This is a genomic window from Mesorhizobium sp. M0058 (genome assembly GCF_040323095.1).
Lineage (GTDB): Bacteria > Pseudomonadota > Alphaproteobacteria > Rhizobiales > Rhizobiaceae > Mesorhizobium.
In genome coordinates this window covers 223,591-280,496 of sequence record NZ_JAMYUQ010000005.1, presented here as the reverse complement: position 1 = coordinate 280,496, position 56,906 = coordinate 223,591, and the positions used below count along the sequence as shown (strand labels likewise).

Annotated in this window: 52 protein-coding genes and 1 pseudogene (2 of these 53 only partly in view); 28 read left to right on the top strand and 25 right to left on the bottom strand. The window is 63.0% G+C overall.

Translation table 11 applies throughout. The annotated features are described in order from the left end of the window. The 4 genes from NKJ75_RS10760 to NKJ75_RS10745 all read left to right on the top strand — a co-directional run. Positions 1-302, top strand: partial view of an NUDIX hydrolase gene (locus NKJ75_RS10760; protein ID WP_023667541.1) — the 3' portion only. It extends 196 nt beyond the left edge of the window; the window shows 302 of its 498 coding nt (coding positions 197-498); the start codon falls outside the window, past its left edge; it ends in the stop codon at positions 300-302. 185 nt (positions 303-487) lie between these two features. Beyond that, positions 488-808 carry an ArsR/SmtB family transcription factor gene (locus NKJ75_RS10755; protein ID WP_023681541.1) on the top strand — a complete coding sequence of 107 codons (321 nt, stop codon included), beginning with the start codon at positions 488-490 and terminating at the stop codon, positions 806-808. Next, complete coding sequence (locus tag NKJ75_RS10750) at positions 805-1,269, top strand: SRPBCC family protein (protein ID WP_023688339.1); 465 nt, start codon at positions 805-807, stop codon at positions 1,267-1,269. Before NKJ75_RS10755 ends, NKJ75_RS10750 begins: the two co-directional genes overlap by 4 nt. Positions 1,270-1,289: 20 nt before the next feature. After that, on the top strand, positions 1,290-1,703 hold the full coding sequence (locus NKJ75_RS10745; RefSeq protein WP_023725741.1) for a GFA family protein: 414 nt from the start codon (positions 1,290-1,292) through the stop codon (positions 1,701-1,703). A gap of 43 nt (positions 1,704-1,746) precedes the next feature. Here the strand turns inward: NKJ75_RS10745 and NKJ75_RS10740 are convergent, their stop codons facing one another. The 6 genes from NKJ75_RS10740 to NKJ75_RS10715 all read right to left on the bottom strand — a co-directional run bounded on the left by NKJ75_RS10740 (position 1,747) and on the right by NKJ75_RS10715 (position 8,798). Continuing rightward, entirely contained in the window at positions 1,747-3,552 is a 1,806-nt protein-coding gene (locus NKJ75_RS10740; protein ID WP_352499650.1) for an ABC transporter ATP-binding protein, read from the bottom strand. 389 nt (positions 3,553-3,941) lie between these two features. Further along, the gene (locus tag NKJ75_RS10735) at positions 3,942-4,352 is read right to left on the bottom strand and encodes a GNAT family N-acetyltransferase (RefSeq protein ID WP_023681545.1); all 411 of its coding nucleotides are present in this window, start codon (positions 4,350-4,352) and stop codon (positions 3,942-3,944) included. A 70-nt stretch (positions 4,353-4,422) separates the two neighbouring features. Next, positions 4,423-5,373: a diacylglycerol kinase catalytic domain-containing protein gene (locus NKJ75_RS10730; protein WP_352499649.1), complete on the bottom strand. Its 951-nt coding sequence runs from the start codon at positions 5,371-5,373 to the stop codon at positions 4,423-4,425. A 13-nt stretch (positions 5,374-5,386) separates the two neighbouring features. Then, a complete protein-coding gene (locus tag NKJ75_RS10725) occupies positions 5,387-6,271 on the bottom strand; it encodes an SPFH domain-containing protein (RefSeq protein WP_023667548.1) in 885 nt (294 codons plus the stop codon). Between the two features lie 32 nt (positions 6,272-6,303). Next, a complete protein-coding gene (locus tag NKJ75_RS10720) occupies positions 6,304-8,019 on the bottom strand; it encodes an NAD+ synthase (protein ID WP_023667549.1) in 1,716 nt (571 codons plus the stop codon). A 62-nt stretch (positions 8,020-8,081) separates the two neighbouring features. Beyond that, a complete protein-coding gene (locus NKJ75_RS10715) occupies positions 8,082-8,798 on the bottom strand; it encodes a DNA-3-methyladenine glycosylase I (RefSeq protein ID WP_023667550.1) in 717 nt (238 codons plus the stop codon). A gap of 91 nt (positions 8,799-8,889) precedes the next feature. On the opposite strand from NKJ75_RS10715, the gene NKJ75_RS10710 reads away from it, so the two are divergent. Beyond that, the gene (locus NKJ75_RS10710; RefSeq protein WP_352499648.1) at positions 8,890-9,453 is read left to right on the top strand and encodes a DUF1003 domain-containing protein; all 564 of its coding nucleotides are present in this window, start codon (positions 8,890-8,892) and stop codon (positions 9,451-9,453) included. Beyond that, entirely contained in the window at positions 9,450-10,058 is a 609-nt protein-coding gene (locus NKJ75_RS10705) for a DedA family protein (protein ID WP_023667552.1), read from the top strand. Before NKJ75_RS10710 ends, NKJ75_RS10705 begins: the two co-directional genes overlap by 4 nt. A gap of 3 nt (positions 10,059-10,061) precedes the next feature. Here NKJ75_RS10705 and NKJ75_RS10700 read toward each other — a convergent pair whose 3' ends face one another. From NKJ75_RS10700 to NKJ75_RS10690, 3 genes and pseudogenes are all read right to left on the bottom strand, one after another. Further along, positions 10,062-10,649, bottom strand: coding sequence for a hemerythrin domain-containing protein (locus tag NKJ75_RS10700; RefSeq protein ID WP_352499647.1), 588 nt, complete (start codon positions 10,647-10,649; stop codon positions 10,062-10,064). 43 nt (positions 10,650-10,692) lie between these two features. Further along, positions 10,693-11,052 (bottom strand): diacylglycerol kinase, encoded by a 360-nt coding sequence (locus tag NKJ75_RS10695; RefSeq protein ID WP_023667554.1) that lies wholly within the window; start codon positions 11,050-11,052, stop codon positions 10,693-10,695. A gap of 94 nt (positions 11,053-11,146) precedes the next feature. Next, a pseudogene (locus NKJ75_RS10690) lies at positions 11,147-11,548 on the bottom strand (GFA family protein); the annotation flags it as partial. A gap of 338 nt (positions 11,549-11,886) precedes the next feature. On the opposite strand from NKJ75_RS10690, the gene NKJ75_RS10685 reads away from it, so the two are divergent. From NKJ75_RS10685 to NKJ75_RS10675, 3 genes are all read left to right on the top strand, one after another. Beyond that, positions 11,887-12,957 (top strand): GGDEF domain-containing protein, encoded by a 1,071-nt coding sequence (locus NKJ75_RS10685; protein ID WP_023681555.1) that lies wholly within the window; start codon positions 11,887-11,889, stop codon positions 12,955-12,957. 105 nt (positions 12,958-13,062) lie between these two features. Further along, positions 13,063-13,461, top strand: a complete 399-nt coding sequence (locus NKJ75_RS10680) for an MbcA/ParS/Xre antitoxin family protein (RefSeq protein WP_023701176.1) — start codon at positions 13,063-13,065, stop codon at positions 13,459-13,461. Then, positions 13,421-14,191: an RES family NAD+ phosphorylase gene (locus NKJ75_RS10675; protein ID WP_023744821.1), complete on the top strand. Its 771-nt coding sequence runs from the start codon at positions 13,421-13,423 to the stop codon at positions 14,189-14,191. Before NKJ75_RS10680 ends, NKJ75_RS10675 begins: the two co-directional genes overlap by 41 nt. Before the next feature lie 58 nt (positions 14,192-14,249). On the opposite strand, the gene NKJ75_RS10670 is transcribed toward NKJ75_RS10675, so the two are convergent. Further along, a complete protein-coding gene (locus tag NKJ75_RS10670) occupies positions 14,250-15,623 on the bottom strand; it encodes a class II 3-deoxy-7-phosphoheptulonate synthase (protein WP_023688326.1) in 1,374 nt (457 codons plus the stop codon). Between the two features lie 271 nt (positions 15,624-15,894). Between NKJ75_RS10670 and NKJ75_RS10665 the strand changes: the two genes are divergently transcribed. Continuing rightward, positions 15,895-16,503, top strand: a complete 609-nt coding sequence (locus tag NKJ75_RS10665) for a hypothetical protein (protein WP_196814070.1) — start codon at positions 15,895-15,897, stop codon at positions 16,501-16,503. Here NKJ75_RS10665 and mfd read toward each other — a convergent pair. Together mfd and NKJ75_RS10655 are read right to left on the bottom strand one after the other, a co-directional pair. Beyond that, positions 16,500-19,991 (bottom strand): transcription-repair coupling factor, encoded by a 3,492-nt coding sequence (mfd, locus tag NKJ75_RS10660; RefSeq protein ID WP_352499646.1) that lies wholly within the window; start codon positions 19,989-19,991, stop codon positions 16,500-16,502. The genes NKJ75_RS10665 and mfd overlap by 4 nt on opposite strands. Before the next feature lie 10 nt (positions 19,992-20,001). Then, positions 20,002-20,289 (bottom strand): FAD assembly factor SdhE, encoded by a 288-nt coding sequence (locus NKJ75_RS10655; RefSeq protein WP_023738963.1) that lies wholly within the window; start codon positions 20,287-20,289, stop codon positions 20,002-20,004. Positions 20,290-20,597: 308 nt separating this feature from the next. On the opposite strand from NKJ75_RS10655, the gene recG reads away from it, so the two are divergent. Further along, entirely contained in the window at positions 20,598-22,706 is a 2,109-nt protein-coding gene (recG, locus tag NKJ75_RS10650; protein WP_352499645.1) for an ATP-dependent DNA helicase RecG, read from the top strand. Here the strand turns inward: recG and NKJ75_RS10645 are convergent. The 4 genes from NKJ75_RS10645 to NKJ75_RS10630 all read right to left on the bottom strand — a co-directional run bounded on the left by NKJ75_RS10645 (position 22,658) and on the right by NKJ75_RS10630 (position 27,772). Continuing rightward, positions 22,658-23,416 carry a DUF502 domain-containing protein gene (locus NKJ75_RS10645; RefSeq protein WP_027050381.1) on the bottom strand — a complete coding sequence of 253 codons (759 nt, stop codon included), beginning with the start codon at positions 23,414-23,416 and terminating at the stop codon, positions 22,658-22,660. The genes recG and NKJ75_RS10645 overlap by 49 nt on opposite strands. A 92-nt stretch (positions 23,417-23,508) precedes the next feature. Continuing rightward, on the bottom strand, positions 23,509-25,332 hold the full coding sequence (gene glmS / locus NKJ75_RS10640; RefSeq protein WP_023701181.1) for a glutamine--fructose-6-phosphate transaminase (isomerizing): 1,824 nt from the start codon (positions 25,330-25,332) through the stop codon (positions 23,509-23,511). Positions 25,333-25,526: 194 nt separating this feature from the next. Beyond that, entirely contained in the window at positions 25,527-26,900 is a 1,374-nt protein-coding gene (glmU, locus tag NKJ75_RS10635) for a bifunctional UDP-N-acetylglucosamine diphosphorylase/glucosamine-1-phosphate N-acetyltransferase GlmU (protein ID WP_352499644.1), read from the bottom strand. Between the two features lie 122 nt (positions 26,901-27,022). Beyond that, a complete protein-coding gene (locus NKJ75_RS10630) occupies positions 27,023-27,772 on the bottom strand; it encodes a cytochrome c biogenesis CcdA family protein (protein WP_023704550.1) in 750 nt (249 codons plus the stop codon). A 218-nt stretch (positions 27,773-27,990) separates the two neighbouring features. Between NKJ75_RS10630 and NKJ75_RS10625 the strand changes: the two genes are divergently transcribed. The 8 genes from NKJ75_RS10625 (at position 27,991) to rpmG (ending at position 37,257) form a co-directional block, all read left to right on the top strand. Continuing rightward, a complete protein-coding gene (locus tag NKJ75_RS10625) occupies positions 27,991-28,368 on the top strand; it encodes a COG4315 family predicted lipoprotein (RefSeq protein WP_023704549.1) in 378 nt (125 codons plus the stop codon). 316 nt (positions 28,369-28,684) lie between these two features. Continuing rightward, positions 28,685-31,348, top strand: a complete 2,664-nt coding sequence (gene topA / locus NKJ75_RS10620; protein WP_023695425.1) for a type I DNA topoisomerase — start codon at positions 28,685-28,687, stop codon at positions 31,346-31,348. A 4-nt stretch (positions 31,349-31,352) separates the two neighbouring features. Then, positions 31,353-33,659 carry a ribonuclease R gene (gene rnr, locus NKJ75_RS10615; protein ID WP_352499643.1) on the top strand — a complete coding sequence of 769 codons (2,307 nt, stop codon included), beginning with the start codon at positions 31,353-31,355 and terminating at the stop codon, positions 33,657-33,659. After that, a complete protein-coding gene (locus NKJ75_RS10610; RefSeq protein ID WP_031194788.1) occupies positions 33,659-34,111 on the top strand; it encodes a DUF983 domain-containing protein in 453 nt (150 codons plus the stop codon). Before rnr ends, NKJ75_RS10610 begins: the two co-directional genes overlap by 1 nt. 87 nt (positions 34,112-34,198) lie before the next feature. Further along, on the top strand, positions 34,199-34,939 hold the full coding sequence (locus NKJ75_RS10605) for an NUDIX hydrolase (RefSeq protein ID WP_352499642.1): 741 nt from the start codon (positions 34,199-34,201) through the stop codon (positions 34,937-34,939). Positions 34,940-35,018: 79 nt separating this feature from the next. After that, positions 35,019-36,194 (top strand): MFS transporter, encoded by a 1,176-nt coding sequence (locus tag NKJ75_RS10600; RefSeq protein WP_023681570.1) that lies wholly within the window; start codon positions 35,019-35,021, stop codon positions 36,192-36,194. A 116-nt stretch (positions 36,195-36,310) separates the two neighbouring features. After that, entirely contained in the window at positions 36,311-36,766 is a 456-nt protein-coding gene (locus tag NKJ75_RS10595) for a YqfO family protein (protein WP_023710625.1), read from the top strand. A gap of 323 nt (positions 36,767-37,089) precedes the next feature. Then, positions 37,090-37,257 (top strand): 50S ribosomal protein L33, encoded by a 168-nt coding sequence (rpmG, locus tag NKJ75_RS10590; RefSeq protein WP_006201775.1) that lies wholly within the window; start codon positions 37,090-37,092, stop codon positions 37,255-37,257. A gap of 409 nt (positions 37,258-37,666) precedes the next feature. Here rpmG and NKJ75_RS10585 read toward each other — a convergent pair whose 3' ends face one another. After that, complete coding sequence (locus NKJ75_RS10585) at positions 37,667-39,040, bottom strand: PleD family two-component system response regulator (protein ID WP_023710626.1); 1,374 nt, start codon at positions 39,038-39,040, stop codon at positions 37,667-37,669. Positions 39,041-39,064: 24 nt separating this feature from the next. Further along, a complete protein-coding gene (locus NKJ75_RS10580) occupies positions 39,065-39,436 on the bottom strand; it encodes a response regulator (RefSeq protein WP_023667574.1) in 372 nt (123 codons plus the stop codon). Positions 39,437-39,675: 239 nt separating this feature from the next. On the opposite strand from NKJ75_RS10580, the gene NKJ75_RS10575 reads away from it, so the two are divergent. Then, positions 39,676-39,975 carry a DUF3572 domain-containing protein gene (locus tag NKJ75_RS10575; RefSeq protein ID WP_023729852.1) on the top strand — a complete coding sequence of 100 codons (300 nt, stop codon included), beginning with the start codon at positions 39,676-39,678 and terminating at the stop codon, positions 39,973-39,975. Next, positions 39,972-40,625, top strand: coding sequence for a hypothetical protein (locus NKJ75_RS10570; protein WP_023710628.1), 654 nt, complete (start codon positions 39,972-39,974; stop codon positions 40,623-40,625). The genes NKJ75_RS10575 and NKJ75_RS10570 overlap by 4 nt, the downstream gene beginning before the upstream one ends. Positions 40,626-40,649: 24 nt before the next feature. On the opposite strand, the gene NKJ75_RS10565 is transcribed toward NKJ75_RS10570, so the two are convergent. After that, positions 40,650-42,137: a hypothetical protein gene (locus tag NKJ75_RS10565; protein WP_023710629.1), complete on the bottom strand. Its 1,488-nt coding sequence runs from the start codon at positions 42,135-42,137 to the stop codon at positions 40,650-40,652. 100 nt (positions 42,138-42,237) lie between these two features. Then, positions 42,238-42,813: a GNAT family N-acetyltransferase gene (locus tag NKJ75_RS10560; protein ID WP_023821406.1), complete on the bottom strand. Its 576-nt coding sequence runs from the start codon at positions 42,811-42,813 to the stop codon at positions 42,238-42,240. Positions 42,814-42,880: 67 nt separating this feature from the next. Between NKJ75_RS10560 and NKJ75_RS10555 the strand changes: the two genes are divergently transcribed. Next, on the top strand, positions 42,881-44,209 hold the full coding sequence (locus NKJ75_RS10555) for a DNA polymerase IV (protein ID WP_023744815.1): 1,329 nt from the start codon (positions 42,881-42,883) through the stop codon (positions 44,207-44,209). A gap of 6 nt (positions 44,210-44,215) precedes the next feature. On the opposite strand, the gene NKJ75_RS10550 is transcribed toward NKJ75_RS10555, so the two are convergent. Continuing rightward, on the bottom strand, positions 44,216-44,722 hold the full coding sequence (locus tag NKJ75_RS10550; protein WP_023681578.1) for a hypothetical protein: 507 nt from the start codon (positions 44,720-44,722) through the stop codon (positions 44,216-44,218). Positions 44,723-44,905: 183 nt separating this feature from the next. On the opposite strand from NKJ75_RS10550, the gene NKJ75_RS10545 reads away from it, so the two are divergent. Beyond that, positions 44,906-45,787 carry a DMT family transporter gene (locus tag NKJ75_RS10545; RefSeq protein ID WP_023710632.1) on the top strand — a complete coding sequence of 294 codons (882 nt, stop codon included), beginning with the start codon at positions 44,906-44,908 and terminating at the stop codon, positions 45,785-45,787. A 7-nt stretch (positions 45,788-45,794) separates the two neighbouring features. Here NKJ75_RS10545 and NKJ75_RS10540 read toward each other — a convergent pair whose 3' ends face one another. The 4 genes from NKJ75_RS10540 to NKJ75_RS10525 all read right to left on the bottom strand — a co-directional run bounded on the left by NKJ75_RS10540 (position 45,795) and on the right by NKJ75_RS10525 (position 53,120). After that, positions 45,795-46,598, bottom strand: coding sequence for a potassium channel family protein (locus NKJ75_RS10540; protein WP_023710633.1), 804 nt, complete (start codon positions 46,596-46,598; stop codon positions 45,795-45,797). Positions 46,599-46,751: 153 nt separating this feature from the next. Beyond that, positions 46,752-47,150 carry a nuclear transport factor 2 family protein gene (locus NKJ75_RS10535; protein ID WP_023710634.1) on the bottom strand — a complete coding sequence of 133 codons (399 nt, stop codon included), beginning with the start codon at positions 47,148-47,150 and terminating at the stop codon, positions 46,752-46,754. A 169-nt stretch (positions 47,151-47,319) separates the two neighbouring features. After that, entirely contained in the window at positions 47,320-50,847 is a 3,528-nt protein-coding gene (dnaE, locus tag NKJ75_RS10530; protein ID WP_352499641.1) for a DNA polymerase III subunit alpha, read from the bottom strand. A 260-nt stretch (positions 50,848-51,107) separates the two neighbouring features. Then, on the bottom strand, positions 51,108-53,120 hold the full coding sequence (locus NKJ75_RS10525; protein WP_352499640.1) for an acetyl-CoA carboxylase biotin carboxylase subunit: 2,013 nt from the start codon (positions 53,118-53,120) through the stop codon (positions 51,108-51,110). Between the two features lie 237 nt (positions 53,121-53,357). On the opposite strand from NKJ75_RS10525, the gene NKJ75_RS10520 reads away from it, so the two are divergent. The 5 genes from NKJ75_RS10520 to NKJ75_RS10500 form a co-directional block, all read left to right on the top strand. Then, a complete protein-coding gene (locus tag NKJ75_RS10520) occupies positions 53,358-54,485 on the top strand; it encodes an S-(hydroxymethyl)glutathione dehydrogenase/class III alcohol dehydrogenase (protein ID WP_023704539.1) in 1,128 nt (375 codons plus the stop codon). Between the two features lie 67 nt (positions 54,486-54,552). Beyond that, positions 54,553-55,122, top strand: a complete 570-nt coding sequence (gene gfa, locus NKJ75_RS10515; protein ID WP_023735314.1) for an S-(hydroxymethyl)glutathione synthase — start codon at positions 54,553-54,555, stop codon at positions 55,120-55,122. A gap of 63 nt (positions 55,123-55,185) precedes the next feature. Next, a complete protein-coding gene (locus NKJ75_RS10510; protein WP_023735313.1) occupies positions 55,186-55,659 on the top strand; it encodes a YaiI/YqxD family protein in 474 nt (157 codons plus the stop codon). 21 nt (positions 55,660-55,680) lie between these two features. Beyond that, a complete protein-coding gene (locus tag NKJ75_RS10505) occupies positions 55,681-56,373 on the top strand; it encodes a DUF1345 domain-containing protein (RefSeq protein ID WP_023704537.1) in 693 nt (230 codons plus the stop codon). A gap of 152 nt (positions 56,374-56,525) precedes the next feature. After that, positions 56,526-56,906 carry the 5' end (the start) of a cytochrome b/b6 domain-containing protein gene (locus NKJ75_RS10500; RefSeq protein WP_198020824.1) on the top strand. It continues 480 nt past the right edge of the window, so 381 of the gene's 861 nt are visible here — the first part of the coding sequence; its start codon is at positions 56,526-56,528; its stop codon lies off the right edge, out of view.

Genomic DNA, 56,906 nt, shown 5'->3' with positions numbered 1-56,906 from the left:
TCTGCGAGGCAGCGGCGCGCGAGGCGGGCGAGGAAGCCGGATTGCGTGGCAAGATTTCGCTTTTCGAGGCCGGTCGTTACTTCTACGCCAAGGCCCTCGCGTCCGGCGAGGAAGTCCCTTGCGAAGTGCTGGTGTTTCCGCTGCAGGTCGAGCACGTTGCCGACCGCTGGAAGGAAAAGCGCGCGCGCACCCGCAAATGGGTCAATGGGGCCGAGGCCGTACGCATGGTCAACGAGCCGGACCTCTGCCAGATCATCGCCCATTTCTGCGCCGATCCCGACAAGTTCGTCGTTAGAGCCTAGCTCACAGCCACCGCTGCATAGTCCTGCGCGCCCGCACCGGTTCTTGCCCCGATTCCGGGCTCGGTGCTTCGCTCCGCGCGCCAGCAATCCGACACTATAAATCCCTCCCCTTCAGGCCAAGCTTAGCCACAGCTTGACATGCAGGCATTTACCTGCATATTGTGTCTTCAAGATGAGTGAGACCGATGGACGCCGACAAGGTTTTCAAAGCGCTGGGCGACCCGACCCGCAGAATGCTGCTCGATCTTCTGTGTGAGAAGAACGGCCAGACGCTCGGCGAGCTTTGCGAAAATCTCGACATGGCGAGGCAATCCGCCACGCAGCACATCGATCTGCTGGAAGCGGCCAATCTGATCAGCACGGTCAAGCGTGGCCGCGAGAAGCTGCATTTCATCAACCCCGTGCCGCTGCACGAAGTCTACGAGCGGTGGGTGCGAAAATTCGAACGGCAGCGGCTGAGCCTGCTGCACGACCTGAAACAAGAACTCGAAGGAGACGACCAATGACCCGGGAAACCACCAGTTTTGTCTACGTGACCTACATCAGATCGACGCCACAAAAGGTGTTCGAAGCCATCACCAGGCCCGATATCGCCAAGCGCTACTGGGGCCACGAAAACGTCTCCGACTGGAAGCCCGGCTCGAAATGGGAACACATCCGCGCCAATGACGAACGGACCGTCGAACTCGTTGGCAAGGTCGTCGAAATCTCGCCGCCAACCCGGCTGGTCATGAGCTGGGCCAACGCCTCGCAGGCCGACGATCCGACCAAGCACAGCCAGGTGACGTTCGCCATCGAGGAATACGACACCATGGTCAAGCTGACCGTCAGCCATGACGAGCTCGAAGCCGGCAGCGGCATGGCCAAGGGCATCAGCCAGGGTTGGCCGGCCGTGCTGTCCAGCATGAAATCCTTCCTCGAAACCGGCACGGGCATCGACCTGTTCGCCAAGCCGAAATCGGCCTGAAGCAACCGCGGAGAACGATGATGACCAAGCACTTTACCGGCGGCTGCGCCTGCGGCGCGATCCGCTATGAGGCCAGCGGCGAGCCGATCTTTCAGAACCACTGCCAATGCCTCGATTGCCAAAAGCGCAGCGGTACTGGCCATTGTTCCTATGTGACCTTCGGCCGGCGCGCTGACGTAAAGATCACCGGCGAGCCGAGCACGTGGCGGATGATCGCCGACAGCGGCAATGAAAAAGCCCAGGCCTTTTGCCCGACCTGCGGCACGCCGGTCTACGTAACGTTCGTCGCCATGCCGGAGGTGACGGCTATCCAGGCCACGAGCCTCGATGATCCCGGCCAGTTCGACCCGCAGGCGGTCACCTACACCGTGCGCGGCCACGCCTGGGACACGATCGACCCAGCGCTTCAGCCATTCGAGCGAATGCCTGGATGAACCAGGCAGAGCCCTATCCCTCGGATAGGGCTCTGCGTTCAGCTCAGATCACCAGGCCCTTGGTCAGTTCCAGCGCCTGCCGCTCGAACAGGCGGCGGTAGATGCCGCCCTTCAGCCGGATCAGCTCGTCATGCGAGCCTTCCTCGACGATCTTGCCACGGTCGAACACGAGCAGCCTGTCCAGCGCTCGCACCGTCGACAGACGGTGCGCGATGACCAGCGTCGTGCGGCCAACCATCAGCCGCTCCATCGCCTGCTGGATCAGTACTTCCGATTCCGAATCGAGGCTCGATGTCGCCTCGTCCAGGATCAGGATGCGCGCATCCGCCAGGAAGGCGCGTGCGATCGCCACCCGCTGGCGCTCGCCGCCCGACAGTTTCACGCCGCGTTCACCGACCAGCGTGCCGTAGCCCTTCGGCAGGCTGGTGATGAAGTCGTGCGCGCTGGCGAGCTTGGCGGCATGCTCGATCTCGGCCTGCGTGGCGTCCGGACGGGCATAGGCGATGTTTTCCGCCAGCGAGCGGTGGAACAGGATGGGCTCCTGCTGGACGATGGCAATCTGCGCGCGCAGCGACGCCTGTGCAACCTGGGAGATGTCTTGGCCATCGACCAGGATCCTGCCGCCGCTGACATTATAGAGACGCTGGATCAGCTTCACGAAGGTCGTCTTGCCCGAGCCGGAATGGCCGACCAGTCCGACCCGCTCGCCCGCCGCTATCTCCACCGAAAAATCGCGGTAGAGCGGCAGGCGATGGCTGCCATAGTGGAAGGTGACGTTATCGAAGGCGATGTGGCCATGCGTGATCCGGATCGGCTTGGCGCCGGGCCGGTCCTCGATGCCGAGCGGTTGCGACTGGAAATCGACCAGTTCCTCCATGTCGTTGACCGAACGCTGCAAATTGCGGATATGCGTGCCGATGTCCCTGAGGTAGCCCTGCAGCACGAAGAACGAGGTCAGCACGAAGGCGACATCGCCCGCACTTGCCTGGCCCCAGGCCCACAGCATCAGCGACAGGCCGATTACTGCCGTCCGCAGCACCAGCAACATGGCGCCTTGCGTCGTGCCGTTGATGGTGCCGCGCACCCAGGTGCGGCTGGTCCGCGCGCGCCATTTGGCGACGACCTTGGCAAGACGCGTCTCCTCGCGCGTCTCGGCACCGAAACCCTTGACCACGGCATTGCAGCTCACCGCATCGGCAAGCGAGCCGCCAAGCCGCGTATCCCAGCTGTTGGCGAGCCGTGCCGCGGGCGCGACATAGCCGAGCGACAGCAGCGCCGTCACCGTGATGAACAGCAGCGAGCCGACTGCCACGACCAGCCCCATCAGTGGCCAGAACCAGCCGAGCAGCAACGTCGAGCCGACCAGCATGGCGACCGACGGCAACAACGCAATCAGGATGGTGTCATTGAGCAGGTCGAGAGCCCACATGCCGCGCGTGACCTTGCGCACCGTCGATCCGGCAAAGCTATTGGCGTGCCAGTCGGTTGAGAAGCGTTGCACGCGATGGAACGCGTCGGCGGCGATGTCGGCCATCATCTTCAGCGTCAGCTCGACAATGCCCATGAAAGCCAGGTTGCGCAGCACCACGCCGGTCATCGCCAAAGCGATGAGCGCGAAGAACGCCGCCATTGCCGCATTCCACGCGACATCGTCAGCCAACGCACTGCTGGCGACGGCGTCGACCAGCCGGCCGGAATAGAGCGGCGTCAACACGTCCGCTATGGTCGACAGCAGGAAGCTGCCCATGATCAGCGAAAGCCGCCACGGCTGGCGCCGCCAGTGGCTGAGCGTGAAGCCAAGAACGCTGCGAAAGGCGCTTGCACGCAGATCGATTCGAAAACGAGCCATGATGTCATCCGGGCGCAAATCTGCCCGGTCCCGGTAAGGTCTGAAAATTGAAAACCGCGCTGGGCAATTCGCCCGGGGCTGCGGAGGTTCGGCATGGGTGGCGGCGCGCCCCGGGTTGTCGGGTGGCGACCGGCATCGGCAGAAGCCTGTACTCGACCCGGCATCGGTGCGAAGGGCAAACCTTCGCCGGACGCCAGGTGAGACCTAGGCTTCGCGGCCTCGCATTACCATGTGAAATACTGCCATTCAGACCTCCCGCAAGACACTTGCGGAGCGGTCCTTATAGAGACGCCATGAAGGATCGCCAAGGCCGGGCACGTGGCAAAGCGTAACTGGTCCAACCAGTGAGGTTATTTTGCAACAACAGCGGGTCAACCCCTCGCTATGCCTCATTCCGGGTTGCGATCGAGGCGCATGTAGCGGCCGTCGGTCGATGCCTTGAAGCCCAGCTTCTCATAAAGGCCATGCGCGTCACTGGTCGACAGGCTCCAGTGCGAGACCGTGTTGAGTTCAGGGTGGTTGATGAGCGCCCGCACCAGTTGCGTGCCAATGCCTTGGCCGCGATGCTGCGGCCAGATGATGATGTCGGCGAGATAGGCAAACACCGTACGGTCGGTGATGGCCCGGCCAAAACCGACTTGGTTCCTATCGATATAGGCCGCGGTGCAGAACGAGTTGCCAAAGGCGCGGCGATGAAAGTCATCGCTGCGGCCGGCGCCCCAATAACTCGCCATCAACAGATCGGAGGTCGCCCGGAAATCGATCCGTGACATGTCGAAGCTGATTTCACAGTCGGGCATGGTGCCTCGCAAAGAATGGAGGGCGGCCGAATTCAGTCCGGCCGGTGATTTGGCTGCCCACGTGGCGCGCTTATGGCACCACGAGATAGGCCTTCTGGTCGGCGATCGCGATGGTCACGTGGGTGCCGGAATTGAACTCGACGAAATCGAGCTCCATCCCGTCGCTGAAGATGACGCCGCCCCTGCTCTGCCGCGAAGAAACCACCAGCGGCCGGTCGCGGGTGATGACGCCATGCACAAGCGACACGCCGGTCGTGTTGCTCGGAAACGGTTCGCGCACCGAAAAGAACAGCTGTTCGGCTTCGCGGTCATAGCCTTGCGGCGGCACGGTCGGCACGGAGTTGTCACCATAGGCCGCGGCCAGTCCCGCGGCGCCCGCCATCACCGAGCGCAGCCAGCCGGTAGAGCCGGCGCCCGTGGAGATGATAATGCCGCTCGACGACTGGCGCTCGGTCCTGCCGCCATAGGTCAATTCGTAGCGCGCCGAGACATGCGTCGAGGCGCCAACGAACAGATCGTTGAAGGCGATCAGCCGGCGTCCGTCATTGGAGCGCGCTTCGGCCATCACCACCGCCTGGCGCTTCGCCTTGCCGGCGATCGTCAGGCCGAGGACCTTTTCGGTATCGTCGGCATTCCACGGCAGCAACACGCCGTCGAAAAGCGCCGGGTCCGGGTTGATGCCGATCAGCGGCTGGTACGGGAGGTACTTCGCGGTGTTGGACACCAGCCCGTCCTGACCGAGCGCGATCACCGCGTCGGAGCCGAATTCGAACTGCGGTACCAGTTCGCGGTCGAGCCGCAACTGTTTGAGGCCTTGGGGAAGCGAACCCATCACCCGGTCGAGCGCCTGGTGATAGACGTCATGCGCCGCCTTGACCGGGTCGAAATCCATGCCGGCCTGCCGGAGATAAAAGCGCGCCTGTCCCTGCGTGTTGAAGCGCGTCGTCAGCTCCTCCAGCTCGGTCTTGCGGGTGACGACGATCACCCGGTCGATCGGCCTGCCGCTCTCGTCGCTTGCCACCCGTGCTTGCCTTTCAGGACCCGGCTTTCGGCGTGGAAAGCTGGCTGAGCGCGCTGGTGAGCATGTCAGGCGTGATCGACAGATTGCCGACCGAACCGCCCTTTTCCGCCCAGGCCTTGAAGGCCATCGCCGTCAGCACGTGGGCGGGCGCCGACGAATAGACGGTCAGTTCCAGCTGCTGCGCCTTGGCTTGCGCCTCGGCAAGCGTCAGCTTGTTGCGCGCTTCGGTGTCGACCAGCAGCTTGTTGCGTTCGGCAAGCTCGATTTCGGTCGCCAGTTCGCTCTGCTTGATCTCGCGCTCCTTCTCCACGCCCCAGGCACGGCGCCCATAGATCGCCGCATCGGCCTGGCGCTGCAGCGCCTCGCGATATTCGGTCTGGAGCGCCTTGCGGATCTCCGGCGTCGGCTGGACCGAGGTGATGTGGACCTCCTCGATCGACAGGCCGGCGGTTGCCGCAATCGGATCGTTGCGCAGGAGTTCGGCGAGATTGCCGCCGAGCTTGGTCACCTCGGCCAGCGCCTGTTCCAGCGTCATGCTCGAAACCACCGCGCGGGCGCGGCTCTGTATCGCAAGCACCAGGCGCTCGGCGATCTTCTCCCGGCCGTCGCCGACGACGTCGGCACGGCTGAGCTTGGCGCTGAAATCAAAACCTTCGGCTGCCTTGAGTGGATCGATGATGCGGTAGCTGACCGACCCCTGGATTGCCAGATCCTGGAAATTCGCCGTCGTCTCGGTGAAGATGAAAGGGTTGTCGAGCGACGTCACCGGCACCATGGCGATGGTGGTGCCGAACGTCCCGTACCAGAAGGAGATGCCGCGCCCCTGCTCACGGACCTTGCCGTTCTTGAAGCGCAGGATGTGATATTCAGGCGTTCCCTTGAAATAGCTGAAAAACATGAAAGCCCCAAGGTTCTCTAATTAAACGAAGTTCAGCCGCGATCCCTGAAACGGTTGGTGATGGGATAGCGGCGGTCGCGGCCAAAATTCTTCCGGGTGATCTTCACACCCGGCGCCGCTTGCCGGCGTTTGTACTCGGCAATGTAGAGCAAATGTTCGACGCGCGTCACCGTCGCCCGGTCGTGGCCGCGCGCGACGATGTCGTCGACGCCCATTTCGTTCTCGACCAGGCATTCCAGAATGTCGTCCAGCACCGGATAGGGCGGCAGCGAATCCTGGTCGGTCTGGTTCTCGCGCAATTCCGCCGACGGCGCCTTGTCGATGATATTCCTGGGGATCACCTCGCCTGAGGGACCGAGCGCGCCCGGCGGCACATGGCTGTTGCGCCAGCGCGACAGCGCATAGACCTGCATCTTGTAGAGGTCTTTTATCGGGTTGAAGCCGCCATTCATGTCGCCATAAAGCGTGGCGTAGCCCACCGACATCTCGCTCTTGTTGCCCGTGGTGACGACCATCGAGCCGAACTTGTTGGAAATCGCCATCAGGATCGTGCCGCGCGCGCGGCTCTGTAGATTCTCTTCGGTGATGCCTTCCTTGGTGCCTTCAAAAAGCTGCGCCAGCGTGTGTAGGAAACCCTCGACCGGTTCGAAGATCGGCACGATGTCATAGCGGCAGCCAAGCGCACGGGCGCAATCCTCGGCATCCTTCAGCGAATCCTCCGAGGTATAGCGGTAGGGCATCATCACCGCCCGCAGCCGCTCCTCGCCGAGCGCATCGACGGCCAATGCCGCGCAGATCGCCGAATCGATGCCGCCGGAGAGACCCAGCACGACGTTCTTGAAGCCGTTCTTGTTGACGTAGTCGCGCAGGCCCAGCATGCAGGCACGGTAGTCCGCCTCTTCGCGCTCGGGGATTTTCGACATCGGCCCTTCCGAGCAGACCCAGCCGCCAGAGTTATCTGCATTTTGCGCGCCTGCGGCGACACGGCTGCGCTTCCAGGTGGTGACATCGACAGTTTCCTCGAACTGGCTCATCTGGAAGGCGAGCGTCTTGTCGGCGCCGATGGCAAAAGAGGCGCCGTCGAAGATCAGCTCATCCTGGCCGCCAATCTGATTGGCATAGATCATCGGCAAACCGGTCTCGATGACCTGGCGGATAACGACCTGATGGCGCACGTCCATCTTGGCGCGGTAGTAGGGCGAGCCGTTCGGCACTAGCAGGATTTCCGCGCCGCTCTCGGCCAGGGTTTCACAGATGCCAACGTCGCCCCAGATGTCCTCGCAGATCGGAATTCCGATGCGCACACCACGGAAGTTGACGGGTCCCTGAGCCTCGGGCCCGGCCTGGAAGACGCGCTTCTCGTCGAACTCGCCATAGTTTGGCAAATCGAGCTTGTAGCGCTCGGCGAGGATCTTGCCGCCATCGGCGACGATGATCGAATTGTGGGTGCCGCTCTTGCGCTTCAGCGGCGTGCCGATGATGACGCCCGGCCCGCCATCGGAGGTATCCGCGGCGAAATCCTGAGCGGCCTTCTCGCAAACCTTGAGGAAGGCCGGCTTCAGCACCAGATCCTCCGGCGGATAACCGGCAAGGAAAAGCTCGGTGTAGAGCACGATGTCGGCGCCCTGGCGGGCGGCATCCGCCCTCGCCTCGCGCGCCTTGGCAAGATTGCCGGCGACATCGCCGACCGTCGGGTTGAGCTGGGCAACGGCGATGCGCAGAATATCGGGTGCGGTCTTCTGGGTCATCTGTGCGGTTTAGCGCGGCAAATTTGCCCGAGCAATGGCGTTCGTTTGGACCAATTCGGTGATCAGTCGTCGCCCATATATTCGCGCAGCGATTGCGGCGAATGGTTCTCTCCCATCGACATCGCCAGAATGCGCGAAATGTGCCGGCGCGGCAGGCCGGTTTCCTGCGCCCATTTGTTGATCTGCGCCTGAATCCTGTCGAGATCCCTCTTCGACGTCGGACTTTCCGCGATGTCGAGGCCGGCGTCACGCAAAGCCGCGACCATATCGGCCGAGATGACGAAGGCGTCCCATTGCAGCCAGCGCAGGAAATACTGGCCGGTGTTGCCGCCAAGCCGGCTGCCATGCTTGCCGAGATACGCCATCAGCCCGACCTGGTCGTCGTCAGGCCACTCCGCGAGGAATTTGCCGAAACCGCCATGTTCCTTCGACACACGCTCAACGAAGGCGGCGTTGTCGCGGACGGATTTGATCTTCTGCGGGTTGCGCACGATGCGTTGATCAGCCGTCAGGTCGTGCCAGAAGTCATCAGGTTGAAACAACAGCCGTTTCGGCTCGAAATGGAGAAACGCGTCCTCGAACCCGGGCCATTTCTGTTCGATAACGCGCCAGACGAAGCCGGCGGCAAATACCCGCTCGGCCATCGTCGACAGGATGCGATCGTCCGTAATGTCGGCAACAGCAGCATTGTCAGACGCCGGCCCGAGCAGCGACGTCAGCACCGCGTCGCCGCCTTTGCGTTTTGCAGCACGGGCGCGAATCTTCGCGAAATCGGGCATCCTGCATCCTCGCGCCGCGCTTTTGACGAAACGCCATCTTCCTATATGCAAACAAGGCTGCCAAGCCGACGCTTTTCCTATGGAGACATCCATGCACAAGACCGTGCCAGAACTTGCCAACCGCTGGTTGAGGCGAACGCCTGAAACCCTCAGCGAGCTCGAGCGGCGGGTGTTGCAGAGCACTGTCGACCGCAAGCCCATCTCGAAGGATATCAACGACAGCCTCACCGGCCTTCAGGGCGCCGGCGACCGGATCGCCGATGCCATTGCCCGCATCGGCGGCTCGTGGACGTTCATCCTGTCCTTCATTGCTTTCCTGGTGCTGTGGATCGGCGCCAATTGGTGGCTGCTCGGGCGAGACTCGTTCGACCCCTACCCCTTCATCTTCCTAAACCTGGTGCTGTCGATGATCGCCGCCTTGCAGGCGCCGGTGATCATGATGTCGCAGAACCGCCAGGCCGCGCGCGACCGCATCGACGCCGCGCATGACTATGAGGTCAACCTCAAGGCCGAGATCGAGATCATGGCTCTGCATGAAAAGCTGGACGAACTGCGCCACAGCCAGATCATCGGCGTGCGCGAGGACATCGCGCGCCTGGCCGAACAGGTGAACCGCATAGACGAAAAACTGTCGGGCCGGCAAACCTCTCAATGACCGGGATCGTCCATCACCTCATCGAGCAATATGGGTTGATCGCGGTTTTCATGGGCTGTGTCGCCGAAGGCGAAAGTGCGGCCATCCTCGGCGGCTTCTTCGCCCATCAGCATGTCTTCATCCTCTGGAAGGCTTTCCTCACGGCCGCCATTGGCGCCTTCGTCGGCGACACGTTTTTCTTCATTCTCGGCCGCAGCTTTGCCGACCATCCCAGGGTGCTGAAACTGAAGGCGAGGCCCGGCTTCAACCACGCCTACCGTCTCGTCTCGTCCCATCCCAACATATTCGTCCTGTCCAACCGCTACATCTATGGCCTGCGCCTAGTCGGCGGCATCGCGGCCGGTTTCGCCAGCATTTCGGTAGCGCGCTTCGTTATCCTCAACGCGGTGTCGTCGCTGGTCTGGGCGGCTTTGTTCTGCGGCATCGGCTACGTCTTCGGCCTCGGCGCCGAGCAGATGATAGGCAAGGCACTGCTCCATCACGAACGGCTGCTGATCGCGCTTGCCATAGGTCTGGGTGTCGCCATCATTGCCTGGCTCATCGCCCGCACCGTCGCCGGCAAGGAGCGCGCCAAGGACGCCCGCGACAGCGAAACCACATCGTAAGGTTCAGTCGTCGTCCTCGACCAGAGCCCGGTCGCCGCGATCGAGGATCAGCGGGATGATGAGATCTTCCTCGTCGGCCAGATGCCGCTTCAGCATGGCGATCAGCCGGCAGTTCTCGTCCGCATAGGCGTCGGCGGCGAAGCGCTGCCTGTCCTCGCTCTCCTCGAGCGTGCGGATGAAGGCGTTCGCCGTCTCGGCGTTGCGCTCCAGCCCCTCATGAATGGTGTGATGGTCGGCATCGAGGATTTCGAAGCCGCGCTTCAGGCGCGGCTCCGCCTTGGCGAAAGCCGGGAAATATTGGTAGTCCTCGACATTGTGGTGGCCGTCGAGATTGCCGAGAAAGTGGTTCAGCCGCGGCGCGAACCAGCGCGCGAAATCCGGCGCCGTCAGCCTGCCTTCGCGATAGTCGCCAATGCCGTTGGTGAGCATGCCGCCCAGCTCTCGGAACATGTCGTGCCGCTGCAGCCACATGTTTGCCATGCCGTGGATGTTGGCGTGGCCCTGCCATGTCTCGCGCGGATATTTTTCCGCCAGCCAGCGCAGGTCTTCCGGCAGGCCGGCTCTTTCAAGCAGCAGAAAATTGGCTTCCACGACGTCAGTCTCCTTTGGTGACTAACATATGGGAGCGTTCAGATCAGATCGGTAGTCCCGTGATGCGCTCGATGAGGGCGATTCCCCAGACGCCGGCGACGATAACAACCGAAATCAGCACCGCCAGCGAGCCGCAGTCCTTGGCGAGCTGGATGTCGACGTTGAACTCGCGACTGAAGGCATCGCAGGCTGCCTCGATGCCGGTGTTCAGCACTTCGACCATGATGAGCAGCAGCACCGCGCCGATCAACAGCGCGTAGCCGCGCCACGAGACCGAGACGAACCAGCCGAGCGGCAGCGCCAGCACCAGCAGCATCAGTTCCTGCTGAAATGCCCTTTCGCTGGCGGCGAGCTTGCGAAAGGCTCGCACAGAATTGAAGTAAGCACCGATCAGCCGCTGCATGCCGCATCCCCTTCGAATCACCGGCAGGGGATATCGCAATGGCTGGATCAAGGGAATAAGGCAGCCGCCGCAAAATCACTCCTCCGCAACCCTTGATCGTCGGCGTCGACTTCTCGAACTGCGGCAGTCCATCGTCGATCGTATAGTAATCGCCCTTGTCGCCGACAAAGATGTGGCATTGGCCTTCGAGCCCGGTCGGGTTGTCGAACGATCCGGCCAGAACTGAGACATACGCATTCTGACCCGGCTTCCAGAACAGCACCGAGCCGCAGATCTTGCAAAAGCCGCGCTTGGCAAAGGAAGACGATTCGTACCAGCTGATGTTGTCGGCGCCGGTTATCGTGATGTCGCCGTCGGCGACGTTGGTCGCGGCGTAAAAATGCCCGCTCTGCTTGCGGCACTGCGAACAGTGGCAATAAATGACGCCGCGCAACGGCCCTCGCGTCTGGAAACGCACGGCTCCACACAGGCAAGATCCGCTGTGGTTGTTGCTCATCCCTACCTCCACCAGCCATCGTCCACGGCTTCGCCGCTGGCCGAGAGGATTTCAGTTTTGCCGCAGCCGGGCACCGGCAAATGCGACATGGGGTGGGCGTGTTCGGACCTGACCTCAGGATCTTTGCAAACCATTTCTGCAGCCTGCGGTAGAACGGACGCGTTACCTGGCGGCACATTAAGGAAACTTTAGCGCCGGCGCATCTATGGTCGTTGCCAAGCGAATGTCGCGATTGGGGACGTGTCTTTCGCAGGATGATCCGAAATACGGCTGGCACTCTCCGGTCGGCGGCATCTCGCACGGTCTGCGATGGTTCCCAGAGGCAGAGTGAACAGAACATGCAGCCGGCAGCCGTCCAGACCGACCGAAACAGCGACATTGCAACAGCCGTTGTGGCGACCATGCGTCAGCTCGGCGTGCTTGGCCTGCCGCGCAATTACGAAATCTTCTACGAAGCACTGAAAGGCACCAATCGCGAACTCGGCCTGGCCGTCGTCGCGCTGGGCAACCAGCCGACGCAGGACGATCTCGACCGCATCGGCCGCGCTTTCTTTGCCCAGCATCACGGTCCCGGCATTGTCGAGCAGGCGCGCGACGTGCTGGCCAGGGAACTCGAGGACATCGCCTTGCTGCTGCGCAGCGAACGTAGCCATATCGAGAAATACGGCAAGATCCTCGATGAGACATCGAGTGGCCTCGCCAACCGCAGCCTGCTTTCGCAGGATCTGCTGCAGAAGGTCGCCAGCGCCATGGCGGCGGCCACCAACTCGACCCTCGACCACGGCAAGCAGGTTGCAACCACGCTGAGCGACAAGACGGCGGAACTGGAGAGCGTCAAGTCGAAGCTTGAGGAGTACAAGCGGCTCGCCGACACCGACCCCTTGACGCATATCTGGAACCGCCGCGCCTTCGACAAGCAAATCACGGCGATTTACACCTCCAACAAGGGGATCCTGTTCAACGCCCTGATCCTTGCCGACATCGACCATTTCAAGGGTGTCAACGATCGCTACGGCCACCCGGTCGGCGACAAGATCATCCAGATCGTCGCTGAAATCTTCCAGACCAGCATCCGTGAAGACATGTTCGTTGCCCGCACCGGCGGCGAGGAATTCGCGCTGATCGTCGAGGGCGCCAGCGAGGATACCACTTACGAGATCGCCGAACGCATCCGCGTGCTGATCGAACAGACGCCGTTCACCAGCAGCCAGACCGGCGCCAATTACGGCACGGTGACCGTTTCCATGGGCATCTGCATGGCTTCCGAAGCGGAAAGCCCGGAGGATCTTTACACCAAGGCGGACCGGGCGCTCTACCGCTCCAAGGTTGGCGGGCGCAACCGCGTCACCCGGCACTCGACAATGGCCGGCCGCACCGGCAAGAACTGGCTGCTCTACAAGAAAGACTGACGCTTCGGCGTGCAGCCAATTCCCGGGCACAGGCAAATTTATCGGATCCCGCCTCTTTCCATATGAATTTCCGTGGACTATATTTTCCATGGAAAGAGAGAGGCCATGTCTGTTACACCACCCAATGCTGCCGCCCCTGATCTGACCGCGAAGGCGGCCGAAAACGCGGTTCTGACCAAGGCCACGCTGCGTGCCGCCGAACTCCTGGATATAACCGCCAGGGTGCTTGCGTCGATCATCGGCGTCTCGGAAGCCACGGTTTCACGCATGCGCAGGCAGGAATTCCTGCTGGAGCGCGGCACCAAGCCGTTCGAACTCGCGGTGCTGTTCGTGCGGCTGTTCCGTTCGCTCGATGCCATTGTCGGCGGTGACGAGACGATAGCCCGGGCATGGCTGAAGAACGCCAACACGGCTTTCGATGGCAGCCCGCTTGAAAAGATCCTCACCATTACCGGGCTTGTCGATGTCATTGCCTATCTGGACTCCCGACGCGCTCTCGTCTGAAGCCGTCCGGCTCGACGGCAAATACTGGCGCATGGTCGAGGCGCAGCACCGCGTCTCGACGCTGAAGATCGTCGACACGCTGGACGAACAGGCGCTGCTCGAGGATCTGATCGAGGAGACCAAGCCGCAGATCCCCATGGAATGCCGGCATCTCCACTATCTCTTGGCGACGCCCTTCCGCTACGGCTCGATCTATCCCTACGGCTCGCGCTTCCGCCGCGCCGGCCGCACCCTGGGCGTCTACTATGCGGCGGAGACGATCATGACGGCGGTCGCCGAAATGGCCTTCTACCGCCTGCTGTTCTTCGCCGATTCGCCCGACACGCCATGGCCGCGCGACGCCGCCGAATACACCGCCTTCGCCGCCGCGATCCATACCGACAATGCCATCGACCTGACGCGGCCGCCGCTCGACCGCGATCGGGCCCATTGGACGCATCCGACCGACTATGCCGCCAGCCAGGCGATTGCCGATGTCGCGCGTGAGGCTGGGCTGGAGGCGATCCGTTACCGTTCGGCGCGCGACCCGAAGGGCGTCAATGTGGCGCTGCTGACATGCCGCGGCTTTACCAAGGCCAAGCCGCTGGAGCCGCACACATGGCGCATCCGGCTAGGCTCCCTCGGCGTCCAGGGGATCTGCGAATTTCCGGAAAGGCGCATCGAGTTTTCCAGAACCGCCTTCGCCAATGATCCCCGGCTCAACGGATTGCGCTGGGAACGCGGGCGTTGATCAAACGAAAAAGCGCCGGATTTCTCTGGCGCTTATCATTTCAATTCTGAAAACGGGTTCAGCCGTTAGCCACCTGCTTGTGCTGCACCGGATGGCTCTTCTTCAAGAGATCCGACACCAGGAACGCCAGCTCGATCGCCTGGTCGGCGTTGAGGCGCGGGTCGCAATGGGTGTGATAGCGGTCCTGCAGCTCCTCGGCGGTGATGGCGCGGGCGCCGCCGGTGCATTCGGTGACGTTCTTGCCGGTCATCTCGACATGGATGCCGCCGGGGTGCGTGCCTTCGGCGCGATGCACCTCGAAGAAGGTCTGCACTTCCTTGAGGATGCGGTCGAACGGCCGCGTCTTGTAGCCGGCAGCCTCGATCGTATTGCCGTGCATCGGGTCGGACGACCACACGACGCTGCGACCTTCCTTCTGCACCGCGCGCACCAGCTTCGGCAGATGGTCGGCGACCTTGTCGGAGCCGAAGCGGGCGATCAGCGTCAGCCGGCCCGGCTCGTTCTCCGGATTGAGCAGGTCGATGAGCTCCAGCAGGCCGTCAGTCGTCAGCGACGGGCCACATTTGAGGCCGAGCGGGTTCTTGATGCCGCGGCAATATTCGACATGCGCATGGTCGGGCTGTCGGGTGCGGTCGCCGATCCAGATCATGTGGCCCGACGTTGCGTACCAGTCGCCGGAGGTCGAATCGACGCGGGTCAGCGCCTCTTCATAGCCGAGCAGCAGCGCCTCGTGACTGGTGTAAAAGTCGGTCTCGCGCAGCGCGTAGTTGGTCTCCGAGGTGATGCCGACGGCCTTCATGAAGTCCATCGTCTCGGTGATGCGGTTGGCGAGCATGCCATACTTCTCGCCTTGCGGGCTGTCGGAGACGAAGCCCAGCATCCAGCGATGCACATTCTCCAGGCTGGCGTAGCCGCCTTGGGCGAAGGCACGCAGCAGGTTAAGCGTCGCCGCCGACTGGCGGTAGGCCATTTCCTGGCGGGCCGGGTCGGGAATACGCGACTTGGGGTCGAACTCGATGCCGTTGATGATGTCGCCACGGTAGCTTGGCAGCGTCACCTCGCCCTTGGTCTCATTGTCGGACGAGCGCGGCTTGGCGAACTGGCCGGCGACACGGCCGACCTTCACCACCGGCTGCGCGCCGGCAAAGGTCAGCACCACCGACATCTGCAGGAAGACGCGGAAGAAGTCGCGGATGTTGTCGGCGCCATGTTCGGCGAAACTCTCGGCGCAATCGCCGCCCTGCAGAAGGAATGCGTCGCCGGCAGCGACAGCCGCAAGCTGCTTCTTCAGCTTGCGCGCCTCACCGGCAAAAACCAGCGGCGGAAAGGTGGCGAGCTGGGCTTCCGTGTTCTTCAGCGCGGCGAGGTCCGGATAGGCAGGAACCTGCTTGATCGGCTTTGCTCTCCAAGAATTCGGCGACCATTTCGTCATCGCTGCACCCAAACGCTCTTTCCAGCAGGCTTTTGCCCGCCATTCCCGCCCCATATGGGGATGGCGGCTCCATACACGAAGCCGATTTTCTATTCTAGACCGGAATTCAAGCGCTGGCGAATGATGGGGAGCTCCATGCCGCGACCCACTTTGGCTTCTTATCTTCGCGACGGCTGTGCAATATCCCTTGGTGCCAGAATCGATCCTCACCGATGTAGTCGCGCCGGTCATCGTCCGCTGCGCAACAATTCTCCATGGAGTCCCTATGTCCGTGTCCGCCTACCTTGACCGCGTGCGCCGCGAGCAAGGCCTGTTTACGATCGAAGAGGTTGTTGGCCTGTCCGAGCGCGGCAACGTGATCTACGACCCCTACTCCACGCTGATTTCCGCAGGCGCCGTCATCGGGCGAGGCAACGTCTTCTTCCCCGGCGTCTACCTGTTCTGCACCGACGGTGGCGCGCTGGAGATCGGCGACGCCAACATTTTCCACGCCAACACACTGTTCGAAGCATCCGCCGGCGCAATCCGCGTCGGCTCACGCAACCAGTTTGGCGAAGGCGGTTTTACTGCAAAGGCCAACAGGCCGGGAGCCTCGATCGTGATCGGCGATCAAGGCCGCTATCTCAACGGCGCGGCGGTGTTCGGTGAGACGGTGCTCGGTTCGGGCAGCCAGCTTCTCGGCGCGATCACCGTCGACAGTTGCCGGCTGGAACCGGGCGGCAGTTTTCGTGAGTCCGACCCCGACCGCCGGGCCGGATTGCTGAAAGGCGCCGGCGCCGCGCGCGGCTTCACCGTGCCTGCCGGGCACGTCATCGTCGGCGCCGGCACGTTCTCGGCATCCGACCTGCAGTTGCAGTCGAATTTCCATCCGAAAGTCTAGGTGGCCACCAGCCGCGCCAGTTGCGTCATGACGACGGCCGAGCCCGCCAGGCGCTTCTCCGCCGTTGGCCAGTCGCGGATGAAGACCACGCTGTGGTCGGTCCTGATCTTGGCCAGCGAACCCTGCTCGCCGATGTATTTGACCAGCCCGACCGGGTTGGAGAACTCGCGCTTGCGGAAGTGGATGACGACGCCCTTGGGGCCGGCATCCAGCTTTTCGACATTGGCCCTGCGGCATAGCGCCTTGATGAAGACAATCTTCAAGAGATGCTTCACCTCTTCCGGCAGCGGGCCGAAGCGGTCGATCAGTTCGGCGCCGAAAGCGTCGATTTCCTCGGTGTTTTCGAGGTCGCCGAGGCGGCGGTAGAGCGCCAGCCTGAGCTGCAGGTCGGGCACATAGCTCTCTGGGATCATGACAGCCGTGCCGACGGCGATCTGCGGCGACCAGCCGCCATCCTGAACCTCGCCGGAATCCTTCACCTCGGCCACCGCCTCCTCCAGCATCTGCTGGTAGAGTTCGAAGCCGACCTCCTTGATATGACCGGATTGCTCTTCGCCCAGAAGGTTGCCGGCGCCACGGATGTCGAGGTCGTGGCTGGCGAGCTGGAACCCCGCGCCAAGCGTGTCCAGCGACTGCAGCACCTTCAGCCGGCGCTCGGCCGTGTCGGTGAGCTTGCGGTTGGCCGGCAGCGTGAACAACGCATATGCCCGCACCTTGGAACGGCCGACGCGGCCGCGCAGCTGGTAGAGCTGCGACAGGCCGAACATATCGGCGCGATGGATGATCAGCGTGTTGGCGGTCGGAATGTCGAGCCCGGATTCGACGATGGTGGTCGACAACAGCACGTCGTACTGGCCGTCATAGAAGGCGTTCATGATGTCGTCGAGTTCGCCCGGCGGCATCTGGCCATGGGCCACCGCCACCTTCAGCTCGGGGACGGATTCGCGCAGGAAATCATGGATTTCGGCGAGATCGCTGATACGCGGCACGACATAGAAGGAATGGCCGCCGCGATAGCGTTCGCGCAGCAGCGTCTCGCGGATGACCAGCGGATCGAAGGGCGAGATGAAGGTGCGCACCGCCATGCGGTCGACCGGCGGCGTGGCGATCAGCGACAGTTCGCGCACGCCGGTCAAGGCAAGCTGCAGCGTGCGCGGGATCGGCGTCGCCGACAGCGTCAGCACGTGGACGTCGGTCTTGAGGTCCTTCAGCCGTTCCTTGTGCTTGACGCCAAAATGCTGCTCCTCGTCGATGATCAGCAGGCCGAGATTCTTGAACGAGATCGCCGACCCGAGCAGTGCATGGGTGCCGATGACGATGTCGACCTGCCCCTCGGCGATGCCTTTCTTGGTTTCCGCCAGTTCCTTGGCGCCGACCAGCCGCGAGGCCTGGCCGACGCGGATCGGCAGGCCGGAGAAGCGCTGCGAAAAGGTCTTGAAATGCTGGCGCGACAACAGCGTCGTCGGCACCACGACCGCGACCTGGAACCCTTCCATCGCCGCGATGAAGGCGGCGCGCAACGCCACTTCGGTCTTGCCGAAGCCGACATCGCCGCAGATCAGCCGGTCCATCGGCTTGCCGGCGCCGAGATCGTCCACGACGGCATCGATCGCGCCCTGCTGGTCGTCGGTCTCCTCGTAGGGAAAGCGCGCCGAGAATTCGCCGTAAAGCCCTTCCGCCGGCACCATGGGCGGCGCGGTACGCATCTGGCGCTCGGCGGCAATGCGGATCAGCTGTCCGGCCATGTCGAGCAGGCGCTTCTTCAGCCGCGCCTTGCGCGACTGCCAGGCGCCGCCGCCGAGCTTGTCCAGCGTCGCCTCGGCTGTGTCAGAGCCGTAGCGCGACAGAAGCTCGATGTTTTCCACCGGCAGGAACAGCCGGTCGTCGCCGGCATAGTGGATTTCCAGGCAATCATGCGGCGCGCCGACCGCCTCGATGGTGCGCAGGCCGATGAAACGGCCAATGCCGTGATCAGCATGGACGACGATGTCGCCCGCCGACAACGACGACGCCTCGGCGATGAAATCCGACGCGCGCTTCTTGCGCTTCGAGCGCCGGATCAGCCGGTCGCCCAGAATATCCTGTTCGGCGACGACGACCAGTTGTTCGGTCTCGAAGCCGGATTCCAGCGGCAGCACCGCAAGCGCCGCCTGGCCCGGCTCGAGTTTTTCCGCCTCGGCCAACGTCGCCACCGGCACCAGATTGCCGAGATGATGCTCGGCCAGGATCTGGCCAAGCCGGTCGAGCGAGCCTTCGGTCCAGCCGGCGACGATGACCCGCCGGCGCGCCGCGCGCTCGTCGGCGATGTGTTTTACGACGACATCGAAGACGTTGATGTTTGGGTCAGCCCGTTCCTCGGCAAAGCTGCGGCCATGGCGCGAACCGCCATGGAAGACCTTCCTGGCCCCGACATCCGGCGCATCGAAAGCAGTGAAGTCGATGGCTTCGCGCGGTCCGAGCGACGCCACGAGGTTTTCCGGCGAGAGATAGAGCAGGTCCGGCGCCACCGGCTTGTAGGGCACGGCGTCCTTCAAGGCGGCGTCGGCCTGTTTGCGGCGCGCTTCGTAGTGGTCGAGGATCAGCGTGTGACGCTCAGCCAGCGCTTCGTGCGCCAGATGGTCGAAGATGACAGGCGCATCCGGCAGATAATCAAACACTGTCTCCAGCCGCTCGTAGAACAGCGGCAGCCAGTGCTCCATGCCGGCAAAGCGTCGCCCTTCGCTCACCGCCGCATAAAGGCCGTCGTCGCGCTGCGGCGCGCCAAAGGCTTCGATATAGGAGCGGCGGAAGCGGCTGATGGTTTCGGGGGTCAGCGCCACTTCACTCATCGCCTGCAGCGCCATCGACTTGCGCTGGCCGGTGGTGCGCTGCGTGGCGGCGTCGAAGACGCGGATCGATTCCAGCGTGTCGCCGAAGAAATCGAGCCGCAGTGCTTCCGTCCAGCCGGGTGCGTAGAGGTCGAGGATGCCGCCGCGCACGGCGAATTCGCCGATACCGCGCACCGTCGGCACCCGCTCGAAGCCGGAAATCTCCAGCCGGGACACCAGCGCGTTCATGTCGATCTGGTTGCCGGGCTTTGCGTGGAAAGTCTGCGCTTCGACCAGATCGGCCGGCGGAATGCGCTGCAGCAGCGCATTGGCAGTGGTCAGGATGACCGCGCGATGCGGCTTTTTTGCCAGCGCGATCATCGCCGTCAGGGCGTCGAGCCGCTTGGCAGCGGCATCGGAGCCTGGCGAAACGCGGTCATAGGGCAGGCAATCCCAGGCCGGCAACTCCAGCACCGGCAGGCCGGGGGCGGCAAAGGTCAGCGCCTCGATGATCGACGGCAGGCGCTGGCCGTCGCGCGCCACGAACAGCACCGGTTTGTCAGGCGCAATCTCATGGATCGCCTGCACCAGCGCAAAGGCTTCGTAGCCATCGGCAACGCCGTCGACGATGAACTGGCCGGCGCGGCCTTTCGGCAGGCCGATTTTGGGAATGAGGCTCATGGTTGCACGTTTAAAATGTCATGGTCCGGCGCGATGCCAGGATCTTTTGCAGGACGGCACAGTCGATATTCCCGGGAACCGGGCGTTCGCCGGTGACCATGGGCAGGAATTCGGTGTCGGGGATGTCGAGGAGCTTTTCATATTGGTCGATTTCATCGCCGGTCAAGGCGCCGATTTCGTTGTCGGCAAAGGTACCGAGGATAAGGTCCATCTCGCGCATCCCGCGATGCCAGGAGCGGAACAACAGCTTGCGACGCCTGATATCCAGCCCCTCGCTCGATCGTTTCGTCCCGGTCATCGTGCCGCATCCCTGCTTGGTGCGGCGCATATAGCGTGGATAGAGGGCGGTGTCAGCCTTGCAACAGGCCGGTGGGCGACTAAACATCCCGGGTGTGAAGAACACTCCTGACAACGCTGGTGCCGGACACCGCCCGCACTTCACCCTCCCCCTTGTGGGGAGGGTCGGTGAGCACGCTTCGCAAAGCGAAGCGGGTGAGACGGGGTGCGGCGCTGGTGCGCCGCCTTCTTCTGAAGTTAGACGCGCACCTACCCCCACCCCGCTCCGCTTCGCGGATCGACCCTCCCCACAGGGGGGAGGGTAAAGGCATGCGCCCCTCCCTCCTCGACCCTCTCTTCGTCCCCATCACTTCGCTTGCCGGCGTCGGCCCCAAGGTTAGCGCTCTGATCGAGAAGGTGGTGGCGGCCGATCTCGGCGAACGGCCGGCGCGCGCGGGCGACCTGTTGTTCGTGCTGCCGCACACCGTCATCGATCGTCGCAATCGTCCCGGCATCGCGCTTGCGCCTGCAGGCGCCATCGTCACACTCGACGTGCGAATCGACCGCCACCAGCCGCCGCCGCGCGGCAACCGGTCGGTGCCTTACCGCGTCTATGCCCATGACGACACCGGCGAGATCGGCCTGACCTTCTTCCACGCCCATGCCGCCTATCTCGAAAAAGCGATGCCGGTGGGCGAGCATGTCGTCGTCTCCGGCCGTATGGAATGGTTCAACGGCCGCCCGACCATGGTCCATCCCGACCATATCGCCCTGGTGAGCGAGGCGGAAACACTGCCGCTGGTCGAACCGGTCTATCCGCTGACCGCCGGCCTGTCGGGCAAGGTGCTGCGCCGCGCCATCGGCCAGGCGCTCGGCCGGCTGCCGGAATTGCCGGAATGGCAGGACGGCGCCTTCATGCGCAAGCAGACTTTCCCCGCCTTCGCCGACGCGCTCGCCCGCATCCACTATCCCGCGGACCCGATCGATGTCGCCATCGAGGGGGTGGCATGGCGCCGCCTTGCCTATGACGAGCTTCTCGCCGGCCAGGTCTCGCTGGCATTGGTGCGGGCAAAAGTGCGCCGCCTGTCGGGCCGGCCGCTCATCGGCGACGGTCGCATCGTCGAGAAACTGCGCGCAGCCCTGCCCTATTCATTGACCGGCAGCCAGGAATTCGCGCTTGCCGAAATCAATGCCGATCTGGCCGACCCCGAGCGCATGCTGCGCCTGCTGCAAGGCGACGTCGGCTCCGGCAAGACGGTGGTGGCGCTGCTGGCCATGGGGCGCGCAGTCGAGGCCGGCGGCCAGGCGGCATTGATGGCGCCGACCGAGATCCTGGCGCGCCAGCATCTGGCGACGATCACGCCTTTGGCCGAACAGGCCGGCCTGCGCGTCGCCATCCTCACCGGCCGCGAAAAGGGCCGCGAGCGCGCCGATACGCTGGCGGGCCTGGCCAGCGGCGACATCGACATCGTCGTCGGCACCCATGCGCTGTTCCAGGAAACGGTGACCTATCACGACCTCGTCTTTGCCGTGGTCGACGAGCAACACCGCTTCGGCGTCCACCAGCGGCTTGCCATCACCGCCAAGGGCGACGCCCCCGACATGCTGGTGATGACGGCGACGCCGATCCCGCGCACTCTGGTGCTGACCGCCTTCGGCGACATGGACGTCTCCAAGCTGACGGAAAAACCGATCGGCCGCCAGCCGATCCGCACCGTCACGCTGCCGCTGGAACGGCTGGACGAACTGGTCGGTCGCATGCTGGACGCGGTTGCCGACGGCCAGAAGATCTACTGGATCTGCCCGCTGGTCGAGGAATCCGAAGAGATCAAGTTGATGTCGGCCTTGGACCGTTTTGCCTCGCTGCAGCCCTTGTTCGGCGATCGCATCGGCCTCGTCCACGGCCGCATGAAGGGCGCCGAAAAGGACGAGGCGATGCGCGAGTTCAAGGCCGGCGAAACCCGCATCCTGATCGCCACCACCGTCATCGAGGTCGGCGTCGACGTGCCGGACGCCACCATCATGGTCATCGAGCATGCCGAACGTTTTGGCCTGGCGCAACTGCACCAGTTGCGCGGCCGCGTCGGCCGCGGCGACAAGCCTTCTTCCTGCGTGCTGCTCTACAAGGACCCGCTCGGCGAAACGGCCAAGCGCCGGCTGTCGGTGATGCGCGAGACCGAGGACGGGTTCCTGATCGCCGAAGAGGATCTGAAGCTGCGCGGCGAAGGCGAATTGCTCGGCACCCGCCAGTCCGGCACGCCGGGCTTCCAGGTGGCGCGCATCGAGGTGCACGCCGACTTGCTCGAAGCAGCCCGCGACGATGCAAGGCTGATCCTGTCGCGTGATCCGGAACTACAGTCTGAGCGCGGCGAGGCGCTGCGGCTGCTGCTCTATTTGTTCGGCCGCGACGAGGCCGTGCGGCTCTTGCGTGCCGGCTGAGCCAAAGCACCAAGCGGCGGGTTGGCGAGATCTCCGTCGATCGGCTGGCCGTTCATCGTCACCATCTTCGGCTTGACTTCGGGCGCCACCAGCCCGGCCGAGACGATCAGCCTGGCGCCGTCCTCAATCGTCATGTCGAGCAGCACGATGTCGGATTTCGGCACGTACATCAGGAAACCGGTGGTAGGGTTCGGCGTGCACGGCATGAACACGGCGATCATCGGGTCGCCTGCATGGTCGAGCTTCTGGTTGATCTCGGTTTCCTTCTCGCTGGCGACGAAGACCAGCGACCAGACGCCTTTTCGCGGATATTCGACCAGCCCGACCTGGCGGAACATATCGCCCTTGTTCGACAGCACCGTCTGGAAAATCTGCTTCAGCGAACCGTAGATGCCGCGCACCAGCGGCATACGGCCAAGCAGCCGTTCGCCGAAATTGACGATGGCGCGACCGACGATGTTGGCGGTCATGAAGCCGATCAGCGTGATCAGCACGAGCGCCACGATCAGGCCGAAGCCGGGCACCGGAAACGGCAAATAGGTGTCGGGGCTGTAGCGCGCCGGAATGTACGGCTTCACCCAGGAATCGACCCAGCCGACGAACGACCAGGCGATATAGGCGGTGATCGCCAGCGGCGCGCAGACGATAAAGCCTGTGAGGAAATAGTTCCTCAGCCGGGTCATGCCTGAAGTTCTGGGAGCATCGGACATGGTTCACCGGGGACGCGGGTTGCAGCGCCACACTAGTGAAGCGGACGGCGCTTTGGAACCGCGAAGTTTTTTAGACCCCCGATGAGCACCGACTACTCCACCGTCACCGATTTCGCCAGGTTGCGCGGCTGGTCGACGTCCGTCCCCATGAACACGGCGGCGTAGTAGGCCAGCATCTGGATCGGCAGCGCATAGATGATCGGCGAGATGATTTCCGGCACGTCGGGCAGGATGATCGTCTCCATCGTCTTGACGCTGACCTGCGCCGCGCCCTTGGCGTCGGTGATCAGGATGATCTTGCCGCCGCGCGCCGCCACTTCCTGCATGTTCGACACGGTTTTTTCGAAGATGCGATCATGCGGCGCGATGACGATGACCGGCATGTTCTCGTCGATCAGCGCGATCGGCCCGTGCTTCAGTTCGCCCGCGGCATAACCCTCGGCATGGATGTAGGAGATTTCCTTGAGTTTCAGCGCGCCTTCCATGGCCAGCGGGAAATTGGTGTCGCGTCCGAGATAGAGCACGTCCTTGTAGCGCGAGATTTCGCGCGCGATGCGCTCGATCTGCTCCTCGAGCTTGAGCACCTGGTTGGCGTAGCGAGGCGCCTCCGAAAGAGCGCGCACCAGCGTCTTTTCCTCATCCTTCGAGATCGTGCCGCGGGCCACGCCGGCGCGCACCGCCAGCGAGGCCAGCACCGAAAGCTGGCAGGTGAAAGCCTTGGTCGAGGCTACACCGATCTCCGGGCCGGCCAAGGTCGGCAGCACGACATCGGATTCGCGCGCCATGGTCGATTCGCGCACATTGACGATGGCGCCGATCTTCATGCCCGCCTTGCGGCAATAGCGCAGCGAGGCCAGCGTGTCGGCGGTTTCGCCGGACTGCGAGATGAAGAAGGCGGCATCATCCGCCGATAACGGCATTTCGCGGTAGCGGAATTCCGAGGCGACATCGATGTCGACCGGCAGCCGCGCATAGCGCTCGAACCAGTATTTGCTGATCAGGCCGGCTAGATAGGCGGTGCCGCAGGCCGAGATCGCCAGCCGGCCGATCTTGGCAAAGTCGAACGGCAGTTCCAGCGGCTTCGACACGCCAGAGACGAAATCGACATAGTGCGCCAGCGTATGCGAGATCACTTCGGGCTGTTCATGGATTTCCTTTTCCATGAAATGGCGGCGGTTGCCCTTGTCGACCATGAAGCTGGTCGACAGTGATTGCTGGCGCTTGCGGGCAACCTCTTTGCCGTCGATGTCGAAGATGGTGACGCCATCGCGGCGCACCACCGCCCAGTCGCCGTCTTCGAGGTAGGTGATGGAATTGGTGAACGGCGCCAGCGCGATGGCGTCGGAGCCCAGAAACATCTCGCCATCGCCATGGCCGACGGCCAGAGGCGGACCATTGCGGGCGCCGACGATGAGGTCCTCGTCGCCGGTGAACATGATGGCCAGCGCAAAGGCGCCTTCCAGCCGCTTCAGCGCCTGGTGCGCGGCCTCGATCGGCTTCAGCCCCTTGGCCAGTTCGCGCGCCACCAGATGCGCTACGACCTCGGTGTCGGTCTGCGACGAGAAGGAATACCCGTCGCGGATCAGCTCATCGCGCAACTCGGCGAAATTCTCGATGATGCCGTTGTGAACGATGGCGACGCCGTTGGAAAAATGCGGATGGGCGTTGGTCTCGTTGGGCACGCCATGGGTCGCCCATCGCGTGTGGCCGATGCCGATGGTGCCGTCGAGCGGTTCTTCCTTCAGCCGGCGTTCGAGGTTGATGAGCTTGCCTTCGGCGCGGCGGCGGCCGAGCGCACCTTTCTCGACGGTGGCGACTCCGGCGGAGTCATAGCCACGATATTCAAGCCGCTTCAAAGCATCGACAATGAGCGGCGCGACTTGGCTCTGGCCGACAATTCCGACGATACCGCACATGCGCCTGCCCCCGATTCACCTGGAAAACCAGTCCCGATGGAAAACCAGCGTTATCTAGGGATTGCCGGCCCGCCGCGAAAGTCACTTTGCATTTCGTCTGGTGTAACGGAACGCTTCTCAACCCGATGCACCATGACACACCGCTCTTGCAATCCGGTTACCGCAATTCCTCGGTTGTTCAATTGCTTCGGCGGTTAATGGTCGGTGCCGGCCTTTTTCTTCGCCGCAGCGGCCGAGGCAAAGCGCTCGCGCAATTCCTTGCCTTTCCCGGGAATGGTCTTCTGGCGGGCGCGGCCGAAGGCCAGCGCATCGTCCGGCACGCTTTCGGTGATGACGCTGCCCGAGGCGATGTAGCCACCCTTGCCGATGGAAACCGGCGCCACCAGCGACGAGTTCGAGCCGACAAAGGCACCCTCGCCGATATCGGTGAAGAACTTTGAATAACCATCATAGTTGCAGGTAATGGTGCCGGCGCCGATATTGGCCCCCGCGCCCACACGGGCATCGCCGATATAGGTCAGATGATTGACCTTGGCGCCCTCCTCGATGACCGCCTGCTTGACCTCGCAGAAATTGCCGACCTTGGCCTTTTGCCTCAGATCGGCGCCAGGCCTGAGCCGCGCGAACGGACCGACGTCGCAATTGGAGGCGATGGTGGCGCCCTCTATGTGGCTGAAAGCGTGTATCTTGGCCCCGGTTGCAATTTTCACGCCCGGGCCGAACCAGACATTGGGCTCGACGATCGTGTCGGCGCCGATTTCGGTGTCGTGCGAGAAATACACCGTCTCCGGCGCGATCAGCGTTACGCCCGACAGCATGGCCTCGTAGCGCCGGCGCACCTGCCAGATGCCTTCCGCCTGCGCCAGCTCGGCCCGGTTGTTGATGCCGAGCGCGCTCTCGAAGCTCGTTTCGGTGGCGAGGACATCGAGCCCTTTCGCACTGGCGATCTCGACGATGTCGGTGAGATAGTACTCGCCCTTGGCGTTCTTGTTGCCAACCTGGTCGAGCAGGTCGAGCGCATGCTTGCCCGCCACCGCCATCATGCCGGCATTGCAGAAGCCGATCTTCTTTTCCTCGGCGGAGCAGTCCTTCTCCTCGCGGATGGCGGTGAGCTTGCCGCCCTTTTCGATCAGCCGGCCATAGCCGGTCGGGCTGGGCGGACGGAAACCGATCACTACGACGGCCGCGCCATCGGCAAGCTTTTGCCGCGCGGTCACCAGGGCTTCAGCATCGATCAGCGGCGTGTCGCCGAACATCACGAGAATATCGTCATAACCCTTTGATATCGCATCGCGCGCAGCCAGCACGGCATGCGCAGTGCCGAGCCGCTTCTCCTGCACGAAGGTCTCGGCCTTGGGCGCGAATTTCGCCGCCGCCTTGCGCATATCATCGGCGCCATGGCCGATCACCAGCGCCTGGCTGCGGGCGCCGGCGGCCTCGGCCGCTTTCACCACATGGGCGACCATTGGCAGTCCGGCGATCTGGTGCAGCACCTTCGGCGTCGCGCTCTTCATGCGCGTGCCTTCACCGGCGGCGAGGATAACGGACAGGCAGGATCTCTGGCTCATGGAAGGACAACCGTATGAATGGGATCAGGAATCGCAGAGTGGTAGCATCTGGCGCCATGCTGCACCAATGGGGTTAAATTCCGGTGAGGTGATGAGGCAGTTCACTCTCGATCAGCGGATCTCTACCCCAGCCGGCCCAGCACCGGAACATTCTCCAGCAGCCAGTAGGACACCGTCTGCACGCCGCCGGTGAGGAAGAACACGCCGGCGACGACCAGCAGCGCGCCGATGGCTTTTTCGACGCGGCCGAGATGGACGCGGAACCTGCCGAGGAAGCGCATGAAGGCGCCGGAGAACAGGGCAGCGATCAGGAACGGAATGCCGAGGCCAAGCGAATAGGCGGCGAGCAGCAGCGCCCCCTCGCCCACCGTCTCGCGGCCGCCGGCCAAGGTCAGGATCGGCCCCAGCACCGGGCCGATGCACGGCGTCCAGCCAAAGGCGAAGGCCAGCCCCATGACATAGGCGGCGACCATGCTGGCAGGCTTGCCCTGCGACTGAAAGCGCGCCTCGCGCGACAGAAGTGGTATGCGCAGGATGCCGAGGAAATTCAGCCCCATCAGGATGATCAGCACCCCGGCCGCCATCGCCAGCGGCTCCTGCCAGACGCGCAGCCAGTGGCCGATGGTCGAGGCGCCGGCGCCAAGCGCCACGAACACGGTGGAGAAACCGAGTACGAAGGCGAGCGAGGAATAGATGAGCGCGCCGCGGGCGCCGGCCTTGGCCGTGACGCCGGCATCGTCACCGCGAAAATCGTCGACCGACACGCCGGCCATGTAGCAGAGATAGGGAGGCACCAGCGGCAGCACGCAAGGCGACAGGAACGAGATCGCCCCCGCTCCGACCGCGCTGACATAGCCGATGTCCAATGGCATTCCAGAACTCCAGATTCCTTGGCGCCGGTATAGCGGTGGAAAACCGTGTTCGCCAATCACCATCGTGTGGCATTTGGCTACACATACGGTCCGGCCGGACGAATTGTTACCGACCAATCCCAAGTTGACCAAGTCGGGGAAGAAATGCCCCTCGCCGAGCGTTCACACAGCGAAGCCGCGATTTCTGCGCGCTTCGTCGGATCACCAGGGAGATTTCCATGAAAAGCATCACTGTCGGCCTGGCCGCCCTTCTGCTCAGCACCGCCGCATCCTTCGCCGCCGAAGCGTGGAAGGAAGCCGATGTCGGTGGCACCAAGATCTACACCGATGCCAATGGCATGACGCTCTATACCTATGACAAGGACGAGAAGGGCAAGACCAACTGCTACGACAAATGCGCCACCAACTGGCCGCCGCTGAAGGCCGAGGACGGCGCCAAGGCGGACGACGAATGGACCATCGTCGACCGCACCGACGGCACCAAGATGTGGGCCTATGACGGCAAGCCGGTCTACACCTTCATCAAGGACAAGAAGGCCGGTGACATCACCGGCGACGGCGTCGGCGAAGTCTGGCACATCGTCAAGGCCGACTGATCGTCCGAACCTCTATCCCGCACCCCATCGGCGGGACTCGGCTGGCCGCCGGCTCCAAGCGACCCGGCGACCAGTTCGGCATTTACGCGCAGCACGAACTAGTCGCGGCGCCTTTCCCGGTGGCTCGAAACACGAACCGTCCCAGACAGAAATTTTGTGATCTTCTCCATACACTCTAAGAGTGTATTGCGGCACACGCCTCCGCATTTTGGCCGCTTGCCCTTGACCGATCGCAAAAGCGCGGCCATGTGAGCGACCAATTGAATGCGTCACGCAGCGGAATTCTTCTGCCGCCCCACAGCTGATATGAGACCTCATGGACGTCGTCGTCGTCGAATCGCCGGCCAAGGCAAAGACAATCAACAAGTATCTCGGCAAGAACTTCAAGGTTCTGGCCTCGTTCGGCCATGTCCGCGATCTGCCGGCCAAGGATGGTTCGGTGCGTCCCGACGAGGATTTCGCCATGTCCTGGGCGGTCGACACCGCGTCCGGAAAGCGTCTCACCGACATCGCCAACGCGGTCAAGGATGCCGATGGCTTGATCCTCGCCACGGATCCGGATCGCGAGGGCGAAGCCATTTCCTGGCACGTGCTGGAGGTGCTCAAGCAGAAGCGCGTGTTGAAGGACAAGCCGGTCAGCCGCGTCGTCTTCAATGCCATAACCAAGTCGTCGGTGCTGGAAGCGATGGCCAATCCGCGCCAGATCGATGCACCATTGGTCGATGCCTATCTGGCTCGCCGCGCACTCGATTATCTCGTCGGCTTCACGCTGTCGCCGGTGCTGTGGCGCAAATTGCCGGGCGCCCGTTCGGCCGGCCGCGTCCAGTCGGTGGCGCTGCGCCTGGTCTGCGACCGCGAATCCGAGATCGAGCGCTTCATCCGCGAGGAATACTGGCAGATCGCTGCCCTCCTCGGCACGCCACGTAACGACAGCTTCGAGGCGCGGCTGACCGCGTTCGAGCGCAAGAAGCTGCAGAAGCTCGACATCGCCAGCAAGGCGCAGGCCGACGATATCAAGGGCATGCTCGAAGGCGCGACCTTCAAGGCTCTGTCGGTGGAAGCCAAACCGACAAGGCGCAATCCTGGCCCGCCCTTCACCACTTCGACGCTGCAGCAGGCGGCATCGTCGGGCCTCGGCTTTTCGGCGACGCGCACCATGCAGGTGGCGCAGCGCCTCTATGAAGGCATGGAGATCGGCGGCGAGACCACCGGCCTGATCACCTATATGCGAACCGACGGCGTGCAGATGGCGCCGGAGGCGATCGACGCCGCCCGCGACACCATCGCCAAGGAATTCGGCCCACGATACCTCCCGGAAAAGCCGCGCCAGTACACAGCCAAGGCTAAGAATGCCCAGGAAGCGCACGAGGCGGTCCGCCCGACCGATTTCATGCGCACGCCGGCTTCGGTCAGGCAGTATCTCGATTCCGACCAGCTGCGGCTTTACGAATTGATCTGGAAGCGCGCCATCGCCAGCCAGATGCAGTCGGCCGAGATCGAGCGTACCACGGTCGAAATCGAGGCGGTCAATGGCGCTCGCACCGCGGAGCTTCGCGCCGTCGGTTCCGTCGTTCGCTTCGACGGCTTCATCGCCGCCTACACCGACCAGAAGGACGACGACGCCGAAGACGAGGAAAACCGTCGTCTGCCCGAGATCCGTGCCGGCGAGCAGCTGGCCCGTCAGGCGATCAATGCCACCCAGCACACCACCGAGCCGCCGCCGCGCTACTCCGAGGCGTCGCTGATCAAGAAGCTGGAAGAGCTCGGCATCGGCCGTCCGTCGACCTACACCGCGATCCTGAAGACGTTGGAAGACCGTGACTACGTCACCATCGACAAGCGCCGGCTGGTGCCGCAGGCCAAGGGCCGGCTGCTGTCGGCTTTCCTCGAAAGCTTCTTCGAGCGCTATGTCGAATATGACTTCACGGCCTCACTCGAGGAAAAGCTTGACGAGATTTCCGACGGCAAGCTCGCCTGGAAGGACGTGCTTCGTGACTTCTGGAAAGATTTTTCCGGCGCCGTCGCCGACATCAAGGAACTGCGCGTCACTGACGTGCTCGACGCGCTGAACGAGGAACTGGCGCCGCTGGTGTTCCCCGCGCGGGAGGATGGCTCGAATCCCCGCATCTGCCCAAAATGCGGCTCCGGCAATCTGTCGCTGAAACTCGGCAAGTTCGGCGCCTTCGTCGGCTGCTCCAACTATCCGGAATGTTCCTTTACCCGCCAACTCGGCGATGCCGCCAACCCGAATGGCGAGAATGGCGGCGGCGAGGACGGCACCAAGGTCCTCGGCAAGGACCCCTACACGGCAGAGGAAATCACGCTGCGCTCAGGCCGCTTCGGTCCTTATATCCAGCGCGGCGACGGCAAGGAAGCCAAGCGCTCCAGCCTGCCCAAGGGCTGGACGCCCGACTCGATCGACCATGAAAAGGCCTTGGCGCTGCTGTCGCTGCCGCGCGATATCGGCAAGCACCCTGAATCCGGCAAGATGATCTCCGCCGGGCTTGGCCGCTATGGTCCATTCGTTTTGCATGATGGCATCTATGCCAATGTCGACAGCATAGAGGATGTGTTCTCGATCGGCCTCAACCGCGCTGTCACCGTGATCGCCGAGAAGCAGCTGAAGGGCAAGGGCGGCCGCAATGGCGGCACTGCGGCGGCGCTGAAGGAACTCGGCGACCATCCCGATGGCGGGGGCAAGATCGTCGTGCGCGATGGCAAATATGGGCCCTATGTCAACTACGGCAAGGTCAACGCGACACTGCCCAAGGGCAAGGATCCGCAGTCGGTGACCGTCGAGGACGCGCTGGCGCTGATCGCCGAGAAGGAAGCCAAGGGCGGCGGCAAGAAGCCGTTCCGCAAGGCGGCAGCCGCCAAGGCCCCCACAGCCAAGAAAACCACTGCCAAAACAACCACTGGCAAGAAAACCACAGCCAAGAAGTCGGCGACCAAGAAGCCGGCGGCGAAGAAAAAGGGATAGCAGCGTGGCGCGCAGGATCACCGGTAGAAGCCACGGCGATCCGCGCACCGCCGACACGAGGGCCAAGGTCAAGGACGACTACAGGCCCTCGCGTGACGAAATCCTGCGCTACATCGCCGAGAACCCCGACCGCGCGGGAAAACGCGACATCGCCAAGGCGTTTGCCTTGCGCGGCGACGACCGCATTTGGCTGAAGGACATCCTGCGCGACCTGCAGGACGAAGGCATCCTGACCAAGGAGCGCAAACGGCTGGCCCGTGTCGGCGCCTTGTCGCATGTCGCCGTACTCGACATTTTTGGCCGCGATGGCGACGGCATCCTGCTGGCGCATCCTGCCGAGCCCGTAGGCACCGGCGAACCGCCCGTCGTCTCGATCCGCGTCTCGCGCGGCGGCAATGGCCCGCAGCCGGGCATCGGCGACCGTGTGCTGGCCAAGACCTTCCCGACCGACGATGCGACCGGGCCTGCCTATACCGGCCGCGTGATGAAGATTTTCGAGAAGCGCACCGATGCCGTGCTGGGCGTCTTCCGGATACTGAGGGACGGCACCTTCCGCATCGAGCCGGTCGAACGTCGCCAGCCCGAACTGATCGTCGACAAGGAATTCCAGAACGGCGCCAGGAACGGCGACCTTGTCGAGGTCGAGCCCGCGCGGGCCTCCCGGTATGGTTTGCCGCGCGCAAAAGTGCTGGCGGTGCTGGGCTCGCTGACCAGCGAAAAGGCGGTCTCGATGATCGCCATCCACGCGCACGACATTCCGCATATCTTCCCGGCCGACGTCATCGCCGAATCCGAGGCGGTAAAACCGGCGACGCTTGCTCACCGCGAGGACTGGCGCGACCTGCCGCTGGTGACCATCGACCCGGCCGACGCCAAGGACCATGACGACGCCGTCTTCGCCACGCCCGACCTCGACGAGAAGAACCCCGGCGGCGTGATCGCCACGGTGGCGATCGCCGATGTTGCAGCCTATGTCCGCTATGGCACCGCACTCGATCGCGAGGCGCTGAAACGCGGCAATTCTGTCTATTTCCCCGACCGCGTCGTGCCGATGCTGCCAGAGCGCATCTCCAACGACCTGTGCTCGCTGCGCGAAGGCCAGGACCGTCCCGCGCTTGCCGTGCGCATGATTTTTGCCGCCGATGGCCGCAAGCTGCGTCACACCTTCCACCGCGTCATGATGAAATCGGCGGCAAAGCTCGCCTATCCGCAGGCCCAGGCCGCGATAGACGGCCTTCCTGACGACAAGACCGGCCCGATCCTCGATACGGTGCTGAAGCCGCTGTGGGACGCCTACGCCATCCTCAAGCGCGGCCGCGATGGCCGCCAGCCACTCGAGCTTGATCTGCCCGAGCGCAAGATCCTGCTCAAGCCGGACGGCACCGTCGACCGCGTCGTCGTCCCGGAGCGGCTCGACGCCCACAAGCTGATCGAAGAATTCATGATCCAGGCCAATGTCGCCGCCGCCGAAACGCTGGAAGCGAAGAAGCAGGCGCTGGTCTACCGCGTCCACGATGCGCCGTCGCTGGCCAAGCAGGAATCGCTGCGCGAGTTCCTGCAGACGCTCGGCCTGTCGCTGGCGCGTGGCGCGCAGATGCGGCCCGCCCAGTTCAACGGCATTCTCGAGCGCGTGCGTGGCGCCGACAATGAGGGGCTGGTCAACGAAGTGGTGCTGCGCTCGCAGAGTCAGGCCGAATATTCGCCCAAGAACATCGGCCATTTCGGCCTCAACCTGAAGCGCTACGCGCATTTCACCTCGCCGATCCGCCGCTATGCCGATCTGATCGTGCATCGCGGGCTGATTGCCGCACTTGGGCTCGGCCCCGGCGGGCTGACGCAGGACGAAGAGACGCGGCTGGAAGACGTCGCGGTGCTGATCTCGGGCACCGAGCGCCGCGCCATGGCGGCCGAGCGCGACACCGTCGACCGGCTGATCGCTGCCTACCTCGCCGAGCGCATCGACGACCGCTTCGACGCCCGCATTTCGGGCGTCACCAAATCGGGACTATTTGTCCAATTGCCGCAGTTTGGCGCAGATGGCTTCATCCCGGTGTCAAGTCTGGATGGCGATTACTATATATATGACGAAACCGCGCGATCGCTGTTCGGAGAACGCACCGGCAAGGGCTATCAGCTTGCCGACCGCGTCGAGGTTCGCCTGATCGAGGTGGCGCCTATGGCCGGCGCGATGCGTTTCGAGATGCTGACCGACCCGAAGCCCCTGCCCGGCTCCAAACGGTCGTTTCACAAGGCAAAAGGCCGCGCCCGCGCGTCGCAATCGCGCCCGGGGTCGCGCGGCAGGAGACGATAATGGCAAGCGAAATGGGAATCCAGAAGCAGGTTTTCGGCGGCGAACATCATTCGGGCCGAGTCGCCCGCCCGCTGTGGACGGCGATGAAGCGCGGCGCCCTTGGCCGCTGCCCGCATTGCGGCGAAGGCAGGTTATTCGCCGGCTTCACCAAAAGCGTCGACAAATGCGCCGTGTGCGGTGAGGAGTTCCACCACCACCGCGCCGACGACCTGCCCGCTTATCTCGTCATCGTCATTGTCGGCCACATCGTTCTCGGCGCCTTCATGGGCGTTGAGGCGACCTCGACGCTCTCCATGTGGCAGCACATCGCCATTTGGGTGCCGCTGACCATCGTGTTGTCGGTCGCTCTGCTGCAACCGGTCAAGGGCGCCGTCATCGGACTGCAATGGGCGCTCTATATGCACGGCTTCGGCGGCGAAAAAGACGGCACCGAGCCGCATCCCGGAACCTAGTTTGCTTCAGGGCAATGTCGCCTGGCGCAACATGCCGACCGTGAAAGGCCACTTTCGTTTGCCAGAAGTTTCCGCTAGGTCCTGCGCATGGAAGGTATGACCAAGGCGGAAGTCAGCAGGATGGACCGTGGCGCAGCCGCCCACAGCGGCCTGCCCATACGCCCGCGCGATGCCGCCACCCTGATCCTGCTCGACCGCGAGGGCGACGAGATTCTGGTGCTGATGGGCCGGCGCCATGCAGGCCACGCCTTCATGCCCGGCAAGTTCGTCTTTCCCGGCGGCCGCACCGATTCGGCCGACAGCCGCATAGCCGTTGCCACCCCATTGCTCCCGGAGGAAGAAGCCAGGCTGACCGCCGGCGTCGGCCGCATCAGCCCGTCGCGGGCCCGTGCCATCGCGCTCTCGGCCATCCGCGAGACTTATGAGGAAGCCGGCCTGCTCATCGGCCGCAAAGGCTCGTTCGCAACCGACAAGCGCGACTGGCAGGGCTTTGTCGAGCACGGCGTCCAGCCTTCGCTGGCGCCGCTGCGCTTCATCGCCCGCGCCATCACCCCGCCCAATCGCGTGCGTCGTTTCGACACCCGCTTCTTCAGCGCCTGGCGCAGCGATGTCGCCGTGGAACTGCCGGGTGGCGGCCCGACCAATGAGCTGGAAGAACTGGTCTGGCTGCCGCTTGCCAAGGCCAGAGAGGCCGATATCCCCGACATCACCCGAACGATCTTGCAGGAGCTGGAGACGCGGCTTGCCGGCGATCCGCGCCTGCGATCCGGTGGGTCCGTGCCGTTCTACCGGCTTATCCGCAACCGCTTCGTTCGCGAAATTCTTTAGAGCAATTCCAGGAAAAGTGTGACGCGGTTTTCCGTCCGGAATTACGCAATATCAAACAGACAGAGTATTCAGGCATCACATGACGGTCGATACCCAGCAAGAGGGCGACGAGCGCGTACATTGGCTACCGATGATCGCCGCGATCTCGTCGATCAGCGTCGTCGGCATCGCCATAGGCCTCGGCATGCCGCTGCTCAGCGTTATTCTCGAGAGCCGCGGCCACTCGGCATCGATGATCGGCCTCAACACCGCGGTCGCCGGCCTTGCCTCGATCGCCGGCGCCCCGCTGGCCACGCCGCTGGCGATGCGCTTCGGCGTCGCCTGGACGATGATCGCCATGATCGCCGCCGGCGCGCTCGCCTTTGTCGGCTTCCACTTCGCGCCGGACTTCTGGATGTGGTTCCCACTACGCGTCGTGCTGCACATCGCGCTGACGGTGCTGTTCATCCTGTCGGAATTCTGGATCAGCACCTCGGCGCCGCCGCGCCGGCGCGGCCTGGTGCTCGGCATCTACGCCACAGTGCTGTCGCTCGGCTTCGCCGCCGGGCCATGGATCTTCGCCCATATCGGCAGCACCGGCTTCTTGCCGTTTGGCGTCATCATCGTCCTGGTCGCGCTGGCCGCAATCCCGGTGCTGGCCGCACGGAATGAAAGTCCCACAATCGTGGTTGACGGCGAAACCAGCAACTTCCTGCGCTACATCTGGCTGGTGCCGACAGCGACCGCCGCCGTGCTGGTGTTCGGCGCCGTCGAGACCGGCGGCTTTGCGCTGTTCCCCGTCTATGGCAACCGCATCGGCTATTCCGAGGCGGATGCAGCCCTCCTGCTCACCATGATCGGCCTCGGCAACGTGCTGTTGCAGATCCCTATCGGCATGATCAGCGACCGCGTCTCAGACCGCCGCTATCTGCTTTTGGCCTGTGCCACGGTCGGACTTGCCGGCACCATCTTCATGCCGTTCTTCGCCGGCAATTGGCACCTGATGGCGGCGCTTCTGTTTGTCTGGGGCGGCGTGGTGGCCGCCATGTACACGATCGGCCTTGCCCATCTGGGCTCGCAGCTCTCCGGCCATGAACTGGCCTCGGCCAATGCCGCCTTCGTGCTCTGCTACGGCGTCGGCATGGTGCTTGGCCCGCAGGCGATCGGCATCGGCATGGATGCCTTCGGGCCCTCCGGCTTCGGCTGGTCGCTCGGCCTGTTCTTTGCCGCCTATATCGCCTTGGTCAGCGCCAGGCTGGTCCGCAAGATCTGGTAGCCTGTCCGTCGCCAGCCTGCGCAATCCTGACGGGATGTCGCCGCTGCTGACAGAACCGTGTCAGGAGACCTCAGCTAAAAGGGTGTCCCAAAAAACCCGAGTTTGAGGATACGGTGATGATCGACAGCGGCTTTGAAACCACATCTCTGCGCATGACGCTTCTGCTGCTTGTCAGCTTCCAGGCCCCGGCAACCGATGTCGACCGCATCATGGACGCCGTGGTCGCGATCGCGCCGCTGGCAATGGGCAAATACGACCGCAACGCCTATCAAACGGCGCACGGCATCGAACGCTACCGACCGCTGGAAGGTGCAGCCGCCGGCGTCGAAACCGAACTGCGCCGCCGCCCCGGCACCGTCGAGGTCTCGTTCGAGTTGCCCGACGACCAGGTGCTCGCCGCCCGCGTCGTCGAGGCGATTTTCCAGGCGCATTCCTACCAGGAGCCGGTGATCCGCATCCAGCCGATCCTCGCCAGCCGCTCCAAGGGCCTGGACGACCGCGCCAATCCGAATCGCTGGTGGAACACCACCGGGGACTGGAAAAAAGCGCTTCCAGTTAAGGAAGAAGCCTAGAAATCCGGCCCCGCTGAGGGCGAGCAACAGCGACCTTACCTTCTCTCCTTGTGGGGTGAGAAGCGGCCTCGTAGCGGACGAAAAGCCAATTGCTTGGTTTTCGAGATTCGAACGCCCTGAGCCTCAGCCTCCATCGAGCCGGTGATAAAACCGGACAACTCATGTGCTACCTAATCCGGACAACTCATGTGCTTACGACACGGCGGCCGCGCCGGGCTTGACTTTCCGGGCACGTTCTTTATGTGTCGCGCCAAGTTTCCCGCGTCCGGGTGTTTTCCCCCGCTCCAGCGGCCAAAACCCCACGAACATAACGGACTGATACAATGGCCAAAGCCGCAAACATCAAGATCAAGCTTCTGTCGACCGCCGACACCGGTTTCTTCTACGTGACCAGCAAGAACAGCCGTACCAAGACCGACAAGCTGTCGTTCCGCAAATACGACCCGGTCGCCAAGAAGCATGTCGAGTTCAAGGAAACCAAGATCAAGTAATCTGGTTTTCATACGCTCTGTCAAAAGCGCCGCCCCTTCGGGCGGCGTTTTTGATTCAAGGCCCCGAAAAGCCAGAACCCTCCGCTGTTTGGCGCGAAGTGCTCATCTCATTTTTTGGCAAAAAAGGGGGCCGGTCGGCGTATGGCAGCGGTACGAGGAGGCCACTATGTGCCAGCGCCGGCCGGCCGACCCCACGGACCCAGGAGATGCGGCGGACCTGAGCATCATGGGGTATTCGGCGAAGCGATGCGGCTGTCTACCCTCGTGCCCGCATCGCCCTTGTTCTTGCACCGCACATTTGCGCAACAATGTTTGAAAATCAATAGTTTCTTAACCAAGCCTGCCGAATCGCTTGGATTAAGGTAAATTCCTAACCCTGTCCGATTGACTGCATAATCGGTGGTCTAGCCTACGCTGCCTTGGCGACGACCCGGTTGCGGCCGCCACTTTTGGCTTCGTAGAGCGCCACGTCGGCACGTTTCATCAACGCCGCGACCGTGTCCGCGCCCTTCAGAACCGATGACACGCCGACGCTGACCGTGACTTCGATCGCCTTGCCTTCAGGGCCGATGGCAAACGGCAGCTGGGCGATTTCAGCGCGAATGCGCTCGGCAACTTTCTCCGCCACCGCGCCGTCCGTGTCCGGCATCACAACGACGAATTCCTCGCCGCCGAAGCGGCAGGCAAGGTCGATACCCCTGACGTTCTTGCGCAGCCGCCTTGCGAACTCGCGCAGCACATCGTCGCCGCCATCATGGCCATGCGAGTCATTGACGGTCTTGAAGCGGTCCAGATCGGTGATCATCACCGACAGAGGCCGCCGCCGCGCCACGGCGCGGTCGAACAGCGTCTGCAAATGGCTGTCGAGGTAGCGGCGGTTGTGCAGGCCGGTCAATGCGTCGGTCACCGCCATCTCGATGGTCTGGGTGACGCTGGCGCGCAGCTGGTCGTTGTAGCGCTTGCGGCGCACCTGCGTGCGCAGCCGCGCCGTCAGCTCCTGCTGGTCGATCGGCCGCATCAGATAGTCGTTGATGCCGAGCTCGAGCCCGCGAATGATGCGCCCCTCCTCGCCTCCATCGGCAATCAGGATGATCGGCAGGAAGCGGGTGCGGTCGAGCGAACGAAATTGCGAACACAACCGCAGCGGATCGAAATCGGCAAAACCGGTCGAGATCAGCACGCACTCATAGGGCGCCTCGGCGGCTTGGAAGAAGCCGGCATGCGGATCGGTCGCAATGTCGAGCTCGGCGCTGCCGCGCAGCATTTTCTGGATGCGCTCGAACGACGATTTGCGCTCGTCGATCAACAGCACCTTCGGCGTGGCGTCCTCCGACGCGAAGCTGCGGCTCAACAGCGCCTCGATGCCGATGTTGCGGGTGGTCGATGCGCGCAGCCGCAGCTCGTCGGTCAGCGACTTCAGCCTGACCAGGCTCTTCACCCGCGTCATCAGCTGCAGATCGTTGACCGGCTTGGTGAGAAAGTCGTCGGCGCCTGCCTCGAGGCCGCGCACCCGGTCGGCAACGTGGCCCAGCGCGGTCACCATGACCACCGGTATATGCGCGGTCGCCGGATCGCTTTTCAGCCGCTTGCAGACCTCGAACCCGTCCATGCCGGGCATCATCACGTCGAGCAGCACGACATCGACCTTGCCGTTTTCGCAGGTCTCGATCGCGTCCGGCCCGTTGAAGGCCGTCAACACCTCGAAATATTCGGCCAGCAGCCGAACCTCGAGAAGTTTGACATTGGCAGGGATGTCGTCGACGACGAGGATCCGCGCGGTCATGTCACAAGGCTCCGGCTGAAGGCATCAGGCATCACCGAGATAGGATTTAATGGTCTCGATGAAACGCGGCACCGAGATCGGCTTGGAGATGTAGGCCTCGCAACCGCCCTGGCGAATGCGTTCCTCGTCGCCCTTCATGGCGAAGGCGGTGACGGCGATGACCGGAATGGAATGGAGGTCGTCGTCCTCCTTCAGCCATTTCGTCACTTCCAGCCCCGACACTTCGGGCAGCTGGATGTCCATCAGGATCAGGTCGGGCCTGTGCTGGCGCGCCAGATCGAGCGCCTCGAGCCCGTTGCGCGTGCGCACCGTTTCATAACCGCTGGCTTCGATGAGGTCGCGAAAGAGCTTCATATTGAGCTCGTTGTCCTCGACGATCATGACCTTCTTAGGCATCGATTTCCCGTCCCGGCCAGGCTTCTGCCCGAAGCCCTGCCGCTATGCGCCCTTGTCGAAGCACACCAAACCCTCGCTCACTCTTAAGGCAATATGATTGACGAAATGGAAACCCGAAGCGGCAAAAGCCATTCGGATTCCACCTCGAAAACCACATTGGATCGGGGCTGTGGCTTGCCGCAGGCGACGCTTGCGATTACTGCGGAAAAGAGACTCATTTCCGCAACGAGAAAGTAGTGATGGCAAACGCAGCGTCAATGCGCGAGGAAGCGGAAACCATTGCCGTGAAGGCACTGGGCTTCGTCGCCGCCGACCCCGAACTCCTGCCGCGCTTCCTGGCCATCACCGGCATCGAGGCGTCCGCCATCCGCCGCGCCGCGGCCGAACCGGGATTCCTTGCCGGCGTGCTGCAGTTCATCCTCGCCCACGAGCCGACCTTGCTGCGCTTTGCCGAGGAAACCGGCACCCCGCCTGCCTCAGTCGGCAAGGCGTTGCGCGCGCTGCCTCTTGGCGGCGAGGACCATGAGCATTCGATATGAGCGACGATCCCGAGACGGCACGCCAGATCGCCGAACTTGCAGCCGACGACCGGCCTCTGCTGATCCTCGATGTCGACGATGTCGTGCTCGAATTCATCCGGCCGTTTCCGCATTTCCTGAAATCGCGCGGCTTCGGCCTGACGCTGGCCTCGTTCCGTCTCACCGGCAACATTGCCGAAACGGCGAGCGGCCGGCTGATCGAACAGCCGGAGGTGACGGCACTTCTCGGAGATTTCTTCGATACGCAGGCCGACTGGCAGAGCGTCACCGACGGTGCCGAACAAGCGCTTGCCAGCCTCGGCGACCGCGCCGAGATCGTCCTTTTGACCGCCATGCCGCATCGGCATCGCGCGGCGCGCCGCGCTCATCTCGATGCGCTCGGGCTGCCCTATCCGCTGTTGACCACCGAGATGGCCAAGGGACCGGCGGTGGCCAAGTTGCGTGGTAGCAAGGGCCGGCCGGTGGTCTTTGTCGACGACCAGCCCGCCAACCTCATCTCGGCACGCAACTCGGTTGCCGACGCCCATCTCTTCCACCTGATGGCCGACAATTCGCTGCGCGCCTTCCTGCCGCCGGTGCCGGACGACGTCATCTCCGTCGAGGACTGGCACGAGGCCGCGCCGAAGATCGCAAGCGCGCTCGGGCTCTGAGTTAGTCGCCTCTGAGTCCAGCGCTCAGGGCTTCGTTGCTGTCCCAGGGCTCGCATCCTGATCGGTGTTGTCTTCCACGACCGGATCAGGCCCCTTCAGCATGGCGCCGTTGACCGTCACCGACCCGTCGTGCCTGGCGTTGATCACCCATTCGATACGACCGCCCGGCAGCGTCTTGGCGAATCCCTTGATGGCCAGCGCGCCGGTAAAAGCCTGCGAGGCCTGCGGGTCCGTCTTCGCCGCCTCCTGCAGGCTTGCCACGATCTTGTCGTAGCCGGTCACGTCGATCGTCACGTTGGCATCGGGCTTCTTGTCGGGGAAGGTCATTTCGCCTTCCATGGCGACCTCAATGTCACCATTCTTGACCGTGCTGTGTCCAAGCACGAACTTTGGTGTCTTGGCCAAGAAATCGGCGGAAATCTCATCGCCGAAATCTGCCGGAAGCGGTGGATCCTTACTGAAATCGAGGGTTTCTATGGTTTTCCGAGCCATACTGTCGAGATCGATGTTGGCGCCGCCGAAATTCAGGTCGAGATCCGTCGGCAGCAACGCAACGGTCCAACTGGGCAGCATCTGCTGCGGTATTGTCAGGCCGGAAACCTTGAATGCGTAGCTGATCTTGCCGTCCTTGGTGATGCCGTCCATGCCGACAACGGTGTTCAGCTGCGCCGCGCCGAAATTGCCGGCATATGTTTCAATGGCAAGGTTTTTGAATGCGTAGGTCCCATCGATCCGTTCCCATAGCGGCAGCGCACCGAGCAGAAGCGTTTTGAACTCTGCTTGATCGGCCTTCAGCCGGGCCTCGTCCTCATGGGCGACGGCGAACGCCAAAAGATCCAGAAGCGGCTTGGTCTGAATGGCCTTAGCGGTCACGTTCACAGCGAGCTCCGGTGCCCGGAGCGCTGCGATTGACCGGTCATCGATTTTGACCGTTTCGACGAAGTCCGCCATCGCCTGTGTGAAATTAAGATCGACGCCGCCGTTAGCCGACTTGCTGGCGTCAAATTTGGAAGAGCCCAGCCCCACGCTCAAATTGGTCAATTGACTGACTTGGCGCGACGTCATCGTCATGCCCGCAATCGAACTGGTGCCACTGGTAAATGCCGCCAGTTTCGGGTCATAGACGCCCGTGAACTTGCCATCCTTGACAACGATTTGCCCGGTGTTCAGGCCATTTGGGCCATTTACCTCGATGGACCCAGTCGTAGAGAAATCCGAGGCGACATCCCAGCCTCCGTCGCTGCGCGGTTTGACCCGCAGCGTGACGGGCGGGAAATCGAACCGCTTCAGATCCTGCTTCGGCATCTTCGCCACAAGCGCCTTCACATCGAAGGTGATCTTGTAGGCACCCTCCTCGGCTGAGATCTTCAAAATGCCTTCATTGAGCGCCTGTTTGCCGACATAGCGAGAGAGCTCATCGGAAAGTTGCTTGGCACCTTGGGCATCGACAGCCTGGCCAAAGGCAGGAGCGCTGAGGGCGAGAAGGAAAGCAAGCGGCAAGACACGGTTCACAAAATTCTCCATTTGACCAAAAAGGAACGCTTCGTTCGTCTGCTATGAAACCAACCTACAGTTTCCACAGGACATCAACAAACGCCGACGGGTAATTAGCCTACAGCACAAGCCGCATCAGCGGCCGGCCGGCCTTGCGTTCGAGGAGCCGCTCGAAGCCGGCCTTTTCGAACACACGCGACGAGCCGACGAACAGCCCGATCGAACGCGAATCGCGCGACACGTCGATCGGACACGCCTCGACCAGCCGCGCCTTGTTCTGGCGGGCAAAAGCGATGCCGCCCTCGACCAGGCGGTGGCTGACGCCCCGGCCGCGCGCGCTGGCGCGGATGAAGAAGCAGGAGATGGCCCAGACGCCGGGATCTACGGCGTCGGTTGGATCGACCGGCGCCGAGCCCCTGCCCCGATTGTTCCATTCGGGCACGTCGGCGCGCGGGCCGATCTGCATCCAGCCGACCGCTATGCCGTCCTCGAAAGCCAAAAGCCCCGGCGGCGGCCCTGCGTCGATGCGCGCCTTGATATGATCCTTGTTGCGCTGTTTGTCGCTGGCCCGCCGGACCGCCGGCGCCATCCGGAAATGCGTGCACCAGCACCCGTAACAGGCGCCCTGCTTGCCGAAAAGATCCTCGAAATCCGCCCATAGGTCAGGCGCCAGCGGCGCTATGGTGGTGCTCATGAGTTCTCTCCCGGCTAACCGCTTGTGGCGGCTTCCGTCCTGACGTACCATTGCATCTGTTCTCTTTATGTTCGCAGCGATGGCGGCCCCTGTCAACAATCCCGAGCACGGTTTTTGCCGCGACTGCCTGACCTTTCAGCGCAGCGATACCAGGCGCTGTGAGCGTTGCGGCAGCCCTCGACTCACCCGCCATCCCGAGCTCTACCAGCTGCATCTAGCGCATATCGATTGCGACGCCTTCTATGCGGCTATCGAAAAGCGCGACAATCCGGCGCTGAAGGACAAGCCGCTGATCATCGGCGGCGGCAAGCGCGGCGTCGTCTCCACCGCCTGCTACATCGCCCGCATCAAGGGGGTGCGCTCGGCAATGCCGATGTTCAAGGCGCTCGAAGCCTGTCCGGAAGCGGTCGTCATCCCGCCCAATATGGAGAAATACGTCCGCGTCGGCCGCGAGGTCCGCGCGCTGATGCAGGCGCTGACGCCGCTGGTCGAGCCACTCTCCATCGACGAGGCGTTTCTCGACCTCGCCGGCACCGAGCGCCTGCACGGCATGCCGCCGGCGGTGGTGCTGGCGCGCTTTGCGCAGACCGTCGAAAAGGAAATCGGCATCACCGTTTCGGCCGGCCTTTCCTACTGCAAGTTCCTGGCCAAGGTTGCCTCCGATTTCCGCAAGCCGCGCGGCTTTTCGGTGATCGGCGAAGCCGAGGCGCTGGGTTTCCTGGCCGAACAGCCGGTGACGCTGATCTGGGGCGTCGGCAAGGCTTTTGCCGCAACGCTCGAACGCGACGGCATCCGCAGCATCGCCCAGTTGCAGCGCATGGAGCGCGCCGATCTTATGCGCCGCTATGGCGTGATGGGCACCCGGCTCTACCATCTCTCGCGCGGCCAGGACGACCGCCGTGTCGATCCCGACCAGGATGCGAAAAGTGTGTCGGCCGAAACCACTTTCGACACCGACATAGCTGAAATGGGCGAACTGGTTCCAGTGCTGAGGGGATTGTCGGAAAAGGTCTCGGCGCGGCTGAAGAAGTCAGGCATTGCCGGGCGCACCGTGGTGCTGAAGCTGAAGACGCAGGATTTCAAGCTGCGTACCCGCAACCGCCAGCTCGGCGACCCGACCCGGCTGGCCGACCGCATTTTCCAGACCGGGCTCGAGCTGTTGCGCAAGGAGGCGGACGGGACAAAGTACCGGCTGCTTGGCATCGGTGTCAGCGATCTCTCGGATGACGAGAAGGCCGATCCGCCCGATCTCGTCGACGTCGGCTCGCGCAAGCGCGCCATGGCCGAAAGCGCCATCGATACGCTGCGCGACAAGTTCGGCAAGAAGGCGGTGGAAACCGGCTACACCTTCGGCAAAGGCCGCAACGCCAACCCGCCGGAGCCGATCGAGGAGTGAGACGGCTTAGATACGCTTGAGATCGATGCGGCTCGTCACCACGTTCTTGCCGGTTTTCGGATCGACGTCGGTAACGGTCAACCGCATTCCGTCGCCGCTGGTTTTCTCGACCGTCAACCGCGCCTTACGATCGCCATTGACCTCCGCCGCCCAGCGAATGCCGAGACTGATCGCGTTGCCAGAACGGCTGCCGGCGAGCTGTGCCGGCCCGGTGCGCGACCCGACATAGACGCCTGTATACTTCGCCCCGCGGGCCTTCAGATTGGCGCTGATGGCGCGCGTCACCACGACAAGACCACGGCAATTGCCGTCAAGCGACAATGAGCTCGAGGTCGCGTCGGAATTGAAGGTGCAGGACACATTCACCGTCGGTGCGTCGGTGGTGACCTTGACTGTCCCCTTGCCGGAGAAATTCCCTTGCAAGGAGCTGAGAAAATTCGCCTCGTCGGCATGGGCCGCGGCGCTTGCAGTTAGCAGGCAGCCGGCTAGCAGAAACCGCGCGAATGATTTCATCGGAATCTCTCCCCCGTTGATGTTTAAGAAACGATGCGTCCAGCAATTGGCCAATACCGGGAACCAACGCCTGCCGTTGCGTCAGGTTCCACTTCCAGCATGGCTGTTTTGCAACGGGTCTGGCCCAGTCGAATGCGTCGCCTAGCGGTTGCGATGGAAGCCCCGGCTTGCGACATAGCGCCTATGGCACCTTCCCCATCGATCCCCAAAGCCGCGTTCTGGATGGCGCTGTCGATCGCCTCGTTCCTGGCGATGTCGGTCGCCGGCCGCGCCACGACCGCGGAGCTCAACGTGTTCCAGGTGCTGGAACTGCGCTCGGTGATCGGCTTCTTCATCCTGTTGCCGCTGGTGACGATGAGCGGCGGATTCGCCGCAATGCGCACGCAGCGCCCGTTGGCCCATATCGCTCGCAATGTCATCCACTATACGGGCCAGGCGGCATGGCTCTATGCGCTGACGCTGATCCCGCTTGCGGTGCTCATATCGATCGAATTCACCACGCCGATCTGGACCGCGATCCTGGCGGTGACCTTTCTTGGCGAAAGGCTCTCCCGCCCGAAAATTGCGGCGGTCGTGCTTGGCCTGATCGGCGTGGTGGTCATCGTTCGCCCCGGCGTCGGCTCCATGGATCCGGGTCACCTCGTCGTTCTCGGCGCGGCCGTGTGCTTTGGCGTATCGGTGGTGTTGGTCAAGTCGCTGACCCGCACGGACAGTGTCGTGCGCATCATCTTCTGGATGCTGATCATCCAGTCGGTGGTCGGCCTGATCCCGGCGCTTTATGAATGGCGCAACCCACCGCTCGAACTCTGGCCATGGATCCTGCTGATTGCCTTCACCGGCATGTCGTCGCATTTCTGCATGGCGCGTGCCCTCACCTATGCCGACGCTACGGTGATTTCACCGATGGATTTCCTGCGCGTGCCACTGTCGGCGCTGATCGGCTGGCTGCTCTACAGCGAACAGATCGACATCTTTACAGCCGGCGGCGCCCTGCTGATCCTGATGGGCAACCTGCTCAACCTGCAGCGCAAGGCGCCAAAGCCGGCCGAGGTCGCGGCCTCGTAGCGGTCGGTCAATTCCCCTCATCCGGTATGTTGAGAAGATGCCCGCAGGCCTTGCAGTGCACGGCGTCCGGCTCATGCCGTTGCAGTCCGCACTGCGGACAGGGAAAGAACACCTTGGCGGGTCGAAAAATCGCCGTCGCCAGTCTGACAAACAGCGAGATGCCGATGATCATGGTAGCGATTGCGGTCAGCTTGCCGGCGATCCCCGGCAGCACGATGTCGCCGAAACCGGTCGTCGTCACCGTGGCGACGGTAAAATACAGCGCATCGATATAGTTCTCGAGGCCGGCGCCGGTGCGAAAGAAAAAGGTGTAGACGAAGCCGGTGATGACGAACAGGAACGTCAACAGGTTGATGACCGCGTGGCTCGCCTCGCGCCAGGGCCTTAAGCCACGCATTTCGAAATGCCGCCACAGCGACCCGCTGCGCGACAGCGACCACAGCCGCAGGATGCGCAGGAACGCCAGATTTGCCAGCGCCGTCGGCATCAGCAGCGTCAAAAGGATGAAGACATCGACCCAGGATGTCGGCTGTTTCATCAGCCGCAACATGTCGTTGGAGGCTAACAGTCGGGCAATCAGGTCGGCGGCGACCAATGCGGCGACGGTATAGTCGAGCCACAGGAATGACGGCTTGTCCTGGAGCACCGGCGTGGCAACGAAGAAGGCGACGATGGTGAGGTCGATGATGACCGCCACCAGTTGAAACCGGAACGCCGCCGGCGTGCGTCCGTGATAGAGCTTGCGCAGCCTGTCACGCAGCCGCGCCATCGCTGAGCTTTGCTGCAATCCGTCCTTCTCGGCTGCTTTCATCACCAAGTGCGTAACGGTCCCAGCCGGGGTCGTCTAGAGCATGATCCCAAAAAGTGGGTGCCGGTTTGCGGAAAAGATCATGCTCCAACAAAGGGTTAGATCATGATGAGATTTCAACCGAATCTCATCATGATCTAGTGGCCCCGGTGATCGTCAGCCCTCCACCACCTTGCCGTCCGGCCCCACGAGGCGCCAGGCCGAGGCGGTGTCGTAGACGAACCGCTCCTCCGCAATCCGGTCACCACGCCAGCGCTGCAGGGCCACCTCTTCCAGCCGGCGCACGGTGCCGGCCTTGTCGATACGGTCGAAGGTCCAGCGGATGGCGACATTGTCGCCATCGACCAGGAATGTCTGGACAGGATGGGTGTGCATCTTCTCGATCCGGTCGAGTGCTGCCTGCTCATGCGCCATCAGTGTTTCCTTGCCGCGCCGCGGGACGCCGAGATTTTCCTGCATGGTGGCATCGTCATGGTAGAAGTCGGCGATCGCCTTGACGTGGCTGCCTTCGACCACCTCCTTGAGGAAGGCTTCGACGCGTTCGCGGCTGGGCATGATTGTGCGTTCCTGTGAAGTTTCTGCTCAACGCATGTGGTTCAAAGGAAGGTCAGTTCAACCACGCCCCGCACGCTGGCCCTATCGGCTGCAATGTCAGGCCCAGAGCATCTTTATGCCGTCATGCACTGGCCGACGTCGATGCGATTGCCGTGTATATCAGCGCAGCCTAGACGAGCTCGACTTCGACCACACCCGGCACCGCGCGCATGGCCGACGCGATCTGCGGCGAGATGCGGTAGCGGTTGGGCAATTCGATCTCGATCTCGCCCTGCGCCTCTTCTTTGATGACGATAATGCTTACCTGACTTTCCCCACGCTGGGTAAGCTGCGATTGAATCGCCGACGCAGGCCCGTCATTTCGAACGAAGATGCGCAGCGCCTTCTGGATACGGCTGGCCTCATCCTCCAGCGACTGCACCGTCTGGATGCGCAGATTGACCCCTTCGGGCCTATCCTCGGCCGAAACGGTGATCACCACCGAACGTCCGGGCTCGAGCAGATCGCGATACTGCGCCAACCCTTCCGAAAACAGCACGGCTTCATATTGGCCAGATGTGTCGGAAAAGGCGATGACGCCCATCTTGTTGCCGGTGCGGGTCTTGCGTTCCTGCTTGGTGGTGACCGTGCCGGCCAGCCGGCCGGCGGCGGCGCCACGCTTGACCGCGGCCGAGAACTCTCCCCAGTTCTGCACCCGCATCTTCTGCAGGGCCGCCTTGTACTCGTCGAGCGGATGCGCCGAGAGATAGAAGCCGACGACCTGGAATTCGCGGTGCAGCCGGTCGGCGGCAAGCCACGGATCGGTCTGCGGCAAATTGAGCGCCTGCTGCTGCGCGCCGAGCGACGCGCCGAAAATGTCGTGCTGGCCCGAAATGGCATTCTGCTGCGCCAGCGAAGCCAGCCCCATCATCCGTTCGACGCCGGCCATCATCTGGGCGCGGTCGTGGCCGAAGCAGTCGAGCGCGCCGGCCATGATCAGGCTTTCGAAGACGCGCTTGCCGACGATCTTGGGATCGACCCTTTCACAGAAATCGGCGAGATTCTTGAACGGCTTTTCGCCGCGCATGGCGACGATGTGCTCGACCGCAGCGTCGCCGACGCCCTTGAGGGCCGCCAGCGAATAGTAAATGCGGTTCTCGCCGACCTCGAAATTGCGGAAGCTGGTCATCACCGACGGCGCCACCACCTCGATGCCGAGACGCAGCGCATCCTGGCGGAAATCGGCGAGTTTGTCGGTATTGCCCATGTCGAGCGTCATCGACGCCGCCAGGAACTCGACGGGGTAATGCGCCTTGAGATAGGCGGTCTGGTAGGACACGACGGCGTAGGCGGCCGCGTGCGATTTGTTGAAGCCGTAGTCGGCGAACTTGGCCAGAAGGTCGAAGATGAAGTCGGCCTGCGGCTTGCCGACGCCGCGTTCGACCGCACCGGTGACGAAGCGCTCGCGCTGCTTGTCCATTTCGGCGCGGATCTTCTTGCCCATCGCGCGACGCAGCAGATCGGCTTCGCCGAGCGAATAGCCCGACAGTTCCTGCGCGATCTGCATCACCTGTTCCTGGTAGACGATGACGCCTTGCGTCTCCTTCACCAGATGGTCGATCTTGGGATGGATCGATGCCATCTCCTCTTCGCCATGCTTTCTGGCGTTGTAGGTCGGGATGTTCTCCATCGGGCCGGGACGGTAGAGCGCCACCAGCGCGATGATGTCCTCGATGCAGTCGGGCCGCATGCCGATCAGCGCCTTGCGCATGCCGGCACTTTCCACCTGGAACACACCGACCACTTCGCCGCGCGACAGCATGGCGTAGGTTTCAGGATCGTCGAGCGGGATCGTCGCCAGGTCGATCTCGATGCCGCGCCGGCGGATCAGCTTCACCGCCGTCTCCAGCACGGTCAGCGTCTTCAGGCCGAGGAAGTCGAACTTCACCAGCCCGGCCTGTTCGACATATTTCATGTTGAACTGGGTGACCGGCATGTCGGAGCGCGGATCGCGGTACATCGGCACCAGTTCCGACAAGGGCCGGTCGCCGATGACGATGCCGGCGGCGTGCGTCGAAGCGTGGCGGTAGAGCCCTTCCAGCTTTTGCGCCATATCGAGCAGCGTCTGCACGATTGGCTCCTTCTCGGCCTCCTCGGCAAAGCGCGGCTCGTTGGCGATGGCATCCGCCAGCTTGACCGGATTGGCCGGGTTCTGCGGCACCATTTTGGAGAGCTTGTCGACTTGGCCGTAAGGCATTTGCAGCACGCGGCCGACGTCGCGCAGCACCGCGCGCGCCTGCAGCGTACCGAAGGTGATGATTTGTCCCACCTGGTCGCGGCCATATTTCTGCTGGACGTAGCGGATGACCTCTTCGCGCCGGTCCTGGCAGAAGTCGATGTCGAAGTCGGGCATCGACACGCGGTCGGGGTTGAGGAAGCGCTCGAACAGCAGCGAGAAGCGCAGCGGATCGATATCGGTGATGGTGGTGGAATAAGCGACCAGCGATCCCGCGCCAGAACCGCGGCCCGGCCCGACCGGAATGCCTTGCGCCTTCGCCCATTTGATGAAGTCGGCCACGATCAGGAAGTAACCGGGAAATTTCATCTTCTCGATGATGGAGAGCTCGAAATCGAGCCGCTCGCGGTATTGTTCGACCGTGTAGCCGGCGGTGGGTCCATGCGCCGCCAGCCGGGCGTCGAGACCTTCATGGGCCTGCCGGCGCAGTTCATCGGCCTCGGCCTTCAGCGCCACCTCATTGTCGGCCACATCGCCGCCGGTAAAGCGCGGCAGGATCGGGTTGCGGGTCTTGGGATAGTAGGAACAGCGCAGCGCGATCTCGACGGTGTTGTCGATCGCCTCAGGCAGGTCGGCAAACAGCCTTGCCATATCGGCCTGGCTGCGCAGGAAATTGTCCGATGTCAGGCGGCGGCGGTTGTCGGCGGCAACGACCGACCCTTCGGCAATGGCGATCAGCGCATCATGCGCGTCATAGTCGTCGCGGGCGGCGAAGAACGCCTCATTGGTGGCGACCAGCGGCAGATCATGGGTATAGGCAAGATCGACCGATGATTTCTCGATGGCGCGGTCATAGCCGGAAACGCGGTCCAGTTCGACATAGAGCCGGTCGCCGAACAGCGCCTTGAGTGCCAGAAGCCGCGTCTCGGCAAGATCTCGGCGATCCTCCTTCAGCGCCCGGCCGATCGGGCCGCGCGGCCCGCCGCTGAGGCAGATCAGGCCATCGCTATGGCCTTCCAGCATTGCTGACGTCAGATGTACGGGCTCGCCCGGCGGCGTCTCCAGATAGACCTGGCTGACCAGCCTGACGAGGTTGCTATAGCCAACCTCGGTGGCGGCGAGCAGCACCACGGCGTTCATCTCCGGCCCGTGGCGGCGGCGGTCGCGCTGTGCGTCACTGGTCTCGCCGGAAAAGGCGAGATCGATCTGGCAGCCGATAATCGGCTGGATGCCTTCCTTCACCGCCTTCTGGGCGAACTCAAGCGCGCCGAACAGATTGTTTGTGTCGGTGACGGCGATTGCCGGGCACTCGTCCTTGACGGCATGACCGACAACGGCGGCGACCTGCAAGGCTCCCTCGAGCAGCGAATACGCCGAATGCACGCGCAGATGGATGAACCGCCGCGCCGGTGCCTCAGGGCGCGCAGCAGCGAGCGCTGCTTCGCGCTTCAGGGGATCGCGTGGAAGTTTGTCATCCGCCATGATGTATCAAATTGCTCGAAGGGCTTTGAGTCGATGGAGATGTATTGTCCCGGACCGGGCGATGCCAGTCCAGCACAAATGACCACCGACCACAGGCTTCCGTACCCAGCCGCACGGCTCAGAGATTGTTCGAAGTTCGCTCTGGCGAGTCATATGATGGTGGTTTCGAGAACCGGAGCGCAGCGGCCATTGGTCCGTGAGCACGGGAAGCGCAGAAACCGCCTTCAGATGGCCGCCGGAGTAGAATTTCCAAACAATCTCTAGGCGAACTCCATGATCACCGCATCCACAGCCAGGCTGTCACCCGGCTTGGCGTTGAGCTTCGACACGACAAGATCGCGGTCGGCGCGCAACACGTTTTCCATCTTCATCGCCTCGACCACGGCCAGCGTCTCGCCGGCCTTGACCTCCTGCCCCTCGGCAACCGCGATCGACACCACTAGGCCCGGCATCGGGCAAAGCAGCATCTTGGACGTGTCCGGCGCCACCTTTTCCGGCATCAGCCTTTCCAGTTCAGCCGTTCGCGGCAGCATGGCGCGCGCCGTCACCGACATGCCCTTCCAGGCGATGCGCAGGCCGTTCGGCAGCGGCCTGATCTGCGCCGTGACCTTGCGGGCACCGACAGTGCCGCGCCAGATGAGGTCGCCCGGCCGCCAGTCGGACGCCACGGTCAGCGCTTTGCCGCCATCGACCGACAGATCGATTTCCATCGGAATGGAGATCATGCCCTCGATGATCGAAGCCTGGAGATAGTCGTCGCCGAGCTTCACCACCCAATCGCGCTTGAGTGCGCCCGAATGCGGCGCCAGCCGCCCGCCCAGCCGGTCAAGCCGATCGCGGCGCAGAAGCTCGACCGCGGTGGCGATCGCCGCCAGCACTGCCTTTTCATCGCCATTGGGCACGATCGGCGCGAAGCCGTCAGGATATTCCTCGGCGATGAAGCCCGTCGATATCCGCCCCTCGCGCCAGCGCGGATGCTGCATCAGCGCCGCCAGGAACGGGATGTTGTGCTCGATGCCGTCGACGACGAAACTGTCCAGCGCTTCCGACATGGCATCGATGGCCTCGATACGCGTGGGCGCCCAGGTGCAGAGTTTTGCCACCATCGGATCATAGAACATCGGAATCTCGGAGCCTTCGGTGACGCCGGTGTCGTTGCGGATGACGACATCGCCGAACGTGCCCTCCTCCGGCGGCCGGTAGCGCGTCAACCGGCCGATCGAGGGCAGGAAATTGCGATAGGGATCCTCGGCATAGAGCCGGCTTTCCACCGCCCAGCCGTTCAGCGTGACGTCGCTCTGCTTGATGCCGAGCTTTTCGCCGGCGGCGACGCGGATCATCTGCTCGACCAGGTCGATGCCGGTAACAAGCTCCGTCACCGGATGCTCGACCTGCAATCGTGTATTCATTTCAAGGAAATAGAAGTTCTTTTCAGCATCTACGATGAACTCGACGGTGCCGGCGCTCTGGTAGTCGACCGCCTTGGCTAGCGCCACGGCCTGCTCGCCCATCGCCTTGCGCGTCCTGGCATCGAGGAATGGCGACGGCGCCTCTTCCGCCACCTTCTGGTTCCGACGCTGGATCGAGCATTCGCGCTCGCCGAGATAGAGGGCGGTGCCATGCGCGTCGGCCAGCACCTGGATTTCGATATGACGCGGATCGACGACGAACTTTTCGATGAAGACGCGGTCGTCGCCGAACGAGCTTTTCGCCTCCGAGCGCGCCCGGTCGAAGCCGTCGCGCACTTCCGACTGGCTCCAGGCAATGCGCATGCCTTTACCGCCGCCGCCGGCCGAGGCCTTGATCATCACGGGATAACCGATCTCGCCGGCGATCTTTTCGGCATGGTCGGCATTTTCGATGACACCAAGCCAGCCGGGAACCGTCGACACCTCAGCGGCCTTGGCGAACTTCTTCGATTCGATCTTGTCGCCCATCGCCTTGATAGCCTTGGGTTTCGGACCGATGAAGACAATGCCCTCAGCCTCAAGCGCTTCGCAGAAGGCGGCCCGCTCCGACAGAAAACCGTAGCCGGGATGCACGGCCTGCGCGCCCGTCTCCTTGCAGGCAGCGATGATCTTTTCAGGCAGGAGATAGCTTTGCGCGGCAGGCGATGGCCCGATATGCACGGCTTCGTCGGCCATTTCGACGTGCACGGCGTCGCGATCGGCGTCGGAATAGACCGCTACGGTGGCAATCCCCATCCTGCGCGCCGTCTTGATGACGCGGCAAGCAATCTCGCCGCGATTGGCGATCAGGATTTTCGTGAACATCGAAGGCGTTTCCTCGGTCTTTCGTCCTTCTTATGGGCTTCGGCAGCCGGGCTCAAGCACCGCCGGCAGCGCACCCATCAAGACACTCCCGGCCCGCCAGGCCCGTGCCGAGAGGCGAAGATCGGGCTCGCCGACGACTGGGCCAAGATTTGCGCCATATTTGGTCGCCAAATCGGGTTGAAACAGTATAAAAACCCTGAAAGCCTGAAGACCAATCGCCTTGGGAGGAATTGCCTGATGAAAACCCGCGCCGCTGTCGCTGTCGCCGCCGGAAAGCCGTTGGTAATCATGGAGGTCGACCTCGACGGACCGCGCGAAGGCGAGGTGCTGGTCGAGATCAAGGCGACCGGCATCTGCCACACCGACGAGTTCACCCTGTCGGGCGCCGATCCCGAAGGCCTGTTTCCGGCAATCCTCGGCCATGAAGGCGCTGGCGTTGTCGTCGATGTCGGCAAGGGCGTCACCTCGGTCAAGAAGGGCGACCACGTCATCCCGCTCTACACGCCGGAATGCCGGCAGTGCCCATCCTGCCTGTCGCGCAAGACCAATTTGTGCACCGCCATCCGCGCCACGCAGGGCCAAGGCTTGATGCCCGATGGCTCCTCGCGCTTCTCGATCGGCAAGGACAAGATCTTCCACTATATGGGCTGCTCGACCTTCTCCAATTTCACCGTTTTGCCCGAGATCGCCGTCGCCAAGGTCAACCCGGACGCGCCCTTCGACAAAATCTGCTACATTGGTTGCGGCGTCACCACCGGCATCGGCGCGGTCATCAACACCGCGAAGGTCGAGCAAGGCGCGACTGCTGTCGTCTTTGGTCTCGGTGGCATCGGCCTCAACGTCATCCAGGGCCTGAAGCTCGCCGGCGCTGACATGATCATCGGTGTCGACCTCAACAACGACAAGAAGGCATGGGGCGAGCGCTTCGGCATGACGCATTTCGTCAATCCGAAGGAGATCGACGGCGACATCGTTCCTCACCTCGTCAACTTGACCAAGCGCGGCGCCGACCAGATCGGCGGCGCCGACTACACATTCGACTGCACCGGCAACACCAAGGTGATGCGCCAGGCGCTGGAAGCCTCGCATCGCGGCTGGGGCAAGTCGGTCGTCATCGGCGTGGCCGGCGCCGGCCAGGAGATTTCGACCCGGCCGTTCCAGCTGGTCACCGGCCGCACCTGGATGGGCACCGCCTTCGGCGGCGCACGCGGCCGCACCGACGTGCCAAAAATCGTCGACTGGTACATGGACGGCAAGATACAGATCGACCCGATGATCACCCATTTGCTGAAGCTTGAGGACATCAACAAGGGCTTCGACCTCATGCATGAGGGCAAGTCGATCAGGAGCGTCGTCGTTTATTGAGGAGAAGAAGCCGCCGACCGAAGGGCCAGCGACTGAAGTTGCACGGGTTCAACAAGGGAGGAATAAAATGCCTGAAAAACTGCATCCCAAAATCGACAATGGCTTGCCAAAGGAGAGCGCAAGCTTTGCCGGCGGCACGCTTGTCTGCGCCTGCACCAGCAAGCCGGTGAAGGTGAAGGTCAAGGGCCAGATCGCGCACAACCATGCCTGCGGCTGCACCAAATGCTGGAAGCCTGACGGCGCGGTGTTCTCGGTCGTGGCGGTCGCCGGCACGGGCGACGTCACTGTCACCGAGAATGGCGACAAGCTGAAAGTGGTCGATCCCTCGGCACTCATCCAGCGTCACGCCTGCACCGGCTGCGGCGTCCACATGCACGGGCCGGTCGAGCGCGACCATCCGTTCAAGGGCCTGTCCTTCATCCATCCCGAACGCTTCGAGGAAGACGGCTGGTCGCCGCCAGGCTTCACCGCCTTCGTGTCGTCGATCATCGAATCCGGTGTTGCCCCCAAGCGCATGGACGGCATTCGCGGCCAGTTGAAGTCGATCGGGCTTGAACCCTATGACTGCCTCAACCCCGGCTTGATGGACTATATCGCCACCTGGACGGCGAAGAAGTCGGGCGCACTACCGGCCTGACAGTACGAGATTTCTGCCATGGGGCCGGGTAACATGCCGGCCCCATGTTCGTTTGGAGAGACAATGCCCGCACCCGCTATCTACGTAGACGCCGACGCCTGCCCGGTGAAAGCCGAGGTCGAGAAGGTCGCCGAGCGCCATGGCGTGGTCGTCACCTACGTCTCCAATGGCGGGCTGCGTCCGTCGCGCGATCCTATGATCCGCAACGTCGTCGTCTCTAAAAGCGCCGATGCCGCTGACGATTGGATCGTCGAGAACGCAAAACCCAACGACATCGTGATCACCGCCGACATCCCGCTTGCCGCTCGCACCGTGGCGCTCGGCGCGCATGTGCTTGGGCCAACCGGCCGGCCGTTCACGCCGGAGACCATCGGCATGGCGGTTGCAATGCGCGATTTGAAGCAGCATCTGCGCGAAACCGGCGAGAGCAAGGGCTACAATGCCAGCTTTGCGCCACAGCATCGCTCGCGTTTCCTGGGTGAGCTCGACCGTATCTTGCGGCGGGCTCTGAAATCCGTCACACCCGACCAGACGTGAAGCATCATCCGAGGTCGGGCTATGGCCGACACATCGCCGAATAACCCCTTGCAGCGGCACAAGCAGTTCTTTGTGTCGCTAGCCGTCGGTCTGGTCGTATTTGCCGCGGTATTGCCTTTGATTGGATCGCTCCCCGTCTCCACGCGGCTTGCTTATTCGATTTCGATTGCCGCCGATGCGTTCTTCGTCGTCTTCATCGCGCTCGTCATCGCCAAGATGCCGCTGCTGTCCGGCCGCTATCTCAGCAAGAACGCGCGCGAACTGGACCTCCCAGTGCTGGGCATCTTTGCCATCACGCTCGGCATCGTCGCCATGGCCATCGTCCTGCTGTTCCTTTTGATCAATCACAAGGATCGCGACCCCATCGAACTCGGCTTCGCCATGCTGTCGATCCCGCTTGGCTGGTTCACCATCCATGCCATGGCCGCCCTCCACTATGCGCATGTCTACTGGATGGACGGCGACGCGATCGATGCCGAAACCAAGAAGAAGATACCGGTCGGCGGCCTCGATTTTCCCGGCAGCAAACGGCCGGATGGTTGGGACTTTCTCTATTTCGCGACGGTGATCGGCATGACCGCGCAGACCGCCGACACGGCGATCACGACCTCGCATATGCGCCGCGTGGTGCTTGTCCATTCGATCCTGTCGTTCTTCTTCAACACCGTCATCGTCGCCGCCGTCGTCAATCTCGCGGTCAGCCTCGGCAATTGAGTATCCGTGCCCGCGATAAACCCGTGCCCGTAATAAAAACGTGATCGCATGAAACATCGCTTTCGATAGCGACGTATTGGGAGGACAAGGACGAGCGCGGCCGTCCCAGGATCGCGCAGCCGGAAGGCGAGGAAAAGATGGAAGCCATTGCCATGAGTCAGCCCGGCGCAGGCGCCAATGCCGCCGGACCGAAGGATACGACGCTGATCTACCGGCAATCGCGCTGGACCCGCCTGACGCACTGGCTGTGGGCGATCTCGCTGTTCTTCATGCTTTTGTCCGGCCTGCAGATCTTCAATGCCCGGCCGCAGCTCTACATCGGCAAGCAATCCGGCTTCGAGTACAACAACACCGTCTTTGCCATCGGCGCCGAAAACACCGCCACCGGCCCGCGCGGCTATACCGAAATCTTCGGCCATCGCTTCGACACCACAGGCGTGCTCGGCTGGTCTGGCCCGGCCGGGCAGCAAACGTCGCGTGCCTTCCCGTCCTGGGCGACAATCCCGTCCTATTACGATCTCGGCACCGCCCGC

Bases quoted from the DNA above. Each gene is read 5' to 3' on its own strand.
- NKJ75_RS10755 (WP_023681541.1), top strand. From the start codon at position 488: ATGGACGCCGACAAGGTTTTCAAAGCGCTGGGCGACCCGACCCGCAGA.
- NKJ75_RS10750 (WP_023688339.1), top strand. From the start codon at position 805: ATGACCCGGGAAACCACCAGTTTTGTCTACGTGACCTACATCAGATCG.
- NKJ75_RS10745 (WP_023725741.1), top strand. From the start codon at position 1,290: ATGACCAAGCACTTTACCGGCGGCTGCGCCTGCGGCGCGATCCGCTAT.
- NKJ75_RS10740 (WP_352499650.1), bottom strand. From the start codon at position 3,552: ATGGCTCGTTTTCGAATCGATCTGCGTGCAAGCGCCTTTCGCAGCGTT.
- NKJ75_RS10735 (WP_023681545.1), bottom strand. From the start codon at position 4,352: ATGCCCGACTGTGAAATCAGCTTCGACATGTCACGGATCGATTTCCGG.
- NKJ75_RS10725 (WP_023667548.1), bottom strand. From the start codon at position 6,271: ATGTTTTTCAGCTATTTCAAGGGAACGCCTGAATATCACATCCTGCGC.
- NKJ75_RS10720 (WP_023667549.1), bottom strand. From the start codon at position 8,019: ATGACCCAGAAGACCGCACCCGATATTCTGCGCATCGCCGTTGCCCAG.
- NKJ75_RS10715 (WP_023667550.1), bottom strand. From the start codon at position 8,798: ATGCCCGATTTCGCGAAGATTCGCGCCCGTGCTGCAAAACGCAAAGGC.
- NKJ75_RS10710 (WP_352499648.1), top strand. From the start codon at position 8,890: ATGCACAAGACCGTGCCAGAACTTGCCAACCGCTGGTTGAGGCGAACG.
- NKJ75_RS10705 (WP_023667552.1), top strand. From the start codon at position 9,450: ATGACCGGGATCGTCCATCACCTCATCGAGCAATATGGGTTGATCGCG.
- NKJ75_RS10695 (WP_023667554.1), bottom strand. From the start codon at position 11,052: ATGCAGCGGCTGATCGGTGCTTACTTCAATTCTGTGCGAGCCTTTCGC.
- NKJ75_RS10685 (WP_023681555.1), top strand. From the start codon at position 11,887: ATGCAGCCGGCAGCCGTCCAGACCGACCGAAACAGCGACATTGCAACA.
- NKJ75_RS10680 (WP_023701176.1), top strand. From the start codon at position 13,063: ATGTCTGTTACACCACCCAATGCTGCCGCCCCTGATCTGACCGCGAAG.
- NKJ75_RS10675 (WP_023744821.1), top strand. From the start codon at position 13,421: ATGTCATTGCCTATCTGGACTCCCGACGCGCTCTCGTCTGAAGCCGTC.
- NKJ75_RS10670 (WP_023688326.1), bottom strand. From the start codon at position 15,623: ATGACGAAATGGTCGCCGAATTCTTGGAGAGCAAAGCCGATCAAGCAG.
- mfd (WP_352499646.1), bottom strand. From the start codon at position 19,991: ATGAGCCTCATTCCCAAAATCGGCCTGCCGAAAGGCCGCGCCGGCCAG.
- NKJ75_RS10655 (WP_023738963.1), bottom strand. From the start codon at position 20,289: ATGACCGGGACGAAACGATCGAGCGAGGGGCTGGATATCAGGCGTCGC.
- recG (WP_352499645.1), top strand. From the start codon at position 20,598: ATGCGCCCCTCCCTCCTCGACCCTCTCTTCGTCCCCATCACTTCGCTT.
- NKJ75_RS10645 (WP_027050381.1), bottom strand. From the start codon at position 23,416: ATGTCCGATGCTCCCAGAACTTCAGGCATGACCCGGCTGAGGAACTAT.
- glmS (WP_023701181.1), bottom strand. From the start codon at position 25,332: ATGTGCGGTATCGTCGGAATTGTCGGCCAGAGCCAAGTCGCGCCGCTC.
- glmU (WP_352499644.1), bottom strand. From the start codon at position 26,900: ATGAGCCAGAGATCCTGCCTGTCCGTTATCCTCGCCGCCGGTGAAGGC.
- NKJ75_RS10630 (WP_023704550.1), bottom strand. From the start codon at position 27,772: ATGCCATTGGACATCGGCTATGTCAGCGCGGTCGGAGCGGGGGCGATC.
- NKJ75_RS10625 (WP_023704549.1), top strand. From the start codon at position 27,991: ATGAAAAGCATCACTGTCGGCCTGGCCGCCCTTCTGCTCAGCACCGCC.
- topA (WP_023695425.1), top strand. From the start codon at position 28,685: ATGGACGTCGTCGTCGTCGAATCGCCGGCCAAGGCAAAGACAATCAAC.
- NKJ75_RS10610 (WP_031194788.1), top strand. From the start codon at position 33,659: ATGGCAAGCGAAATGGGAATCCAGAAGCAGGTTTTCGGCGGCGAACAT.
- NKJ75_RS10605 (WP_352499642.1), top strand. From the start codon at position 34,199: ATGGAAGGTATGACCAAGGCGGAAGTCAGCAGGATGGACCGTGGCGCA.
- NKJ75_RS10600 (WP_023681570.1), top strand. From the start codon at position 35,019: ATGACGGTCGATACCCAGCAAGAGGGCGACGAGCGCGTACATTGGCTA.
- NKJ75_RS10595 (WP_023710625.1), top strand. From the start codon at position 36,311: ATGATCGACAGCGGCTTTGAAACCACATCTCTGCGCATGACGCTTCTG.
- rpmG (WP_006201775.1), top strand. From the start codon at position 37,090: ATGGCCAAAGCCGCAAACATCAAGATCAAGCTTCTGTCGACCGCCGAC.
- NKJ75_RS10585 (WP_023710626.1), bottom strand. From the start codon at position 39,040: ATGACCGCGCGGATCCTCGTCGTCGACGACATCCCTGCCAATGTCAAA.
- NKJ75_RS10580 (WP_023667574.1), bottom strand. From the start codon at position 39,436: ATGCCTAAGAAGGTCATGATCGTCGAGGACAACGAGCTCAATATGAAG.
- NKJ75_RS10575 (WP_023729852.1), top strand. From the start codon at position 39,676: ATGGCAAACGCAGCGTCAATGCGCGAGGAAGCGGAAACCATTGCCGTG.
- NKJ75_RS10570 (WP_023710628.1), top strand. From the start codon at position 39,972: ATGAGCGACGATCCCGAGACGGCACGCCAGATCGCCGAACTTGCAGCC.
- NKJ75_RS10560 (WP_023821406.1), bottom strand. From the start codon at position 42,813: ATGAGCACCACCATAGCGCCGCTGGCGCCTGACCTATGGGCGGATTTC.
- NKJ75_RS10555 (WP_023744815.1), top strand. From the start codon at position 42,881: ATGTTCGCAGCGATGGCGGCCCCTGTCAACAATCCCGAGCACGGTTTT.
- NKJ75_RS10550 (WP_023681578.1), bottom strand. From the start codon at position 44,722: ATGAAATCATTCGCGCGGTTTCTGCTAGCCGGCTGCCTGCTAACTGCA.
- NKJ75_RS10545 (WP_023710632.1), top strand. From the start codon at position 44,906: ATGGCACCTTCCCCATCGATCCCCAAAGCCGCGTTCTGGATGGCGCTG.
- NKJ75_RS10540 (WP_023710633.1), bottom strand. From the start codon at position 46,598: ATGAAAGCAGCCGAGAAGGACGGATTGCAGCAAAGCTCAGCGATGGCG.
- NKJ75_RS10535 (WP_023710634.1), bottom strand. From the start codon at position 47,150: ATGCCCAGCCGCGAACGCGTCGAAGCCTTCCTCAAGGAGGTGGTCGAA.
- dnaE (WP_352499641.1), bottom strand. From the start codon at position 50,847: ATGGCGGATGACAAACTTCCACGCGATCCCCTGAAGCGCGAAGCAGCG.
- NKJ75_RS10525 (WP_352499640.1), bottom strand. From the start codon at position 53,120: ATGTTCACGAAAATCCTGATCGCCAATCGCGGCGAGATTGCTTGCCGC.
- NKJ75_RS10520 (WP_023704539.1), top strand. From the start codon at position 53,358: ATGAAAACCCGCGCCGCTGTCGCTGTCGCCGCCGGAAAGCCGTTGGTA.
- gfa (WP_023735314.1), top strand. From the start codon at position 54,553: ATGCCTGAAAAACTGCATCCCAAAATCGACAATGGCTTGCCAAAGGAG.
- NKJ75_RS10510 (WP_023735313.1), top strand. From the start codon at position 55,186: ATGCCCGCACCCGCTATCTACGTAGACGCCGACGCCTGCCCGGTGAAA.
- NKJ75_RS10505 (WP_023704537.1), top strand. From the start codon at position 55,681: ATGGCCGACACATCGCCGAATAACCCCTTGCAGCGGCACAAGCAGTTC.